The organism is Blastococcus sp. TF02-09 (assembly GCF_003319105.1).
In the GTDB taxonomy this organism is placed as follows: domain Bacteria; phylum Actinomycetota; class Actinomycetes; order Mycobacteriales; family Geodermatophilaceae; genus Blastococcus.
The window spans coordinates 114638-170474 of the sequence record NZ_QOHH01000010.1 but is presented as its reverse complement, the minus strand read 5'-3'; the positions used below and the strand labels follow the sequence as shown (position 1 = coordinate 170474).

Annotated in this window: 59 protein-coding genes (2 of these 59 cut by a window edge); 28 read left to right on the top strand and 31 right to left on the bottom strand. The window is 72.2% G+C overall.

Annotation, left to right across the window (positions count from 1 at the left end; all coding sequences use genetic code 11):
* On the top strand, positions 1-138 hold the 3' end of the coding sequence (locus tag DQ239_RS15770; protein ID WP_113835359.1) for a DUF3626 domain-containing protein. Its footprint begins 696 nt before the window's first position; the window shows 138 of its 834 coding nt (coding positions 697-834); its start codon lies off the left edge, out of view; the stop codon is at positions 136-138.
* Positions 139-220: 82 nt separating this feature from the next.
* Here the strand turns inward: DQ239_RS15770 and DQ239_RS15765 are convergent, their stop codons facing one another.
* The 4 genes from DQ239_RS15765 to DQ239_RS15750 form a co-directional block, all read right to left on the bottom strand.
* Positions 221-1747: a flotillin family protein gene (locus DQ239_RS15765; protein ID WP_113835358.1), complete on the bottom strand. Its 1527-nt coding sequence runs from the start codon at positions 1745-1747 to the stop codon at positions 221-223.
* A complete protein-coding gene (locus DQ239_RS15760) occupies positions 1744-2298 on the bottom strand; it encodes an NfeD family protein (RefSeq protein ID WP_199583057.1) in 555 nt (184 codons plus the stop codon). Before DQ239_RS15760 ends, DQ239_RS15765 begins: the two co-directional genes overlap by 4 nt.
* A gap of 119 nt (positions 2299-2417) precedes the next feature.
* Entirely contained in the window at positions 2418-3794 is a 1377-nt protein-coding gene (locus tag DQ239_RS15755; protein WP_113835357.1) for a LamG domain-containing protein, read from the bottom strand.
* Entirely contained in the window at positions 3791-4390 is a 600-nt protein-coding gene (locus DQ239_RS15750; protein WP_113835356.1) for a hypothetical protein, read from the bottom strand. Before DQ239_RS15750 ends, DQ239_RS15755 begins: the two co-directional genes overlap by 4 nt.
* A gap of 93 nt (positions 4391-4483) precedes the next feature.
* Here DQ239_RS15750 and DQ239_RS15745 point away from each other — a divergent pair, with 93 nt between their 5' ends.
* From DQ239_RS15745 to DQ239_RS15725, 6 genes are read left to right on the top strand one after another with little or no spacing between them, the layout of a single operon-like run.
* The gene (locus tag DQ239_RS15745) at positions 4484-4807 is read left to right on the top strand and encodes a hypothetical protein (protein ID WP_233489338.1); all 324 of its coding nucleotides are present in this window, start codon (positions 4484-4486) and stop codon (positions 4805-4807) included.
* Positions 4808-4860: 53 nt separating this feature from the next.
* Positions 4861-6507, top strand: coding sequence for a tyrosine-type recombinase/integrase (locus tag DQ239_RS15740; RefSeq protein WP_233489346.1), 1647 nt, complete (start codon positions 4861-4863; stop codon positions 6505-6507).
* A 53-nt stretch (positions 6508-6560) separates the two neighbouring features.
* Positions 6561-8306: a hypothetical protein gene (locus DQ239_RS15735; RefSeq protein ID WP_135145113.1), complete on the top strand. Its 1746-nt coding sequence runs from the start codon at positions 6561-6563 to the stop codon at positions 8304-8306.
* Positions 8303-10162, top strand: a complete 1860-nt coding sequence (locus tag DQ239_RS15730; RefSeq protein WP_113835353.1) for a hypothetical protein — start codon at positions 8303-8305, stop codon at positions 10160-10162. Before DQ239_RS15735 ends, DQ239_RS15730 begins: the two co-directional genes overlap by 4 nt.
* A complete protein-coding gene (locus DQ239_RS20145; protein WP_147252140.1) occupies positions 10162-10476 on the top strand; it encodes a hypothetical protein in 315 nt (104 codons plus the stop codon). The genes DQ239_RS15730 and DQ239_RS20145 overlap by 1 nt, the downstream gene beginning before the upstream one ends.
* Before the next feature lie 59 nt (positions 10477-10535).
* Positions 10536-10997, top strand: coding sequence for a hypothetical protein (locus DQ239_RS15725; RefSeq protein ID WP_135145110.1), 462 nt, complete (start codon positions 10536-10538; stop codon positions 10995-10997).
* Between the two features lie 59 nt (positions 10998-11056).
* On the opposite strand, the gene DQ239_RS15720 is transcribed toward DQ239_RS15725, so the two are convergent.
* Positions 11057-12070: a hypothetical protein gene (locus DQ239_RS15720; RefSeq protein ID WP_113835351.1), complete on the bottom strand. Its 1014-nt coding sequence runs from the start codon at positions 12068-12070 to the stop codon at positions 11057-11059.
* A gap of 1 nt (position 12071) precedes the next feature.
* Positions 12072-13181, bottom strand: coding sequence for a hypothetical protein (locus tag DQ239_RS15715; RefSeq protein ID WP_147252139.1), 1110 nt, complete (start codon positions 13179-13181; stop codon positions 12072-12074).
* Positions 13182-13423: 242 nt separating this feature from the next.
* Here DQ239_RS15715 and DQ239_RS15710 point away from each other — a divergent pair, with 242 nt between their 5' ends.
* The 4 genes from DQ239_RS15710 to DQ239_RS15695 all read left to right on the top strand — a co-directional run bounded on the left by DQ239_RS15710 (position 13424) and on the right by DQ239_RS15695 (position 16089).
* Complete coding sequence (locus DQ239_RS15710) at positions 13424-13726, top strand: metalloregulator ArsR/SmtB family transcription factor (RefSeq protein ID WP_233489336.1); 303 nt, start codon at positions 13424-13426, stop codon at positions 13724-13726.
* On the top strand, positions 13723-14499 hold the full coding sequence (locus DQ239_RS15705; protein ID WP_113835349.1) for a cation transporter: 777 nt from the start codon (positions 13723-13725) through the stop codon (positions 14497-14499). Before DQ239_RS15710 ends, DQ239_RS15705 begins: the two co-directional genes overlap by 4 nt.
* Entirely contained in the window at positions 14496-15119 is a 624-nt protein-coding gene (locus DQ239_RS15700; protein WP_113835348.1) for an isoprenylcysteine carboxylmethyltransferase family protein, read from the top strand. Before DQ239_RS15705 ends, DQ239_RS15700 begins: the two co-directional genes overlap by 4 nt.
* 214 nt (positions 15120-15333) lie before the next feature.
* Positions 15334-16089, top strand: coding sequence for a F510_1955 family glycosylhydrolase (locus tag DQ239_RS15695; RefSeq protein WP_113835347.1), 756 nt, complete (start codon positions 15334-15336; stop codon positions 16087-16089).
* Between the two features lie 249 nt (positions 16090-16338).
* Here the strand turns inward: DQ239_RS15695 and DQ239_RS21215 are convergent, their stop codons facing one another.
* Positions 16339-16470 (bottom strand): hypothetical protein, encoded by a 132-nt coding sequence (locus tag DQ239_RS21215; protein ID WP_255410869.1) that lies wholly within the window; start codon positions 16468-16470, stop codon positions 16339-16341.
* Between the two features lie 154 nt (positions 16471-16624).
* Here DQ239_RS21215 and DQ239_RS15690 point away from each other — a divergent pair, with 154 nt between their 5' ends.
* From DQ239_RS15690 to DQ239_RS15680, 3 genes are all read left to right on the top strand, one after another.
* The gene (locus DQ239_RS15690; RefSeq protein ID WP_233489335.1) at positions 16625-18793 is read left to right on the top strand and encodes a copper-translocating P-type ATPase; all 2169 of its coding nucleotides are present in this window, start codon (positions 16625-16627) and stop codon (positions 18791-18793) included.
* Positions 18794-18840: 47 nt separating this feature from the next.
* Positions 18841-19305 carry a DUF6153 family protein gene (locus DQ239_RS15685; RefSeq protein WP_135145106.1) on the top strand — a complete coding sequence of 155 codons (465 nt, stop codon included), beginning with the start codon at positions 18841-18843 and terminating at the stop codon, positions 19303-19305.
* 88 nt (positions 19306-19393) lie between these two features.
* Positions 19394-20017: a DUF305 domain-containing protein gene (locus DQ239_RS15680; RefSeq protein ID WP_113835344.1), complete on the top strand. Its 624-nt coding sequence runs from the start codon at positions 19394-19396 to the stop codon at positions 20015-20017.
* A 46-nt stretch (positions 20018-20063) separates the two neighbouring features.
* Here the strand turns inward: DQ239_RS15680 and DQ239_RS15675 are convergent, their stop codons facing one another.
* Together DQ239_RS15675 and DQ239_RS15670 are read right to left on the bottom strand one after the other, a co-directional pair.
* Entirely contained in the window at positions 20064-20672 is a 609-nt protein-coding gene (locus tag DQ239_RS15675) for a DUF305 domain-containing protein (protein WP_199583056.1), read from the bottom strand.
* Between the two features lie 144 nt (positions 20673-20816).
* Complete coding sequence (locus DQ239_RS15670; protein WP_113835343.1) at positions 20817-21224, bottom strand: four-helix bundle copper-binding protein; 408 nt, start codon at positions 21222-21224, stop codon at positions 20817-20819.
* A gap of 139 nt (positions 21225-21363) precedes the next feature.
* Here DQ239_RS15670 and DQ239_RS15665 point away from each other — a divergent pair, with 139 nt between their 5' ends.
* Entirely contained in the window at positions 21364-21789 is a 426-nt protein-coding gene (locus DQ239_RS15665) for a metalloregulator ArsR/SmtB family transcription factor (RefSeq protein ID WP_113835342.1), read from the top strand.
* A gap of 39 nt (positions 21790-21828) precedes the next feature.
* Here DQ239_RS15665 and DQ239_RS15660 read toward each other — a convergent pair whose 3' ends face one another.
* Positions 21829-22227: a hypothetical protein gene (locus DQ239_RS15660; protein ID WP_113835341.1), complete on the bottom strand. Its 399-nt coding sequence runs from the start codon at positions 22225-22227 to the stop codon at positions 21829-21831.
* Positions 22228-22382: 155 nt separating this feature from the next.
* Positions 22383-22865: a hypothetical protein gene (locus DQ239_RS15655; protein WP_147252138.1), complete on the bottom strand. Its 483-nt coding sequence runs from the start codon at positions 22863-22865 to the stop codon at positions 22383-22385.
* A 121-nt stretch (positions 22866-22986) separates the two neighbouring features.
* Between DQ239_RS15655 and DQ239_RS15650 the strand changes: the two genes are divergently transcribed.
* Complete coding sequence (locus DQ239_RS15650; RefSeq protein ID WP_233489344.1) at positions 22987-23232, top strand: helix-turn-helix transcriptional regulator; 246 nt, start codon at positions 22987-22989, stop codon at positions 23230-23232.
* Between the two features lie 67 nt (positions 23233-23299).
* On the opposite strand, the gene DQ239_RS15645 is transcribed toward DQ239_RS15650, so the two are convergent.
* On the bottom strand, positions 23300-24652 hold the full coding sequence (locus DQ239_RS15645; protein WP_113835338.1) for a DNA polymerase IV: 1353 nt from the start codon (positions 24650-24652) through the stop codon (positions 23300-23302).
* Between the two features lie 232 nt (positions 24653-24884).
* Between DQ239_RS15645 and DQ239_RS15640 the strand changes: the two genes are divergently transcribed.
* The 4 genes from DQ239_RS15640 to DQ239_RS15625 are packed head-to-tail and all read left to right on the top strand — an operon-like array spanning position 24885 to position 28651.
* Entirely contained in the window at positions 24885-25970 is a 1086-nt protein-coding gene (locus DQ239_RS15640; RefSeq protein ID WP_233489332.1) for a DNA polymerase IV, read from the top strand.
* A complete protein-coding gene (locus tag DQ239_RS15635; RefSeq protein ID WP_113835337.1) occupies positions 25967-26416 on the top strand; it encodes a pyridoxamine 5'-phosphate oxidase family protein in 450 nt (149 codons plus the stop codon). The genes DQ239_RS15640 and DQ239_RS15635 overlap by 4 nt, the downstream gene beginning before the upstream one ends.
* A 56-nt stretch (positions 26417-26472) precedes the next feature.
* Complete coding sequence (locus DQ239_RS15630; RefSeq protein WP_113835336.1) at positions 26473-28035, top strand: FAD-binding oxidoreductase; 1563 nt, start codon at positions 26473-26475, stop codon at positions 28033-28035.
* Positions 28036-28045: 10 nt separating this feature from the next.
* A complete protein-coding gene (locus DQ239_RS15625) occupies positions 28046-28651 on the top strand; it encodes a class I SAM-dependent methyltransferase (RefSeq protein WP_113835335.1) in 606 nt (201 codons plus the stop codon).
* Between the two features lie 46 nt (positions 28652-28697).
* Here DQ239_RS15625 and DQ239_RS15620 read toward each other — a convergent pair whose 3' ends face one another.
* From DQ239_RS15620 to DQ239_RS15600, 5 genes are all read right to left on the bottom strand, one after another.
* Positions 28698-29015 carry a hypothetical protein gene (locus DQ239_RS15620; RefSeq protein WP_113835334.1) on the bottom strand — a complete coding sequence of 106 codons (318 nt, stop codon included), beginning with the start codon at positions 29013-29015 and terminating at the stop codon, positions 28698-28700.
* Between the two features lie 175 nt (positions 29016-29190).
* On the bottom strand, positions 29191-30084 hold the full coding sequence (locus DQ239_RS15615) for a hypothetical protein (RefSeq protein ID WP_113835333.1): 894 nt from the start codon (positions 30082-30084) through the stop codon (positions 29191-29193).
* 191 nt (positions 30085-30275) lie between these two features.
* The gene (locus tag DQ239_RS15610; RefSeq protein ID WP_113835332.1) at positions 30276-31403 is read right to left on the bottom strand and encodes a CoA transferase; all 1128 of its coding nucleotides are present in this window, start codon (positions 31401-31403) and stop codon (positions 30276-30278) included.
* Complete coding sequence (locus DQ239_RS15605) at positions 31400-31981, bottom strand: alpha/beta hydrolase (RefSeq protein WP_113835331.1); 582 nt, start codon at positions 31979-31981, stop codon at positions 31400-31402. The genes DQ239_RS15610 and DQ239_RS15605 overlap by 4 nt, the downstream gene beginning before the upstream one ends.
* Positions 31978-33174 carry a helix-turn-helix domain-containing protein gene (locus tag DQ239_RS15600; RefSeq protein ID WP_113835330.1) on the bottom strand — a complete coding sequence of 399 codons (1197 nt, stop codon included), beginning with the start codon at positions 33172-33174 and terminating at the stop codon, positions 31978-31980. The genes DQ239_RS15605 and DQ239_RS15600 overlap by 4 nt, the downstream gene beginning before the upstream one ends.
* Before the next feature lie 93 nt (positions 33175-33267).
* On the opposite strand from DQ239_RS15600, the gene DQ239_RS15595 reads away from it, so the two are divergent.
* Both DQ239_RS15595 and DQ239_RS15590 read left to right on the top strand, forming a co-directional pair.
* On the top strand, positions 33268-34374 hold the full coding sequence (locus DQ239_RS15595; protein WP_113835329.1) for a ferredoxin reductase: 1107 nt from the start codon (positions 33268-33270) through the stop codon (positions 34372-34374).
* Between the two features lie 43 nt (positions 34375-34417).
* On the top strand, positions 34418-35620 hold the full coding sequence (locus DQ239_RS15590) for an acyl-CoA desaturase (protein WP_113835328.1): 1203 nt from the start codon (positions 34418-34420) through the stop codon (positions 35618-35620).
* A gap of 100 nt (positions 35621-35720) precedes the next feature.
* On the opposite strand, the gene DQ239_RS15585 is transcribed toward DQ239_RS15590, so the two are convergent.
* From DQ239_RS15585 to DQ239_RS15545, 9 genes are all read right to left on the bottom strand, one after another.
* The gene (locus DQ239_RS15585) at positions 35721-36131 is read right to left on the bottom strand and encodes a hypothetical protein (RefSeq protein WP_113835327.1); all 411 of its coding nucleotides are present in this window, start codon (positions 36129-36131) and stop codon (positions 35721-35723) included.
* A gap of 41 nt (positions 36132-36172) precedes the next feature.
* On the bottom strand, positions 36173-36568 hold the full coding sequence (locus DQ239_RS15580) for a DUF4440 domain-containing protein (RefSeq protein ID WP_113835326.1): 396 nt from the start codon (positions 36566-36568) through the stop codon (positions 36173-36175).
* 265 nt (positions 36569-36833) lie between these two features.
* On the bottom strand, positions 36834-37343 hold the full coding sequence (locus tag DQ239_RS15575; protein WP_113835325.1) for a hemerythrin domain-containing protein: 510 nt from the start codon (positions 37341-37343) through the stop codon (positions 36834-36836).
* Between the two features lie 277 nt (positions 37344-37620).
* On the bottom strand, positions 37621-40236 hold the full coding sequence (gene dnaB / locus DQ239_RS15570) for a replicative DNA helicase (protein ID WP_113835324.1): 2616 nt from the start codon (positions 40234-40236) through the stop codon (positions 37621-37623).
* A gap of 532 nt (positions 40237-40768) precedes the next feature.
* Entirely contained in the window at positions 40769-41215 is a 447-nt protein-coding gene (rplI, locus tag DQ239_RS15565) for a 50S ribosomal protein L9 (protein ID WP_113835383.1), read from the bottom strand.
* An 11-nt stretch (positions 41216-41226) separates the two neighbouring features.
* The gene (gene rpsR, locus DQ239_RS15560) at positions 41227-41463 is read right to left on the bottom strand and encodes a 30S ribosomal protein S18 (protein WP_014743489.1); all 237 of its coding nucleotides are present in this window, start codon (positions 41461-41463) and stop codon (positions 41227-41229) included.
* A gap of 84 nt (positions 41464-41547) precedes the next feature.
* Positions 41548-42039, bottom strand: a complete 492-nt coding sequence (locus DQ239_RS15555; protein WP_113835323.1) for a single-stranded DNA-binding protein — start codon at positions 42037-42039, stop codon at positions 41548-41550.
* Positions 42040-42041: 2 nt separating this feature from the next.
* On the bottom strand, positions 42042-42329 hold the full coding sequence (gene rpsF / locus DQ239_RS15550) for a 30S ribosomal protein S6 (RefSeq protein ID WP_113835382.1): 288 nt from the start codon (positions 42327-42329) through the stop codon (positions 42042-42044).
* A 219-nt stretch (positions 42330-42548) separates the two neighbouring features.
* On the bottom strand, positions 42549-43601 hold the full coding sequence (locus tag DQ239_RS15545; RefSeq protein WP_113835322.1) for a hypothetical protein: 1053 nt from the start codon (positions 43599-43601) through the stop codon (positions 42549-42551).
* Between the two features lie 66 nt (positions 43602-43667).
* On the opposite strand from DQ239_RS15545, the gene DQ239_RS15540 reads away from it, so the two are divergent.
* Positions 43668-44510, top strand: a complete 843-nt coding sequence (locus DQ239_RS15540) for a deoxyribonuclease IV (RefSeq protein WP_348519334.1) — start codon at positions 43668-43670, stop codon at positions 44508-44510.
* Between the two features lie 87 nt (positions 44511-44597).
* Here DQ239_RS15540 and DQ239_RS15535 read toward each other — a convergent pair whose 3' ends face one another.
* From DQ239_RS15535 to DQ239_RS15525, 3 genes are all read right to left on the bottom strand, one after another.
* Entirely contained in the window at positions 44598-46070 is a 1473-nt protein-coding gene (locus DQ239_RS15535) for a glycosyltransferase 87 family protein (RefSeq protein WP_233489326.1), read from the bottom strand.
* A 21-nt stretch (positions 46071-46091) separates the two neighbouring features.
* On the bottom strand, positions 46092-48587 hold the full coding sequence (locus DQ239_RS15530) for a transglycosylase domain-containing protein (protein WP_113835320.1): 2496 nt from the start codon (positions 48585-48587) through the stop codon (positions 46092-46094).
* A gap of 159 nt (positions 48588-48746) precedes the next feature.
* The gene (locus tag DQ239_RS15525; protein WP_113835319.1) at positions 48747-49169 is read right to left on the bottom strand and encodes a DUF5318 family protein; all 423 of its coding nucleotides are present in this window, start codon (positions 49167-49169) and stop codon (positions 48747-48749) included.
* Between the two features lie 226 nt (positions 49170-49395).
* On the opposite strand from DQ239_RS15525, the gene DQ239_RS15520 reads away from it, so the two are divergent.
* The 3 genes from DQ239_RS15520 (at position 49396) to DQ239_RS15510 (ending at position 52019) form a co-directional block, all read left to right on the top strand.
* The gene (locus tag DQ239_RS15520; protein WP_233489323.1) at positions 49396-50088 is read left to right on the top strand and encodes a PadR family transcriptional regulator; all 693 of its coding nucleotides are present in this window, start codon (positions 49396-49398) and stop codon (positions 50086-50088) included.
* Positions 50076-51155, top strand: coding sequence for an inositol-3-phosphate synthase (locus DQ239_RS15515; RefSeq protein ID WP_113835318.1), 1080 nt, complete (start codon positions 50076-50078; stop codon positions 51153-51155). Before DQ239_RS15520 ends, DQ239_RS15515 begins: the two co-directional genes overlap by 13 nt.
* A 114-nt stretch (positions 51156-51269) precedes the next feature.
* A complete protein-coding gene (locus DQ239_RS15510) occupies positions 51270-52019 on the top strand; it encodes a hypothetical protein (RefSeq protein ID WP_113835317.1) in 750 nt (249 codons plus the stop codon).
* Between the two features lie 105 nt (positions 52020-52124).
* Here DQ239_RS15510 and DQ239_RS15505 read toward each other — a convergent pair whose 3' ends face one another.
* On the bottom strand, positions 52125-52790 hold the full coding sequence (locus DQ239_RS15505; RefSeq protein WP_113835316.1) for a YqgE/AlgH family protein: 666 nt from the start codon (positions 52788-52790) through the stop codon (positions 52125-52127).
* 109 nt (positions 52791-52899) lie between these two features.
* Here DQ239_RS15505 and DQ239_RS15500 point away from each other — a divergent pair, with 109 nt between their 5' ends.
* Complete coding sequence (locus DQ239_RS15500) at positions 52900-54183, top strand: MFS transporter (RefSeq protein ID WP_113835315.1); 1284 nt, start codon at positions 52900-52902, stop codon at positions 54181-54183.
* 7 nt (positions 54184-54190) lie between these two features.
* On the opposite strand, the gene DQ239_RS15495 is transcribed toward DQ239_RS15500, so the two are convergent.
* Positions 54191-55654 (bottom strand): CCA tRNA nucleotidyltransferase, encoded by a 1464-nt coding sequence (locus DQ239_RS15495; protein WP_113835314.1) that lies wholly within the window; start codon positions 55652-55654, stop codon positions 54191-54193.
* 81 nt (positions 55655-55735) lie between these two features.
* Between DQ239_RS15495 and DQ239_RS15490 the strand changes: the two genes are divergently transcribed.
* Positions 55736-55837, top strand: the 5' end (the start) of a protein-coding gene (locus DQ239_RS15490; protein ID WP_113835313.1) for an NUDIX hydrolase. The gene runs 375 nt beyond the window's last position; 102 of the gene's 477 nt are visible here — the first part of the coding sequence; it begins with the start codon at positions 55736-55738; the stop codon falls past the right edge of the window.

Here is a 55837-nt window from a genome sequence, read left to right as displayed (position 1 = left end):
GGCCGGCGGATCGCGGTCGGCGAGCTGCTGGACGCGTCGGTCACCGGCCGGGCCGCGGCGGCCGGGCGCGAGGATCCGCAGGACCTGAAGCGGCTCTGGCACTGCGTGGCCAGGTTCGGGGCTCCGATCGAGAGCTAGCTCGTCCCGACTCTGCGGGTGGGTTCCCGACGTCGCGGGTCCGAACGCACCGGCGACGTCGGGAACCGGCCCGCAGAGTGGGTCAGGCGACGCCGCCGTTGCCGTCCGGGGAGATCGGGACCCGCGTGACGCCGTCCACCGTGCCGGCCGCGGCGGTGCTCAGCCGGCGCAGCAGGGCGGCGACGTCGATGCCGGTGAGGTCGCCGGACAGCTGCAGCCCCTGCGCGACGTTGGCGGCGACCGACTTGCCCAGCGCACCGGGCCCGTCGGCGGAGATGACGGTCATCGTGTCCACGCTCGACAGCGGGGCCGCCGCGGCCCCCACGACGTCGGGCAGCACCCTGACCAGCATCTCGAGGATCGCCGCCTCGCCGTACTTGGCGAAGGCGTCCGAGCGGGCGTCCATCGACTCCGCCTCGGCCTGCCCGCGGGCCAGGATGGCGGCCGCCTCGGCGGCGCCCTCCCGCTCGACGGCGTCGGCGATCGCCTGCCGGCGCAGCTTCTCGGCCTCACCACGCTTGGCGCCTTCGATCGCCTCGGCCTGGGCCAGCGCCGAACGGCGGGCCCGCTCGCCCTCACCGGAGAGCTCGGCCTGGCGAGCGGCGGCCTCGGCGGCGGCGATGGTCGCCTGGCGCTGGGCCTCGGCGGTGAGGATCGCGGAGTTCTTGCGCCCCTCGGCCTCCTGCTCGACCTTGTAGCGCTGCGCGTCGGCCGGGCGGCGCACCTGGGTGTCCAGCTGGCGTTCGGTCAGCGCCGCCGTCCGCACGGCCACCTTCTCCTGCTCGGTGAGGATCGCCTGGTCCTGCGCGGCCTGCGCCAACGGACCCGCCGCGGCCGCCCGGGCCTTCGCGGCGTCGGTCTCGGCGGTGATCTCGGCCTGCCGGAGGGCCAGCTGGCGCTGCGCGACCGCGATCGCCTCGTCGGCCAGCAGCTGCTCCTGTTGGGCGGCCTGGCGGGCCCGCGCCTCGGCGATCGACGCCTCCTTGAGCACCCGCGCGGCTTCGGGGCGCCCCAGGTCGGCCAGGTAGGAGCCCTCGGCCTGGATGTCCTGCAGCTGGAAGGTGTCGAGCACCAGGCCCTGACCGGTCAGCGAGGACTCGGCCTCCTCGGCGACCGCGGAGGCGAAGGCCGCGCGGTCGCGGATGATCTCCTCGATCGTCAGCCGCCCGACGATCGAGCGCAGCGCACCGGCCAGCACCTCCGAGGTGAAGGTGTCGATGCCCTCCTGCTGGTTGAGGAACCGCTGGGCCGCGGCGCGGATGGAGTCCTCCGTGCCGCCGACCTTGACGATGGCGACGCCCTCGAGGTCGCACTTCACACCCTGCTTGCTCACCGCGCCCCGGATGCCGACCGGGATGCGGCGGCTGGACAGGTCCATCGTGTGCAGCTTCTGGACGACGGGCAGCACGAACACGCTCGCGCCCATGACCACCTTCTGGCCCGACGAGTCGCGGGAGACGACGCCGGACTCGCTCGTGATCTGGCGCCCCTGTCGTCCGGTGACCAGGAAGGCCTGGTTCGGGCCGGCGACCTTGATCCGCGACAGCACGAGCAGGACCAGCAGGAGGACCAGGACGGCGATGCCGCCGATGGCGTAGACCAGCGTCACGGGGTGTCTCCTCCAGGCAGGGGAAGGGGGTCGGGTGCGGTCGAGACGACCTCGACGGCGGTGTCGCTGAGGGCCTCGACGACGTACACCGGCGTCCCCGTCGGGAGCGGCGAGTCGCTTCGGGCGGAGAACTTGAGCTGCTGGCCGGCCAGGGTCAGCCGGACCTCGCCGAACCCGTGGCTGGGGACCGCCGAGACGACGACGCCCTGCGCGCCCACGAGCGAGTGCCGGGTCAGCGTGGGCTGGGTGGGCATGTCCTTGAGGGCGCGCGAGAGCCGGATCGCGCCCCAGGCCAGCGGCACGGCGACGCCGAGGCCGACGGCGAGGGCGAGCAGCGCGGTGACGGCGTCGGGCAGCGATCCCGGCAGCACGCTGACCGCAGCCGCACCCCCGAAGCCCATCCCGCCGAGCAGCGCCGCGACGGCCGGCACCGAGAAGGGCCCGTCGGCGTCGACGTCGCCCAGGCCGAGCTCGCCGATCTCACCCACGACCAGCGAGAGCAGGAGCACCACGACGCCGAGCACGCCGACGGCGAGGAAGACCGCTGCCACCCCGTGCGCCCTCCCCGTCGACCCGTTGACCTGCAGCCTGGCAGTCGGGGCCCGGCGGCGGCAAGGAACTCCCCAGTCGGGTGACGCCGGCCAGGGATCCCGGCCCTCGCGCGGGGGGCTCAGCGCGAGACGGCGTACTGGTCGGCGATCTGCGCGGCGCTCAGCACGTTCTGCGTGATCATCACGTGCGCGATGGACCCGGAGAAGTACGGGCTGGTCGGCGCGCCGGGCCAGCTGGTGGCCAAGGTGTCGTAGCCGATCCGCCAATAGCCGATGTAGTCCTCCGCGTACGGGGCCGCCGCCGTCCCGACGACGGCGCCGTCCACGTACAGGCGCAGGCCGGTGGAGGGCGAGTAGGTCGCCGTCACCAGGTGCCACGCGCCGTCGTCGTAGGCGGCGGAGCTGGTCACGGTGGTCGGGGTGCCGTTGTAGACGCCGAAGGTCAGGCGCCCGTCGTTGCGCATGTAGACGTGCCGGTCGTACTGGCTCGACGCCGCACCGCTCACGCCGCTGCCGAAGCCGACCAGCTTGCCGCCCGCCTTGGTCCTCGTCGAGAACCACAGCTGGGCGGTGAACGCCTGAGGGTTGTCCAGCGCCACGGTCGTGTAGAGCCGGCCCGAGGAACCGTCGAGCTTCACGGCCCGGTCGCCTCCCGCCCCGCAGGTCGGACCGGCCACGCGGTAGCTGATGCCGCCCGTGTAGGTGGCGTTGGCCTGCGCGCCCGCGAAGCCGACGTTGACGGCGGTGGGCCCCACGGCCTCCTGCAGCGGCAGGTACCCGGGGGCTCCGACGCCGGCGCCGGCGGACGTGCAGGTGAAGTACTTGGCCGCGGCGAAGGAGTTGGCGTTGTTGGCCGTCGTGGCGCTGAACACCGCGCCGGACCCGGTGATCGTCGGCAGCGCGGTGGCCACCGCCACCGCCGCCGCGCCGACGGCGACCGCCCGCCGGCCGGGGCGCAACCGGGGGCTCTCCGCGGCGTCGCGCCGCTCGTCGTCGGCCCGGTGCAGCAGGGCGAGCCCCAGCAGCGTCACCAGCCCGGCGCCGGTCAGCGCCAGCGGTGCCGCGCGCCCCTGTGCCAACCAGACGGTCGGCAGCCCGAGCCGGGGCACCGACCACACGCCGGCGCCGTGCACCGCAGCCGGCGCCACCAGCGCCGCGTCGGCGTCGGCGTTGGCGTCGCCGCGCAGCCGCAGGCCACCGGCCTCCACCTGCTCGAGGCGGTGCAGACGCAGCAGGCCGGGCGCGTCAGGGTCGTCGACCAGCAGGATGGCGCCGACGGTCAGGTCCTCGGGGTCGACCGGGCGGACGACGACGACGTCGCCGGTGTCCACCGCGGGCGCCATCGAGCCCGACATGACCACGCTGGTCTCCCACCCGACCAGGGCGGGCGCCGTCGCCGTGGCCATCAGCAGCGCCAGCAGCCCCAGGACGCTGCGGGCGACGACGCTGATCACGAAGGCGGTCCAGCCCTGCCGCCAGGACGCGGGGGTGCTCATCGGGTCTGCGCCTCCCACACGAAGGAGACGGCGGCCGACCCGCCCTCGGCCGACAGCGGAGCGGTCGTGGGCAGGGTCCAGGCGAGCTGGTAGGTGCGCGTGGTGGCCACCTTGCCCGGCGCCTGCCAGCTGCCCAGCCCGGTGGCGAACCCGTCGGCGGTGAAGCCGGCCAGCGTTCCGGTGTAGACGACGCTGCTGCTGGTGAAGCCGGTGCACGAGGTCGCCGACCCGCCGGTGCCGAGGCGGACGGTGAGCGTCAGGGCCGCCGCGAGACCGCCGGTGAGGGAGCGCCCCGTGCCGTAGAGACGCACGGTCGCCGGCGCCGTCCCGTTCGCGGTGACGCGGATGCACCGCGTGCCGGTGTCCCCGGGCATAAGGCCTCCGGCGGTGAACAGCGTGCTGCCCGCGTCGTCGTCCCCGAGGGTGAGGGTGCCGGTGGTCGCGGTCGCGGGGAACGCGGCCGCCGAGTCCACGAAGGTCGCGTAGGCGGACTGCCAGACGACCAGCGACGACCCGAGGACGGCGGCCAGCGCGCACGCCGCCAGGCCCAGGCGCCGTGCACGGCGGCCGGGGCGCGCCGCGCCGGCGGGGGTCACACCGGAAGGCTAAGCACTCGGCGTGTTCGCAACGAGACTCTGCGTGACCGGTGCACCCGAACGGGGGAGGGGACGACCAGGGATCATCGGGGCATGCGTCGGGAGGCCAGCGTGCTGCACCTGGACCTCGATGCGTTCTTCGCGGCGGTCGAGCAGCGGGACAAGCCCTCGCTGCGCGGGCGGCCCGTCGTCGTCGGCGGGGTCGGCGGTCGCGGCGTCGTCGCCACGGCGTCGTACGAGGCCCGGGCCTACGGCGCCCGCTCGGCCATGTCCACCGCGGAGGCCCGGCGCCGCTGCCCGTCCGGGACAGCGTTCCTCGGCGGCCGCTTCGCCGCGTACCGCCGGACGTCCGACGTCGTGATGGGCCTGCTGCGCGAGCTCTCGCCGCTGGTGGAGCCGGTGTCGATTTCTGTCTGAACTAGGCGTGTCGTTGTACCGACCTGTCGCACCCCCCTGCCAGGGTGTCGATCATGGTCGAGTGGCGGCTGGTGTGGGTGTCGCCCCAACGGACCCCTGCGCCTGTTGAGGCGCTGTGGGACGAGGGGCAGTTCGAGCGCGCCCGCGCCCTGGCCCAACTCGACCGTGAGCCCTACGCCGTGTTCGTTCCGCCCAGCGGTGTCCCTGACCAGCGCCTGCTGCGCTACACGACGGACCACTTGGCCAACTACGCGGTCGACACTCAGCGGACCTACGCGACTGAGATCAGGGTGTGGCTGAACTTTCTCGTCGACACCCGAGGGGAGACCGACTGGTGCAGGGCGACGAGCGACGACGTGCGCAACTTCGAGTTCTTCCGGCGGCGTGACCGCCGTCGGTTGGAGACCGAGGACAGTCGCGGCCGCAAGAAGACACTCATCACCGGGTCGTCGTGGGTCAAGGTGCTGGCAGCGGTGTCATCGCTGTACCGGTGGGCAGTCAGCGACAAGTTGATCACCGCGAGCCCTGTAGTGATGAGCAGCGGGGGACCGCGTCGAGGCTCGCGCCACGACAGGCCGTCAACACCTCGGGCGGAGCAAGCACCGTCGAACGCGAGGAAGTCGAACGTCCGGTGGTTAACCCGCCGCGCGGTCGAGCGGTGGCGCCAGATCGGCTTCGAGGACTACGGGGCGAACGGACTGCCTCGTGGCGTCGAGCGTGTACGCACGCAGGCTCGCAACGTCGCCTTCGTCAACCTGCTGTACGGCACTGGGATGCGCCGCAAGGAGGGCGGCGCGCTGTTGACCCTGGAGATTCCGGCCGACGAGGGCACCCGCAGCATGGTCACCGGATGGGTGCCCGAGGCCCTAGGGAAGGGCGGCAAGGGGCGCTGGTTCTACCTCGAACGGCGCTACGTACGGGGACTGCACGCCTACATTCGCTTCCAGCGGCAGCAGGCCGTACAGCGAGCCCAGGCGCAGGGTCGCTATGAGCGCGTTGAGGACCGCCTGCTGCTGGTGGCGGTGCATGGCTCCGGGAAGGGGACCGAGGTCACCACGCTCGACCCTCGGGAGCCAACGGCAGAGCCGGTACGGCAGCGGCTGGACGACCTCTCAGCCGCCGATCGCATGCGCCTCTACCGAGAAGTATCCACGGAGCGCGGCGCGGTGCTGGAGCCCCTGTGGCTGTGGCTGAAGGACGACGGCACACCGCTCCCCTACCGCGAGTGGGACGGCATCTTCCGGGCCGCGAACGAGCGATTGAAGCGGGAAGGCGTTGCCCTCTTCGCGATGCCGCACATGCTGCGCCACTCCTACGCCCTACACATGCTCATCGCCGCTCAGCGCGCGTACCTGATCGACAGCGGCCTCGACGCCGAGGAGCGCCGTCGGTATCAGCGACTGTTCGGCAACGTGTGGGAGTTGGTCCGCGACCTGCTGGGCCACGCCGACGTCACAACGACCAGGAACTGGTACCTGGAGCCAGTACGGGGTCTCCAGATGGAGTGGCTGATGGACATGATCCATCAGCCCGACGGAGAGAACAGCCCGGTTCGTGACGTCAAGGCCCTCGAAACGCTCGTCCGCGAGACAGCCAAGCCGGACGCGGATGCGTCTCCCGCCGACGACATCGATGCCTTCGAAACTCTGGTCAGCCAGCGGTCCCACCGGGTCCTAGACGTGGCCGGGGATGAAGCCTGATGCCTCGGGACACGCGCACCGACCGGGCGCCCATGGGGTACACCCGGCCGCCGGTGCTCTCTCCGGACCTGGTGCTCACCCCTGTGGGAGAGGACGGCGAGCCGCTGGGGTCCTGGGACTTCAACCGTCTGCCCTGCGCACCACCGATCCGCGAGGCTCTGGCGGAGGTGTTCGCCACCCAGGTGGACGTAGGAGGGCCGTGGCGACGGCCTGCCACGGTCCAGTTCTCGTGGGATGCGGTGGGCAACTTCCTCCGCTGGCTGGAGAGTGAAGGCCACCACCTGTCCTCCCTGAGCGAGTTGACCCGCGCCACGTGGGACGAATACGTCATCGGGCGCCCTCCCGGCTGGGCGGCCTCTCTCAGCACGCTGAGACGCATGCTGGTCGCCACCGGCCAGTTGCAGCCCCGAACCGCGCTCGCCGTCAACGCGCGACAGAAGACACGCACACCACAAGTGCAACCAAGCCTCACGACCGATCAGGCCCGGCGGGTGCTGCGGGTTGGCCACGAGGTCCTCGACGCGGCACACGAACGCATCCTGGGCTCGTGGGCGCTCCTTGAGGAGTACCGGGCGGGGCGCCTTGAGCCCGACACGGACAGGGGCCGTTGGGGCGCTCTCCTCGCCCACGTGGAGGAGCACCTCGACGTCCCCCGCATCACCCTGGCCAACGGCACGAGGGACATCGCCCCGGAGGCGGCACGCCTCGTCGGTCGCCGAGGGGTCACGGCCGTCGAACGGCTGTTCCTCACCCCCGTCGAAGCCGGGGCAATCATGTCGCTCATCGGCCTGCACGAGGGCTGGAACCCGGACATGTGGAAGACGTTCACCATCGACGACGTCCGTCGCGCCGACAGCGGCGATGAGGCCCGACTCGTCTACAACATCGGCTTGGACAAGCCCCGGCTCGGCGCTTGGCGACACATCGCGAACACGCTGGTCGAAACCGGGTTGCGCACGGGCGCCAGCGTCCTGCGCCAAGTCTTGGAGATCACCGCCCCAGGGCGCCGAGCGATGGACCGACGTGGCACCCCACTGAATGCCGTCCTCATCTACGCCCGTACCAGCACAAACGGAAGCCGGGGCGCGCTAGACCGGGTGACCTCAGCAGCAACGTCGGGCAAGACGAACCTCTGGAGAGCGGTGGGCCTGTTCTCCGACCACGTCAACCTGCGTGACGAGGCGGGCCAACCCGTCCGGTTCCACCGTCGGATGCTGCGACGGACGAACACCGGCCAGGTTCGGCCGCAAGGTCACAGCGAGGCGACCAACCTCAACGTCTACCAACTCCACGACGCCACGGTGCGAGAAGAGAGCAAGGACGTCACCGAGGACGGGCTCAACGGTGCCCTGGACCACGCCACCCTGACGGTCACGGTGCTGCGGGCCACGGCGGAGGCAAGCCAGCAGGACGCTGACCTCGACCCCCGTACTGCGCATGCCATCGACAGCGGCGTCCTAGACACGCCAGTCGGGGCGTGCAAAGACGTCGATCACAGCCCGCTGAGCAACCACCAGACGTGCCGGGTCTCGTTCCTGCTCTGCTTGATCTGCACTAACGCGGTCGTCGTGCCCCGGCACCTGCCGCGCTTGGTCTACCTGCACCAGCGCCTGGAGGGGCTTCGCGAACACCTCGCGGACAGTCCCGCCTGGGCGCGTTGGGCACCGCACTGGCTGCGGCTCACCGACCTGCTGAACCGGCACTTCACCGCCGCCGAGCGCGAGGACGCGGCCCGCCGCATCACCGACGAGGACCGCGCGTTGATCGACAACACCCTGGCTCGGAGGTATGACACGTGACCGCTCCCGACCGAACCGGCCACCCCGCTGATGGTCGGGGCCACTCAGTCGTCGGCGACACGGAGGCGTGGACCTGGGACCCGGCCATGAGCGCGTTCCCAATCGATCAGGTGCGTGCCGACGCCGCCTCCGCCGCCCCGCGCTACGGGGACGGCGTCTGGGATCTGGCGATGCTCAACCACGGCGACACCATGGATCGGCGGAACATCACCTGGGCTGAGTGGCCCGAGCGGTTCCGCGAGGTCCTGCGTGCCGCCGCCTGGACCATGCTCAACCAGGGCTTGGCTGAGGAGATGGTGGGCCAGCGGACGATCGCGTTGGCCCAGTGGCCGTCGGCCGCCACCGCCTTCAACGCCGTGCACTCGTGGCGTGTCTTCGCCCGCTGGCTGAACACCGAGCGGCCCCTCGTTCGGCGCCTCGGGGACGTCACCACCGAAGACCTGCGCGACTACGCGACCCACATCAGGCAGACCCGCAACACCTACCAGGCGCGGGCGGCTCCGCTGCTCGCTGTCGCCCGCCTGTACGGCTGCCTGTGGACGCTGCCGCCAGCCGATCGTCTGCCCCCACCCCCGTGGCTGACCGAGGGCCTGATCCCGTTCATCGGCACCCCGCAGGGTGGAGAGAACAAGACACCCCCCATCGCCCCTGAGACCATCAGCCCGTTGCTGACCGCTGCCATCGCCTGCATCAGCGACTTCCTGGACGAGTACGGCGACACAGATGACCTGGTCCTGCCGGAGGGCGTGATCTACCGGCTCCAGGGCGCCTGCCTGATCGTGGTCGCCTATCTGACCGGCATGCGCCCCCAGGAAGTTCTCTCCCTAGACCGCGACTGCCTGACGGTCCTCACGAGGCCCAACGGCGCCCTGCGCTACGAGGTTCGCGGCAAGCACTTCAAGGGAGTTCGCGATGCGGACGGTCGCCACATCAGCGCCGGTCAACTGCGCGAGCAGCCGTGGCTGACCATCAAGGCGGGCGCCGACGCCATCCGAGCGGCACACGTGCTCGCACTCGCTACCGACGAGCATGGGCACGTCACGCGAGACGCCGACAGCAACCTGCTGTTCCCTCGGGGGCGCCGTAGGCGCGATGGTCGCCCCGGCGCGGGGATGATCGCCAAACAGGCCCACCGGCGGATCGCCGCTTTCATCACCCACGTCAACGACGGCCTCGCCGCCGCGAGGGGCTGGGCGCCCATTCCCGCCGACCCGCAGGGGGCCGTCACCCTGCCTCGCTTCCGGCGCACTCTGGCGTGGCACATCGCCCGTCAGCCGCTAGGCGAGGTGGCACTCGGAGTTCAGTACGGGCACGTCCGGGTCGTGACCGGGCAGGGCTATGCAGGCCGCGCGGAGGCGGGCCTCCAGGGGCTGATCGACGTGGAGGAGATGCAAGCCGTCGTCGAACGCCTCGAAGAAGTGGCCGACGAGCGGCGCAACGGCGGTCGGATCAGCGGACCGGCCCGCGAACGCCTGGAGGCGGCGATCAGCCGATACGACAGCCAGTACGCGGGCAGCAAGATGACCGACAAGGAACTGCGCCGCCTCGCCAAGACGCCCGGCATGCAGGTCTACGACAACCCCCGCGCCCTGTCCCTGTGCGTGTTCCAGCGGCGCACCGCCGCATGCCATGTCGCGCCTGCCGCGTCGTCTGCGGAGCGAGCAACCCCAAGCCTCGACGACTGCCGCTCCAACTGCGCGAACCACGCCCGTACGGATCGGCACATCCAGGGGCTGAAGGCTGAACGCGCCGGGTTGGCGGCGGAGGTCGAGCATGCCGCTCAGCCGATCGCGATCCGCCTGACTGACCGGATGGCCGACATCGACCGCACGATCGCTGACCACGAGGTGGCCTGATGGCGGCGGACCTGCCCGGCTGGTGTGAACACTGTGGCGCCGAGTTGCTGCACGCTGAGCGTCGTCCGGGTCGCGCACGCCGGTTCTGCGGCGACGCCTGCCGCCAGGCGTTCAACCGTCAGGTCCGGCTGCGCCGTGACCTGATGCGGGAGGTGGGCCTGTCGGTAGTGCAGGTGGAGCGGCTGCTCGCACGGTTCCGGGTGAGTGCCCGATTCGCCACGGCGGCCGAAAAGCGTGACCTCACGCCGTCACGATCTGATCGGGTTGTCGCGGGCGCCGCCCCGAGTGAGCGAGGGAGTGGGACCTCCGGATGACCACCTCTGGTTCGGCGAGGACGTCCGACGAGCAGGAGCGGCAAGCCATCTTGTTAGCCATGGACCGACTGCTCAACGGGCAGACCACTCGGAAACTGACGGTCAAGGACCTCGCCGAGGAGGCGGGTGTCAAGCGGCACTGCCTCACGCAGAAGCACACCGACCTCAAGGACTTGTTCTACCGGCGCGTCGCAGAATCCGGGGAGCAGGAGGAGCCCGCCTACGTCCTCCGGCTGCGTGAACGGATCGGCGCCCTGGAGCAGCGGCTGCGCCAACGAACCGAGGACGTCGCCCGCCTGGAGGCGTTGAACGACCAGTACGTGGAGAACCTCGCCGTAGCGGTGGCCGCATTCGACAAGGCAGAACGGAACTGGGCTACGGCGGCGCAGCGGGCCGAGGTGCTGGAGGAACGGCTGGCTGCCGCGCAGGACCGGATCGATGAGTTGGAGTCCGGGCCGCGACGTCTGGCCGGAGTCAGCGCTCCGCTTCGTGTAGCGGGGCGTCCGGTGATCGTGGACTGACTAGCCCGCGCGCCGCATCCGCGAGGCCCATGGCCAGAGCGTGTGCGGGGCCGCGTTCGTCAGAACAGCGTGTCCTGCGAGGCGGCCGACTTGGGCGCCGGTCGGCGTGGGACTAGGCGAGTCGGCTTGGTCGTCGCCCGTCGCGCGATGATCTTGTGCACGTCTCGTTCGCCAGATCGGCCGAGCAGTTTGCGGGAGACGATCCACGTGCCGTCCCCCTGGTTGGCGGCAAGTCCGGCTCGTTCCAGTAGTTCGAGGGCTCGGCGGACCACGGTGATCCCGCCGACGCCGTACTGCTTCTGAAGGAGTGTGGTGGTGGCCTTCTCTTCGACGGTGATGTCCTCCCGCCCGCCGCCGAACTGGGTGGGCCAGGTGCGAGTCCACAGGTGGGTGGCCAGGTAGAGCGGCTTGATCGGATCGTTGATGAAGGCACGGTGCGCCTTGGTGGCGACGAAGTGGCTGGCCTTGATGTTGAGCCCCTCGTCGAGGCGGGCACCGATGTGCGGCTCTCGCTGGCCGCTGTAGAGGACGCCGTTGTCCGGGTCGGGCAGTCGCTGGAGCGTGTACACCGACTCGGTGCGGAAGAACTGGCCGATACAGGGAGGCCGGGGCGGCTTGTAGGGATGCTCGGGGTCGAGGTAGCGCTCCTTGATCACGCGGCGGATCGCGGGGAGACCGACCTGGGCCTCCACGAGCAGCATCACGTCGAGGTGGGACACCGCAGCCAGCCCACCACGTCCATCTGGAACGCGGTCGAGGACGGCGTAGCCGCCGATCTGGGCGCAGACCTTGTCCAGGCTGTTCTCGTGCAGCGCCAACTTGGCAATCTCGCCGATGACGGCACTGCCGTCGCTGAAGAGCACCGTGAAGTCCGGCGTCAGGGGGTCTCGCTTGCCTGCGACCGGAATGCGGGGGAACCGCTCGAAGTGGCTGACCGTGGCGGGCATGCCCTTCACGGCGGGGTCGGTGAACAGCCACTCCAACGCTGAGACCACGTCGACGTGCTGGTCGTACGTCTCGTACTCGGTCAGCAGCGCCTGTTCGGCGGCACCGGGCGGTGAGGACGTAGTCACGTCAGAACGGCGCGACCAGGTCGTCGAGCGACACGGGCTCCGGCGGTGCCGCTTCGGTGATCTCTAGGGCTTCGAAGCGGTCGCCGAGGCTCTGCGCGAGGCGGGTGAGCGCGCCGAGACTGGATCGGAAGCCGGGGTGTACCTCGATGGCGTCCGGGGTGGTCACGAAGACGTCGAAGTTGGAGCCGTCCGAGTAGTCGGTAACTACGACGTGCAGGTAAGGGTTGCGGTGCAGGACCGCGATCGCGATGCCGCGCTGCCGCTCAAGTTCAGCGAGGACCTCTCCCGTGGCCTCCGCGTCGACCAGGATTGGTCCTGGCAGTCGGATGGTGATCGGCTCCGGAGGTGGGGCGTCGATCTGGCGCTGGCGTCCGGCCATGAGGGCGCGACGCCGGTTCGCCGCAGTGGCCAGACGGCCGAGGACGATGCGGTCGAACAGGACGAAGTCGCCGGTATAGAAGGTGGCACCAGCGCGCCGACGCAGGTGCAGGCTGATCCGGTCGGCGATGTGCAGCGTCAGGGTGCGCACCGATGCACCCTCGGCCTCGGCATTGCCGATGGCCTCATGGTGCGACGGGCGCAGGGAGCCCGAGCGGGCAGCCCAGCCACGGTTCAGCGAGGACTGGTCGGAGCGCTTGCGGGCGGTCAGTCGGCTGACCTCTACCTCACCGAACTCCGAGAGGGCTGTGCCGATGTCGGTGAAGTCATAGTGGTCGAGGAAGACCGGGACGACCTCGGGAGCGACGTTGGCGACCCACCGCTCGACCCTCTGCCAGCGAGGATCGGTCGTTGGGACGCTACCCACGAGGTGGAACACGCCTTCGTGCGCGGTCGGCCACGCGCCGAGCACGAACGGACCGCGCTCATCGACGACCCGAAGCAGCGACACCAATCCGACCGTCAGCAGGTCGCCCTCGACAACCTCCGAGATCACTGCGATTGGGTTCTCCTCGCCAGCGATCACCGTCTCGACGGCGATCGCCTCGGTCGGTGAACCGGACGCGCGGCTGACCGAGTCGGTGAGGGAGCCGAGGTCTTGCCCCAGGTCAGCGAACTGCCAGAGCAAGGAGTCGAAGCGGGTCATCTCCGCCTCGCGCTTGCGGTCGACCATCGAGACCCTCCCTCCCGTCCGCTTGACCTGCGAAGTCACATCATGGACGTCGGCACTAGGCGTCCACATCTACAGGCGTAGGGCCACCCGATCGGGTCACCGATGCCTACCTGTTCAGACTGACATCTTGCATCTCCATCCAGCACGGTCGCTATCATCGCCGCGTGTCGATGAAAGCGGATCTAAGCGCTAGCACTGAGACTGCGGTCAACGAGACCACAGCCCTATCCGCTGCGGCATGCATGTTCCGCAGCCTCGGCGACACGGCGCGGCTCGCGATCCTGCGTCACCTCACCCTGGGCGAGCACAAGGTCGTCGACCTGACCACCCACCTAGGGCTGGCCCAGTCCACCGTCTCGGCGCACCTCGCGTGCCTGCGGGACTGCGGCCTGGTGACCTCCCGCCCGCAGGGCCGTGCGTCGATGTGGTCGCTGAACCACACCGCGACCCTGCTTGACGTGCTGTCTGCGGCCGAACGCCTGCTGGCCGCGACCGGCGATGCCGTCGCGTTGTGCCCGACCTACGGAGAGGAAGCGGCCCGGTGACCGTCACCCACGAGCACCCGACGCTGACCGCCGCCGAGCGCACCCGGCTCGGGCGCCGTGCGCAACTGCTGGCCGGGGCATCGGTCACCTACAACGTCTTCGAGGCGATCATCGCGGTCGCGGCGGGCATCGCCGCCGGATCGGTCGCGCTCATCGGCTTCGGCCTGGACTCGGTCGTCGAGGTCTCCAGCGGGCTGATCATCCTGTGGCAGTTCCGTCACCGGCTGCCCGAGTCCCGCGAGCGGCAGGCGCTGCGGCTGATGGCGTTCTCGTTCTTCGCGCTGGCCGCGTACGTGACCTTCGAGTCGGTTCGTGCGCTGTTCTTCGGCGGCGAGCCCGAAGCGTCGCCGGTCGGCATCGGCCTCGCAATCGCCTCGCTGATCATCATGCCGTTCCTGTCCTGGGCGCAGCGCCGCACCGGCCGCGCGCTCGGCTCGCACGCGGTCGTCGCCGACTCCGCCCAGACGCTGCTGTGCACGTACCTGTCGGCCGTACTGCTCGTCGGGCTGGTGCTCAACGCGACGCTGGGCTGGGGCTGGGCCGACCCGATCGCCGGGCTGATCATCGCCGCCGTCGCCGTGCGCGAGGGCATCGAGGCATGGCAGGGCGAGGGCTGCTGCGCCCCCGGCCGCCCCGGCGCGGACTCCAGCAGCGAGGGCTCCACCGGCGGCTGCGCTTGCGCGGACGGCTGCACCGACGGCTGTTGCACACCCGCCGCCGTCGCCGATCCGCAGAACCTCCTCCAGATCACCACAAGAGAGCGGACCCGATGAGCACCGTCGCACTCGTCCTGTACGTCGTCGCGCTCGTGGTGCTGTTCGGTGTCCGGTCGTGGGTCCAGCACCGCCGCACCGGCAGCACTGGCTTCCGGGGCATCTCCGGCACCCCGGCCGAGGCGGGCTGGTGGGGCGGCGTGCTGTTCATCGCCGCGATCGTGCTCGGCTTGGCCGGTCCGCTGCTGGCCGTGACCGGCACCGTGCCCGCCGACCCGCACCCCGTCGTCGCCGCCGTCGGGCTAGTCCTGGCGCTAGCCGGGTTCGCCGCCACGCTGGCCGGACAGACCGGGATGGGTGCGTCCTGGCGGATCGGCGTCGATGAGGCCGAGCGGACCGACCTGGTCACTACCGGGGTCTTCGGCTACGTCCGCAACCCAATCTTCACCGCGATGGCGCTCGCCCAGTTCGGCATGCTGCTGCTGGTGCCGACCTGGGTCAGCGCTGCCGCGCTCGCCGCGCTGATCGCCGCTGTGGAGTTGCAGGTCCGCGCCGTCGAGGAGCCCTATCTGCACCGGGTGCACGGTGGCGCGTATGTCGCGTATGCCGCGCGGACCGGCCGGTTCGTGCCCGGCGTCGGCCGCGACTCCTCGAACTCGGCCCAGGCCCGCATCGTCTGATCGGATGCCCCCTGCGACGCCACGGATTGACCTCAGGGCAGCCTCGTAGGCTCGGGCGGCGTCACGCCCGACGCACCCCCTGACTTGACGGGAGACCTCCTTGCTCCGCCGGTGCGCCGCTCTCGCCCTTGCAGGCGGACTGACGCTGTCGCTGACCGCCTGTACGACCGAACGTTCGGACACCCCCGCGCCTCGGTCCGCAGTGGACGTCGGGATGGAGCATGTGCACGGGCTCGGCGTAGATCCCGCTGACGGCTTGCTCTATGCGGCCACCCACTTCGGCCTCTTCCGAGTGCCCGAAGACGGCGACGCGGAACGGGTCGCGGACCGCTACCAGGACACCATGGGGTTCACCGTGGCCGGGCCGAACACCTTCGTCGGCTCGGGTCATCCGGACCTCCAGGAGCAGGACCTGCCGACACACCTGGGCCTGATCCGCAGCAGTGACGCCGGAGAGACGTGGGACATCGTCTCCCTCGGCGGTGAGGTCGACTTCCACGCCCTCCGCGTGGCACACGGGCGCATCTACGGCTGGGACGCCACGACCGGCCGCCTGCTCGTCTCCGCCGATGAGGGGCGGACCTGGGACACCCGCAGCACCCTGAACCTGCGCGACCTGGCCGTACACCCCGAGGACCCCGAGGTGCTTCTGGCGACCACCGAGCAGGGCCTGCTGCGCAGCGGCGACGGCGGTCGGACCTGGACGGCCGTCCCGGCTGCTCCCGGCGTCACCGTGCTGGCCTGGCCCGCCACCTCGTCGCTCTACGGAGTCACGCCGGACGGCGCCGTTCACGAGTCGACCGACGGCGGAACGACCTGGGCCGAGCAGGGGTCGGTCCAGGCGGAGCCCGAAGCACTGCTCGTCGACAACCGAGACGGTGTCGAGAGCATCTACGTCGCGGTGTCTCCGGCGACCATCCTCGTGAGCACCGACGGCGGCACCTCGTTCAACACCCGCTACGCGGGCTGACCCCCGCGCTGGCGCATCTCTGGCCCGTCGGCTGCCGGGGCAGCACGGCTTGATCTCTTCGCTCCTCGCTTTGGGCTCTGCGGGACCGCGTCCCGCTGCCGTGCTGAGAGAGCGCCTGCCGCTGGCGTGCCGGTCCGATGATGACCTCGACCGAAGAACTTTCGGCCTGGTGGAATACCCCCTGGGGGTACTAGCCTTGGAGGCGGCACAGCCCACCGACGAGAGGGAGCGGGTCATGCCAACGCAGCATCAGACCACCGTGCTGGAGGTCTCCGGCGTGCACTGGGCCTCGGAGAAGGCCGTGGCGGAGAGCGTGCTGGGCAGGCGCCCCGGCGTGCTGAGCGTCGAGGCGAATCCGGTGTCCCAGACGGCGACGGTCACTTACGACCCGTCGCGCACATCGGTGGCGGAGTTGGCGGGCTGGGTGCGCGACTGCGGTTACCACTGCGCCGGACAGTCGGTTCCGCAGCACGTGTGCGACCCGGCCGCTGAGCCGCGTGACCAGGCGATGGCACACGACAGTCACCGTCCCGCCGTGAGCGCGGTGGCACCGCACGACCACGCGGCCATGACGGCGGCCTCCGCAGAGCCCAAGGGCGAGCACGCCGGGCATGGCGAGCACGCGGGGATGACGCCGCAGGACGCGATGGGGCATGGCGGTCACCACGCCGGGATGTCGATGGACGACATGGCCCGCGACATGCGCAACCGCTTCTTGGTCGCGGCGCTGCTGTCGATCCCGATCCTGCTGTGGTCACCGATCGGCCGAGAGGTCCTCGGCTTCGAGGCGGCGGCCCCATTTGGGCTGCGCGACGACGTCTTCTCGCTGATCCTGTCGCTGCCGGTGATCTTCTACTCGGCCTGGATCTTCTTCGACGGCGCCTACCGCGCGTTGCGCGCCCGCACCCTGGACATGATGGTGCTGGTCGCGGTCGCGGTCGGCGCGGGCTGGCTGTACAGCCTGATCATCACGCTCACCGGGGGCGGTGAGGTCTTCTACGAGGCCGCCACCGTGCTGACCGCCTTCGTGCTGCTCGGCCACTGGTTCGAGATGCGCGCCCGTGGCGGCGCGAACGACGCCATCCGGGCGCTGCTGGAGTTGGCGCCACCTCGGGCGGTCGTTATCCGCGACGGCCAGCCGGTCGAGGTGCCCACCGCCGACGTCGTCACCGGCGACCTGCTGCTCATCCGGCCCGGCTCGAAGATTCCGGTGGACGGCGTCGTGGAGGACGGCGGGTCCGAGGTCGACGAGTCCATGGTCACCGGCGAGAGCCTGCCGGTACACAAGGCCACCGGCTCGGAAGTCATCGGCGCCTCGGTCAACACCACCGGCACCCTGCGGGTGCGCGCCACGAAGGTGGGCGCGGACACCGCACTCGCACAGATCGTCGCCCTGGTCCAGCAGGCGCAGAACTCCAAGGCGCCTGGCCAGCGGCTGGCAGACCGCGCCGCCTTCTGGCTGGTGCTGGTAGCGCTGATCGGCGGCGGCCTGACCCTGGCGGTGTGGCTGCTGGCCGGGGCCTCGTTCGCCATGGCCATGCTGTTCGCGATCACCGTCGTGGTTATCACCTGCCCCGACGCGCTCGGCCTGGCCACCCCGACGGCGATCATGGTCGGCACCGGCCTCGGCGCCCAGCGAGGCGTGCTATTCAAGAACGCCACCGCGCTGGAGGCCGCCGCCCGGATCGACACCGTGGTGATGGACAAGACCGGCACCCTGACCAAGGGCGAGCCGGAGGTCACCGACGTGGTCGTCGAGGGCATGAACGAGGACGAGTTCCTCGTCCTCGCCGCCGCCGTCGAGCGGGAGTCCGAGCACCCGCTTGCCCAGGCCGTCGTCCGCGAGGCGCAGGCGCGTGGCGTCCCTGTCCTGGCCGCCGAGCGGTTCCGCAACGTGCCCGGCCACGGAGCGAGCGCTGAAGTGAACGGTCGTCGGGTGCTGGTCGGCAACGCGAAGTTGATGGCCGATGAGGGCGTCGACCTCGGGTCCCTGGGCGCCCGGCGGGACGAGTTGGCGGGTAGCGGCCGGACGGCGGTGCTGGTCGCGGTGGATGGCCGCGCCGTCGGGGTGATTGCGCTGGCCGACGCTGCACGGGAGACCTCGGTCGCGGCCGTGGCCGCGCTGCACGAGGCCGGGGTGGAGGTCGTCATGCTCAGCGGCGACAACACCGCCACCGCCCGGCGAATCGCCGACCAGTTGGGCATCGACACCGTCATCGCCGAGGTCCTGCCCGGCGACAAGGCCGCCAAGATCACCGAGTTGCAGCAGTCCGGCAAGCGGGTGGCCATGGTCGGCGACGGCGTCAACGACGCCCCGGCGCTGGCACAGGCCGACCTCGGCATCGCCATCGGCGCGGGAACCGACGTCGCGATCGAGACCGCCGACGTCGTGCTCATGCGGTCCGACCCGCTCGACGTGCCGATCGCCTTGCAGATCGGGCGCGGCACCCTGCGGAAGATGCGGCAGAACCTCGGGTGGGCGATCGGCTACAACGCGATCGCGCTACCCATCGCCGCCGGGGTCTTCGAGCCCGCGTTCGGGCTAATCCTGCGGCCCGAGATTGCTGCGCTGTCGATGTCCGGCTCGTCGTTCCTGGTCGCGGTCAACGCGCTGCTGCTCAAGCGGCTGCGGCTGCCCGAGGCCCCGGAGGCACCCGCTCCCGAACCGGCGGCACCCCGAGCCCCGCAGCCGGTGTCGCGCTGACCCGACCTAACCTGAGATCAACGACGCGAGGACGGGAGGTGAGCAGCATGCGCGGACGACGCGGGTGGGTCCTGCTGCTCCTGGCCGCCGTCTTCGCCATGCACGGTCTCCAGTGCGCCGCTGCCGACTCCGGGACCACCACCGCTGCGCATGGCACCGTCCACACCACCCCGGCCAAGCCCGACCCCGTGCTGCACGGGGCCGGGCTCGGCCCGGTTCTGGAGTCGACCGCCGCCATGACCGCCGCAGCCCCTGCCGCCGTCGTCGCCGGGTCGGCCATCGGCATGTCCCTCGCGGCAGGCCACGACAGCACGCCGCACGCGGCCGGGCACCTGTGGGCGGTGTGCCTGGCAGTCCTTGCCGCCGGGCTCGCCGCGATGCTCCTGGTCCTCACCGGGCGCCTCGCCGAGTTCCGACTGCTAGTCACCCGCCGCACCACCGGCGGCTCTTGGGCCGGGCTGCACCCACCCCGGCCGCCGGACCTGTACTCCCTCTGCCTGATGCGGATCTAGGCCGAACGTCGCGTCTCCTCGCCCCCAGCCCTCGCGGCTGCGGCGACGCCTTCGCACGTTCCCTCAGACCCGTCCTCAGGAGATAGACATGACCCGCAAGACCACTCTGCTCGCCGGTGCCCTCCTCGCGGGCGCGCTCGCGCTCACCGCCTGCTCCGATGACTCCGTCGCCTCGCACATGGACTCGATGGACAGCGGCAGCGCCGAATCGACCAGCACGTCCGCCAGCGAGGACGCTGCGTTCAACGACGCCGACGTCACCTTCGCCCAGGGCATGATCCCGCACCACCAGCAGGCCATCGAGATGGCGCAGATGGCGTCCGAGCGGGCGCAGGACCCGCGCGTGCTCGACCTGGCCAGCCGCATCGAGGCCGCCCAGCAGCCCGAGATCGACACCCTCACCGGCTGGCTGAAGGAGTGGGGCGCCGAAGACGACGGCATGGGCGGCATGGACCACGGCGGCATGGACCACGGCGGCGGAATGATGTCCGAGGAGGACATGAACGCCCTGATGGCCGCCTCAGGCGCGGAGTTCGACCGGCTCTTCCTGGAGCAGATGATCGAGCACCACACCGGCGCCGTCGAGATGGCCACCACCGAGGCCGGAGAGGGGCAGAACACCGAAGCGCTGGAGATGGCGAACGACATCCGCGATACGCAGAACGGCGAGATCGCCGAGATGCGGCAGTTGCTGACCGAACTGGGCGGCTGAGCCACAGCCATCGGCGGCGGACTGTGTTCTCCGCCGCCGATGGCGGTCAGCCGGTCGGGCAGTCCCGTTCGGGCGACACCTGAAACTCGGGGACCGCCCGCGCCTCTGCCTCCTCCGGCGTCGAGGCATCGCCGTTGCGGTTGATGTCGTCAATGAGCCACTCCATCTCCAGGATCTCCCGTCGCTGCGCCTCGCTGATCGAACGGGCCAACTCGCACACGCGGACGTCGGAAATCTGGGCGCGCTCGGACCGGGTGATGGCCAGCGAGTGGTGGGGGATCATCGAACTCATCCAGTTCTCGTCGTTCACGAGGATCTGGCTGCGGTCGAGGAACACGCCTGTGCCGAGCAGGACGAGGCTGGCCGCGACGATGGCGATGTTCGCCTTGGTGTTCTTGTACATGTTCAGCATCCAGCCGAGCATGACCAGCCCCATGGTTCCGCCCATGGTGAGCGCCATGAAGACCCGGCTCTCGCTGAAGCGGACGTGGCTCCACTGCCACGTGCCCGCGAACATGGTCCAGTACATGACGACCATGGCCGTGAGGATCATCGCGCCGAAGCGCAGGTACATCTTCTTTTCCATCTTGGCGCCGTCGTGCTGGTCGTCGCCGTGAGCGTGCTGGTTTGTCTCGTCGCTGCGCTTCGTCGCCATGATAAAGAACCCCGTTCTTTCGTCGGTGTGTGGGGCGTTCCTCGCGACTGCTGCCACTGCTGACTGGCCGCGATTTCCGTGACGGCGTCCGGGCGCCCGGACTGGTGTTCCGGGCGCCCGGAGGTCTGCTGATGGGGGCGCTTGTCAGCCGAGCGAGGTGATGAGGTCGCGGCACGCCTGCTCGCACCGGCGGCACGCCTCGGCGCAGACCCGGCAGTGCTCGTGCATCGACGCATGCTGCTCGCACTCGTCACCGCACGCCTTGCAGGCCGCAGCGCAGGCTTCCAGGACCGCGCGGGTCAGGTTGGCGTCGTAGCCGGTGTGCCGGGACAGCACTCGCCCCGTGCTGTCGCAGACGTCGGCGCAGTCGAGGTTGGTGCGGATGCACTTGGTCAGTTCGGCGACCATGTCCTCGCTCAGACAGGCGTCGGCGCAAGCAGTACACGCCTGGGCGCACTCGAAGCACGCCTCGATGCAGGCCCGCAACTTGTCCTTGTCCACTCCGCCGAGGTCCTTCGGGTAGGTGTCCAGCATCTGCGCGGCGACAGTCATCGGCTTGCCCCTTCCTTCGGCTGGTGGCCGTCGGCCCAGATGCCGTCGGCTCAATGCCCAGCAAGGCTCGCCTACCCGATGACTCACGGCGATACCCGTGCGGTTGCACGGGTATTTTCGTCAGCGGTAGGAGGTGGCCATGGACGAGCCGACCGACGGCGGGCACAGCGCCGCCGGGCATGACCACCCGGTCGACCCGACGCGGGTCGCCCACGCCCGTAGTCGGGGCCTGAGCGCCGAGGATGCTGGCTGGCTGGCGGGCACGCTGAGCCTGCTCGCCGACCCCGTGCGAGCACGCATCCTCTACGCCCTCGACCTCGTCGAGGAACTCTGCGTCGGCGACATCGCCCTGGCCCTGGACGCGACGGTGGACTCAGTCGGCTACGGGCTGCGCCTGCTCCGCACGGCCGGGCTGGTCACCACCCGCAAGCAAGGCCGCGTCGTCTACTACCGCCTCGCCGCAGACTTCCCCGAGCCGCTCCGCGACCACTGCCTGCGCCGCCTGGTCACCATGTCCCGAGCCACCGGCGACGGCGACGGCCACGACTCGAATCTGAGCGAGTAGGACCAGGCCCTCTCGTCGTGGCGGTCCGCGCCAAACGGCTCAGTCGCGCGGTGGGCGGAGTCCGTTCACGGTGACGGCAACCAGCCTCCGGACGCCCTGGGATGAGGGCATGTCGCGGGCTCCGCCGAGTGCGTGCAGGCAGAAGGTGGCCAGTTCCTCGGCCGGAATGTCGTCGCGCAGTTCTCCGGTGGCCACGCCTTCGGCGATCAGGTCGCGCAGGAAGTCGCGCAGCCGGTGGCGGGCCTGGGTGACGTGCTCGCCGTGATGCAGGACCGCTCCGAGGTCGGAGCCGTGCGACTGCGCGGACAGGTGCGCGTACGTCTCCAGCACTGCCGCGAGGCGCTGTCCGACGCTGCCCGGCTGCTTCCCTACCTCCGGCAGGTGCTCCAGATGAGTGGCGATCTGCCGTTCGTGCCAGGCACCCAGGATGGCCTCCACGTCAGGGAAGTGCCGGTACAACCTGGGCCGTCGGCCATCCGGTCCAGAAGTCGAGGCCGTGCTGCTCGATTCGGCGGCCCGCATCCGTGTGGCAGAGGGTTTCTGCGGCACTGCTGATCCGCGATGGCGATGGACCACACCCGGCCAGCCGGTCACTAGGCGCGAGGTAGTTCTCCGGTGTCGACCAGGGTGAAGACGATTCGTGGCTCCGGAGGAGTCATGGAGTCGCATGGCACGCGACGTCTCTTAACGCTTACCTCCACGACTTCGTGCTCTCCAACGATCACCTCGACGTCCAAGCCGCCTTCGGGGATCTGGGAGGGCTGGACCAGTGCTTCCGCAACCATCCACGTCGCTGCGCCACGATGCGTGGTCTCCAGGGGCGCGACCGTCTCGATTTCGGCAACCGGTACGTCCATCTCTGACCCGTCGTCCAGATCGATGCACAGACCCGGCGCTGGGGCGTGGCCGTCCTCGGACGTGTACCAGAGCATTCCTGCCGGGCGCCCCTCGACGCGATAGCCATCGACTGCGGTCACTGCGATGCGGTCATGAGCGTTGAGCCAGGCGGCGGGGTGGCTCTTCCCCTCAGGCGTCCTGGCACGCCAGCAGGTGCACTCGTCGTAAGCCGGACGCATTACGCCTCCTAAGCAGCGGCTCTGCGGAGCCCTGGGGCTCGCGCCGGACGTGGCGCCTGCCGCAGCGATGGACCATATATGAGGTGGTGGCTTCGGTTCCAGCCACGAACGGTTGGCAGTCGTGCCGGGAGGGAAAACTGCTCAACACCTCGCGCTCTCTGAAGAGCGCCGCAAGGCCCTCGGGGGCAAGGTGAAGACGGCTCGCGAGAACGCGGGCCTGACACATGAGTCACTGGCCCACGCCTCGGGCGTCTACTTCAAGCACATCCAGCGCATCGAGCGCGGCGACTCGAACCCCACGCTCGCCACCGGCTATGCCTTGGCTGATGCGCTCGGCCTCCGTTTGCAGGACCTTCTCCCGGACTAGGGCGTCGCGTCACCTCTCAGCGGAACTGAGACGTCGGTCAGCGACTACGAGCACCCCAGGGCCGTCCTCACTCCGGCGAGCGCCGCCAATCCGGGGGCTCGGAGGGATGGAGCGCCTCGTCGTCGGCGAAGAAGGTGCGCACTGGGCCGGGTGGCGTACCGGGACCCTCGAATCGAACGGTCACCCGGTTGAGCCCACTGCCCCACACCCATCCCGGCCCGTGCTCGTCGTGGCGGACGTCCTGCCCTGGGTGCCAGATGCGAGGTTGAACAGGTCGCGCCACCTCGCCAGGTGAGGGAGCGGCGTCCTCGTCAAGGGCCTCCGCTTCGTCATCCTCAGGGACCGAGTCCGTGAAGAGGTCCTGTTGCACGAAGTCGGACAGCCCAGAAACACCGACGCCGAGCAAGCGGATGCCGCCGGTCGCTCCCGCCTGCACAAGGAGGCGCCGAGCGATCTGGGTGACCTCCGTCGGATCATCCGTCGGGTGCGGCAGCGTAAGGGACCGAGTCAACGTCGTGAAGTCGTAGCGCCGGACCTTGAGGGTCACCGTCCGACCGGAAGAGTTCGCGGCGCGGAGCCGACGAACTACCCGTTGTGCCAGCAACTCGATCTCGCGAGTCAGGGCTGGCATGTCGGTCAGGTCTCGCTCGAACGTCTCCTCCGCCGAGATCGACTTGGCTTCCCGGTAAGGCACCACAGGACGGTCGTCCTCGGCCCGCGCCAGGTGGTAGAGCCCGTTCCCGTGCGCCTTGCCGAACAGCGTCACCAGGTCATGAAGCGACTTGCTCGCAAGTTCGGCGACGGTGCGGACGCCGACCTGACGAAGCCGTTCCGCAGTGGCCGGGCCGACACCGGCGATCCGGGTCACCGGCAGTGGATGTAGCACGGCCAACTCCTGACCAGGAGCAACCACAGTCAACCCGTTGGGCTTGTTCAAGTCCGAGCCGATCTTGGCCAGCATTCTCGACGACGCGATTCCGATCGACGCCGTCACGCCTCCGGTCGCTTCCGCCACCCGCGCCTTCAAGGCTTCACCCAGCGCGGTCACCCCCGCCACGCTCAGGTCGGCATTCTCCCTGGCAGCAAGGTCAACGACCGCCTCGTCGATCGAGACCTGCTCGACGATCGGCGACAACTCGGACAGGACCGCCATCACGACCTCGGACGTCATCCGGTAAGCCGAGAACCGGCCGCCGAGGAAGGCGGCACCCGAGGGCAGCCGCCGACGGGCTTCAGCGGTGGGCATGGCGGAGTGAACGCCGTAGGCCCGCGCCTCGTACGAGGCGGTCGCCACCACACCCCGTCCTCTGACTCCGCCGACCACAACAGGCTTCCCGACGAGAGACGGCTTGTCGCGCATCTCGACGGCAGAGAACATGGCATCAAGATCGAGATGGAGGATGCTGGCGGTGTCGCGCATCCTGCCTCCCACCCTGTTGCTTCATCCACCCTGCCCGAAGCGGGATGCTCTCTGACATGCACCGCCTCGTGACCGGAGAAGGCCGGTCGCCCTCGCCGAGCAGTGTCGTAGAGGTGCATCGGCAGGTCACTGAGGACTGCCGCATCACCGGCGCCAACGCGCTCAGCGGTGTCCGCAGACCATGATCGGCGCCCTGGCAGGGGGGTTCGACAGGTCAGTACAACGACACGCCTTGAACACCCGACAGTTGTCGATCGACGAGGCCTATGTCGACCTCGCCGCCGGGGGGCACGACCTCTCCGTCGACGCTGTGACGGAACTGGGCCGGTCCCTCAAGGAGCGCATCGCCGCGGCCACCGGCGGGGTGACGGGCTCGGTGGGGATCGGCTCGTCGAAGCTGATGGCCAAGATCGCCTCGGACCTGCAGAAGCCGGACGGGCTGGTCGTCGTGCCGCCGGGCGCCGAGCTCGACCTGCTGCACCCGCTGCCGGTGACCCGGCTGGGCGGCGTCGGCCCGGCGACCGCCGAGCGGCTGCGCCAGGTGGGCGTGGCGACCGTCGGCGACCTGGCCGCCCGGTCGCTGACCGACCTGGTCGCCCTCGCGGGCCGGGCGCACGGCGCGGGGCTGTACGCGCTGGCCCGCGCCGAGGACGACCGCGCCGTCGTCCCCGACCGCGAGGCCAAGTCGGTCTCTCACGAGGAGACCTTCGAGCGCGACCTCACCGACCTCGCCGTCCTCGGGCGGGAGATCGACTCCATGGCCACCCGCGTGGGCCGGCGGCTGCGCGACTCCGCCGTCACCGGCCGCACCGTGACCCTCAAGCTGCGCCGCTACGACTTCACCACCCTCACCCGCTCGCTGACCCTCCCCCAGCCGACCGACGACGCCCGCCAGATCGCCGCCATCGCGCGCCGGCTGCTCGCGGACGCCGGTGCCAAGGGCGGCCTCCGGCTGCTCGGCGTCGGCGTGTCGGGGCTGTCGCTCTACGCGCAGGGCGACCTGTTCGCCGAGGACGACGACGGCTCACCGGTGGCCGCCACCGAGGAGCCCGCCGGCGAAGACGCACCGCCCGAGCCGCCGCCGCCCGCGGACAAGCGCTGGTGGCCCGGGCAGGACGTGCGGCACGAGGAGCTCGGCGCGGGCTGGGTGTGGGGCCGCGGGCTCGGCCGGGTGACCGTGCGCTTCGAGGGGCCGACGACGACGCCCGGTCCGGTGCGCACCTTCGCCGCGGACGACCCCGCGCTGCACCCCGCCGACCCACCCGACTGGAGAACGGACCCGTTTTCGTCGGACCCCGGGGCGACACTGCCGGCATGACGTCCTGGCGGCAGGTCGAGGAGGCGGCGCCCGAGCTGGCGGCGCAGGTGCGTGCGGCGTTCCTCGCCGGGAAGCACGCGACCATGGCGACCCTCCGCGCCGACGGTGCGCCGCGCATCAGCGGCACCGAGGTCGAGTTCTCCGACGACGGCGAGCTGCGGCTGGGCTCCATGCCCGGTGCGTTCAAGGCCCGCGACCTGCAGCGCGACCCACGGCTCGCGGTGCACAGCCCCACGACCGATCCGGGCGAGGGTGGGGCGGGTTGGCCGGGTGAGGCGAAGGTCGCCGGCCGCGCCATCGAAGAGCAGCGGCAGGGCGACGCCGCCCACGTGTTCCGGCTGGACCTCACCGAGGTGGTCTGGACCGGCCTCACCGAGGACCGGTCGGCGCTGCGGATCCGGTCGTGGCACCCCGGCCGCGGCGTGGAGGACCGCGTGCGGACCTGACGGCGGCCCGATCTGGTGAGGTGGGGCGAGGGGCACGGCGACGGAGGGCGGGACGGATGGGCGCGACGCGGTCGTGGTGGGGGTGGGGCACCACCGATCAGGCGCTCACCGACGAGGAGTGCATCGCGCGGGCGGCGGCGCTGCCGGGCCTGCCCGACCGGCCACGCCCGGTGCCGGACCTGGCCGACGTCGTGCTGCCCACCTCGCGGGTCACCGCCCCCGCCGGGCTGCCGGTGACCACCGACCACGACGACCGCGCCCGCCACGCCTACGGCAAGGCCTACCGCGACGTCGTCCGGGCCCTGTCGGGCGAGCTGCCGGGCGCCCCGGACGCGGTCGCCCACCCCGCCGACGAGGACGACGTCGTGCGGCTGCTGGACTGGGCGGGCTCGGCCGGCGTCGTCGTCGTACCCTTCGGCGGCGGCAGCTCGGTGGTGGGCGGCGTCGAGTACCGCGGCAGCCGGCCCTGGCTCTCGATGGACCTCACCGCGCTGGACCGGGTGCTGGAGATCGACCGCACCAGCCGGGCGGCGCGCATCCAGGCCGGCGCGCTCGGGCCGGTGCTGGAGGAGCAGCTGCGCCCGCACGGCCTGACCCTGCGCCACTACCCGCAGAGCTTCGAGTTCTCCACCCTCGGCGGCTGGCTGGCCACCCGCGCCGGCGGGCACTACGCCACGCTGCTCACCCACATCGACGACCTGGTCGAGTCCCTGCGCGTGGTCACGCCGGTGGGCACCAGCGAGTCGTGGCGGCTGCCGGGCTCGGGCGCGGGCCCCTCGCCCGACCGGCTGTTCCTCGGCTCGGAGGGCACGCTCGGCGTCATCACCGAGGCGTGGATGCGGCTGCAGGACCGGCCGCGGTTCAAGGCCTCGGCGTCGGTCAGCTTCGCCGACATGACCACCGCGATCACCGCCGTCCGCACGATCGCGCAGGCCGGCCTCCATCCGGCGAACTGCCGGCTGCTCGACGCCGGGGAGGCGGCCCTCTCCGGCGCGTCGACGTCGGGGGCGTGCGTGCTCGTGCTCGGCGTCGAGTCGGCCGCGCATCCGGTCGAGAGCCGGCTCGAGGAGCTGACCACGCTCGCGCAGGACTGCGGCGGCGTGGTCGCCCCCCGGCGGGACGGGCCCCGCGACGCCGCCGCCGACGCGTGGCGCTCGTCGTTCCTGCGGGCCCCGTACGGCCGCGACGGGTTGGCCCGGATGAGCGCGGTCGTGGAGACCTTCGAGACGGCGACCACGTGGGACCGGGTGGACGAGCTGTACGCGACGGTGCAGGCCGACGTCGGCGCCGCGGTGCGGGAGGTGACCGGAGCCCCGGGGCTGGTCACCTGCCGGTTCACCCACGTCTACCCCGACGGGCCCGCGCCGTACGTCACCGTCGTCGGGGTGGGGCGGCCCGGCTCCGAGGTGGCCATGTGGGACGACGTGAAGAGCGCCGCGATGGAGGTGCTCACGCGGCTGCGCGCCACGGTCACCCACCACCACGCCGTCGGCCGCGACCACCGCCCCGGCTACGACCGGCAGCGCCCCGAGCCGTTCGCCGTCGCGCTGCGGGCCGCGAAGGCCGCGCTCGACCCGGCCGGAGTGCTCAACCCGGGGGTGCTCGTCGACCCCGTGTAGAACGGGAGCCGTGACCGAGCAGAGCGCATGGATGCGCATGACCGAGGAGGACCCGGAGCACTCGGCCGCCTACGTGCAGCGCTTCCGCACGCTCGCCGAGCAGGGCATGGACCTCGTCGGCGAGGCCCGGCTGGTCGACGCGATGCTGCCCCGCGGATCCCGCGTCCTGGACGCCGGGTGCGGTCCCGGCCGGGTGGGCGCGCACCTGCACGAGGTCGGGCACCACGTGGTCGGGGTGGACGCCGACCCGGTGCTGATCGCCGCCGCGGAGGAGGACCACCCCGGCCCGCGCTGGCTGGTGGGTGACCTCGCCGAGCTGGACCTGCCCGCCCACGGCATCGCCGAGCCGTTCGACGCCATCGTCTGCGCCGGCAACGTCATGGCCTTCCTGGCGGTGAGCACCCGGCGGGAGGTGCTGCGGCGGATGCGCGCGCACGTCGCGGCGGACGGACGCGCGGCGATCGGTTTCGGCGCCGGCCGCGGCTACGAGTTCGACGACTTCCTGGCCGACGCCGTCGCCGTCGGCTGGGCCGCGGACCTGCTGCTGTCCACCTGGGATCTGCGGCCGTTCACGCCGGACGCCGACTTCCTCGTCGCGGTGCTCCGACCGGTCTGACCGGGGGTGGCGCGGCCGCCGGTCCGGGGACGGCCGCGCCACCCGGTCAGGCGGCGCCGGCGGCGCTGCTGCTCGTGCTGCTGTCCGGAGCCGCCTGGTCCGACGGCGCGCTGCTGCCGGACCCGCCGGGGCCCGCGCCCTCGGGGCAGTCCCCGGGGGCGGTGCCGCCGTCGGTCGTGGTGCCTTGCTCCTGGGTGACCGACGGTGGCGTCGTGGTGCTGTCGTCCGTGGCCGCGTTCGCCGACATCGTGCCGGCGAGGATGCCGCCGGCGATCAGGCCGCCGCCCACGAGGCCGACGGTGCGCACCCAGGCGCGACGTCCGGGGCGCTCCGGTCGGTCCTGCGGGTCCAGGGTCTCGTCCATGTGCGTGCTCCTCTCGATCGTCGGTCTCGGTGGACCGCTCGAGGACGAGAGTCGCCGTCGTACCTGCCGCCGGGCTGACCGGAAGCGGCCGGGAACCTGCGAATTCCGGACCGGGTGCGCTGATGTGCCGTAACGGGGCGCGGGAGTGACGCATCCGCGCACCACGTCGACGCCCTCAGAGGCGGCCGTTGGCGCGCAGCAGCACCAGCGCGTTCACCGTGCGGTGCCCGCGCCACTCCAGCGCGGCGGCGGGGGAGTAGCTGTCGAAGTCGACGGTCCACCCGCCGTCGGCCTGCTGCCCCGCCGCCAGCCGGTCCAGCTCCCCCTGGACGACGGCCGGCGCGAACAGCTCGCGGGCCGGCCCGCCGGGGAACGGCGTGAAGTCCAGCGGGCGCATGAACTCGTCGTCGGCACCGCCGGCCACGTGGAGCAGCCCGTCGGCGGGGATCAGCGGGCGCATCCGGTCCAGCAGCTCGCGCGCCTCGCCGGCGACGGCACCCCCGACCCGGCCGGCCGCGTCGAGGAACTGGACGGCGAAGGCGAGCTCCATGGCGTGCACCGACGGCTCCAGCGCCCGGATCGCGTCGCAGCAGTACGCCGTCGCCCGCGCCAGCCACGGGGTGACCGCCGGGTCGAGGCCCGGGACCCGGTACGCCGTGGCCGCCACCACCGCGGTGATCTGCAGCGACGAGGTGGCCGGGTCCGCCTGCGCCCAGAACGGCGCGCACGCCACCGGATCGGGCACCGGCAGCGCGAACGGCAGGCCGCCGTCGGGCAGGGCGACCGAGGCCAGCCAGCCGCACACCTGCGCGGCCCGGGGCGTCGTCGCCGGGGCCAGGTCGGCGAAGGCCTCCAGCGCGTGCAGCGCGCCGCCGGGCTGGCTGGTCCCCGAGCGCAGGTCCGGCTCCAGCCCCCAGCCGTAGCCGCCGTCGGGGTTCCGGTAGCCGTCGACCGCGGCCACGACGGCCTCGGCGCTCCCGGAGCCGGTGAGCAGGTCGAAGCGGCGCCGGTCCAGCACCCGCCCGTGCCCGGCGAGGAAGCCGGCTGCGGCGGCGAGGTCCACGGTCATGCCGCCGATCCTGCCCGGGGGAGCCACTCCGGCGCGGCCTCCGGTGGCAGCACGGCCCCCGTCGTCCACGGTGGCGAGCCGGGCGGCGCCACCAGCGTGACGGACCCGTCCGTCGAGGGGAGCGTCTGCAGCCAGGGGCCGGGATCGGGCACCGGGCCGGGAGCCGAGGCGTCGCGCGGCGCCGCGAGCAGTCACTGCGCGGTCTGCGCCAGCGAGAGCTCCCCGGACCAGCCGCCGCCGTCGGTCCGCTGCCGCAGCAGCGCCGCCAGCACCGTCGCGGCGGCCAGGTAGCCCGTGGCGTGGTCCAGCGCCTGCGCGGGCAGCACGCCGGGCTCCCCGGACGTGCCGCACACCGTCGCGACGCCGGTCGCCGCCTGCACCAGCGAGTCGAAGCCGCGCCGGCCGGCCCACGGTCCGCTGGTCCCCCAGGCGGAGAGCCGGACGACGACGAGGTGCGGATGCCGCTGCGCCAACGCCGCCGGGTCCAGGCCGAACGCGTCCAGCGCCCCGGGCCGGTACCCCTGCACCACCACGTCCGCGGCCGCGAGCAGCTCCTCCACCGTCGCCCGGTCCCGTGCGTCGGCGAGGTCGAGCACCACGTGCCGCTTACCGGCGCCGGTGTCCAGCAGCCCGTCGCGTTGGTCGGGCAGCCGCGGCCCGTCCACCCGCAGCACGTCGGCGCCGTTAGAGGCCAGCACCCGCGTGGCCACCGGGCCGGCGATCACCCGCGTCAGGTCCAGCACCCGCAGCCCGCGCAGCCCGGCTCGCCGCGGGGCGCCGTCGGCCGTCCGGCGCAGGGCCAGCAGCGGCAGTCCCGACACGGCCCGACCCTGCGGCGAGGCGGCCCACTCCTCCGGCGTCCGGACGGCGGCGGCCGCACCCCCGGCGGCGACCACGGCGGTCTCCAGCGCCTCGGCGGTCCAGGTCGCCGCGGCCTCGGCCACCGCGGCGACGTCGTCCGATCCCAGCACCGACGCCGCGGCCGCCCGGTGGTGCGGGTAGTTGCCGTGCAGCCGCAGCCATCCGTCGGCGGTCCGCCAGAAGCGGGACAGCGGCGCGAACCCGAGGCCCACTGGCCGCCCGTCCAGCCGCGCGAAGCGCTCGCTGCGCACCGCCAGTGCCACGTGCGCCGCGTCGAGCCGGACGGGGGACCGGTCGCCGGTCAGCAGCCGCGCGGCGGCCAGCTGCGCCGCGACCGCGCCGACGACGAGGTCGGGGACGGCGAGCGGACCCCCCAGCCCGGTGCTCCCGCGGACGTCGACGGGCACGTCCAGCGGCACCCCGGTCGCCCGGGCCACCTCGGCCGGCAGGCCGGTCATCGGCCGGTGATCCGCACCGACGGGTCGGTGCACCAGGCCAGCACCGCGGGCCACGAGCCGTAGCCGGCGGGGAGGTCGAGGTGCCGGCCGCCGGGGACGAGGTCGGTGTCGAGGCCGAACCGGTCGGCGTACAGCGAGGCCGCGCCGCCGGGGAAGTACGGGTCGTCGTCGGCGGCCACGAGGCGGGTGCGGGCGACCAGGTCGGCGGGCAGGGGCGTGCGCTCGATGCCCTCGGGCGCGAACGCGGCCACCTCCGGGAAGCCCCGCAGGACGTCCGCGGACGGCGGTGCCACCAGCAGCACCCGGTCGGGCTGCAGGGCGCCCAGCGACGGCGCGGCCCGCCACCACAGCAGAACGGCGAGGCTGTGGCAGACCAGCACCCGCTCGCCGTCGCCACCGAGCTCGCCCAGCTCCGACCGCAGCAGGGCCAGCCAGTCGCCGGGCACCGGCTCGTCCGGCTCTGGGAACTGCGGATAGCGGACCTCGTGCCCGTCGTCCCGCAGCCGCCCGGCCAGCCAGTGCTGCCAGTGCCCCTCCGGCCGGGAGTTCTGCCAGCCGTGCACGATCAGGAAGCTCACGGTTTCCCCTGTCCGTTCTCGACGCCCAGCGCGAGCACCAGCGCCAGCACCGTGTCCGGCTCCTCCAGGCGCGCGCCGTACAGCTCGCGCAGCTGGGTCATGCGGTAGCGCACCGTCTGCGGGTGGACGAACAGCTCCGCGGCGACGGCGTCCCGGCGGCCCTGGTGCAGCAGCCAGGAGCGCAGCGTCTCGGTCAGCTTCTCCCGGGCGCTCTCACCCAGGTCGGCGAGCGGGGCCAGGGCCCGGGCGCGCAGGTCGGCCAGCGCGGACTCGTCGGCCCGCAGCACCAGCTCGGTCAGCCGCTCCTCGGTGTCCACCGGCCCGCCGTGGCCCGCCGACAGCCCGAGCTGACGGGTCCGCAGCGCCCGCGCGTAGGACAGGTCGACCTCGTCCCACGTCCGCGCCGGGCCCACCACCGCCTCGGCCTCCCGCAGCGACCGCATCAACGCCGGCCGGGAGCGCCCCTCTGCGTCCGGGACGAGCAGGGCGGCCAGCTCCCCCGTCCCCTCCGGTCCGGCCACCTCCAGGGTCGACCGGAGCGTCCGCGGGTCGAGCGCGCCGAGCGCCGTCCGCACCCGGGCCTCGGGCACGATCACCGCCGTCAGCGTGCGGGGCAGGGGCCAGTCGGCCCGCTCGGCGGCGGCCTCGACGTCCCTGCTCGAGCCGCCGGTGAGCAGCAGGTTGGCCAGCCGCTCGAGGTAGCGCTCGCGGACCCGGCCGGTGGTGGCCAGCTCGTCGCTGTGGCCGGCGACGCTCGCCGCCGAGAGCTGGTCGATGTAGGCGAAGACCAGCTCGGCGAACCGCGCCAGCTGCTCGGCGGACAGCCCGGCGCGCACCCCGTCGGCGGCCATGTGCCGCCAGGAGACCCGGGCGCCCACCCGGTAGGCGCCGAGCAGGGCGTCCATCGACCGGCCGCTGCGCGCCTCGCCCCTGCCCAGCGCGTACGCGCCGTCCAAGGCCGGCTGGATCGGCGTGCTGGCGTCGCCCTCCGCACCGGCCGAGGCCAGGATCAGGAAGCCGCCCAGGGCCAGCTGGACGGCGTTCTCGATGGTCCGGCCCATCTCGCCGCTGAACGCGTCGGCGTAGCTGGGCACCTCGACGACGATCGCGGCGACGGTCTCCTCGGCGACCGCGGGCAGCTGACGGCGCATCGCGTCGGCGACGGCGGGCGGCAGACCCAGCTCGACGTCCATCACACCCCTCTTGTTCGCAGGGAACAGAACATAGCGGTGGATTCACGTGCGGCACACAGGTAACTGACGCTCAGGTTGGACAACCTTCTACGTATGACGACGACCGTTCCCCGCCCGTCCTCGGTGCGGTCGCCCCTGGCCTCGCTGCGGAAGCGGGCCGTGCGGCTGGCCGAGATGGTGACCACGCCGCTCCTGCCGGTCGACTACCTCGACCTGTTCGACCCGCTCCGCTCCGGCGCCGCGCTGCGCGGGCGGATCGAGGCCGTGCAGCCCGAGACGCGGGACGCGGCCAGCATCGTCATCCGCCCGGGCCGGGACTGGCTGCCCCACCGCCCGGGCCAGTACGTCCGGATCGGCATCGACGTCGACGGCGTCCGCCAGTGGCGCGCCTACTCGATCACCTCGGTGCTGGACCGCGCCGACGGCTGCTTCACGATCACCGTCAAGGCGATCCCCGACGGCAAGGTGAGCAACCACCTGGTCCACCGGGTCCGCCCCGGCACCATCGTCCAGCTCGACCAGGCCACCGGGGAGTTCTGCCTGCCCGAGCGGGCCCCGGAGAAGACGCTGTTCGTCACCGCCGGCTCCGGCATCACCCCGGTCATGGGCATCCTGCGCAACGCGGCCGACCAGCTGACCGACACCGTGCTCGTGCACTCCGCCCCGACCGCCGACGACGTCATCTTCGGTGCCGAGCTGCGGCAGATGGCCGCCGAGGGGCGCATCCGGCTGATCGAGCAGCACACCGACACCGCGGGGATGCTCGACGCGCGGTCCATCGCCGAACTCGTCCCCGACCTGCACGAGCGCTCCACCTGGGCCTGCGGCCCGGTGGGCATGCTCGAGGCCCTCGAGGAGCACTGGGCGTCGATCGGCGTCGCCGACCGGCTCTACACCGAGCGCTTCCGCCCGCGGATCCTCGTCACCGGCGAGGGCGGCACGGTGAGCTTCACCAAGAACGGCACCACGGTCGAGGCCGACGGCGCGACGCCGATCCTCGACGCCGCCGAGGAGGCCGGGGTGCTCATGCCCAGCGGGTGCCGCATGGGCATCTGCTTCGGCTGCGTCCTCCCGCTGCGCGAGGGCGCCGTGCGCGACCTGCGCAACGGCGAGATCACCACCGCCGAGGACGTCGGCGACGGCGTCCTCGTCCAGACCTGCGTCAGCGCGCCAGCCGGCGTCTGCGCCATCGACCACTGACACCCGAGACCCCGACCCACCGGACGAACAGGAGCGCCGCCGCATGACCGCCCTGCAGAAGAAGCCCGAGAACCCGATCGCCCACCTCTCCGCCGAGGACATCGAGCTCATCGGCAAGGAGCTGGACACCATCCGCCAGGAGGTGCGCGACAGCCTGGGTGAGGACGACGCGAAGTACATCCGCACGGTCATCGACACCCAGCGCAAGATCGAGCTGGGCAGCCGCGCGGTCCTGCTGGCCTCGTTCTTCCCGCCGGCGTGGATCGTCGGCACCATCGGCCTGTCGGTCGCCAAGATCCTCGAGAACATGGAGATCGGGCACAACATCCTGCACGGCCAGTGGGACTGGATGCGGGACCCGAAGATCCACTCGACGACCTGGGAGTGGGACAGCGCCAGCCCGGCCGACCAGTGGAAGCACTCGCACAACGAGCTGCACCACACGTACACGAACGTGATCGGCAAGGACAACGACCTCGGCTACGGCATCATGCGCGTGGACGAGGACCAGCCGTGGCACCCGCTGTACCTGGGCCAGCCGCTGTGGAACTTCGTGAACGCCTGCTTCTTCGAGTACGGCATCGCCGCCTACGACCTGGAGCTGGGCAAGAACCTCGCCTCCCCGCGCCGACGCAACGACCCGGAGTTCCGGGCCCGCGCCAAGCAGGTCGTCAAGAAGATCCGCCGCCAGGCCGCCAAGGACTACCTGGTGCACCCGCTGCTGTCGGGCCCGTCGTTCCTCTCGACGCTGGCCGCGACCTTCACCGCCAACGTGGTGCGCAACCTGTGGTCGCACTCGGTGATCATGTGCGGCCACTTTCCCGAGGGCGTCGAGACGTTCGAGAAGACGTCGATCGACGGCGAGACCCGCGGTGAGTGGTACCTGCGCCAGATGCTCGGCTCGGCCAACATCTCCGGCAGCAAGGCCATGCACATCATGACCGGCAACCTGAGCCACCAGGTCGAGCACCACCTGTTCCCCGACCTGCCCAGCAACCGGTACGCCGAGATCGCGCCGAAGGTGAAGGACATCTTCGACCGCTACGGCCTGACGTACCACACCGCGCCGCTGCCGCAGCAGGTCGCGTCGGCCTGGCACAAGGTGATCCGGCTGTCGCTGCCCAACGACTGGCTGGCCGAGACCACGCCGCGGAACCTGCCCTCCCAGCTGGGCAAGCTCTGGAAGATGAGCACCGGCGGCAAGAAGGTCCGACGCGCGATGCAGGCCCGCCCCGCCGCCGCCTGATGCACCGCCGCTCCGCGGAGCGGTGCACCCCGGAGGCCCAGGACCGCACCGGTCCTGGGCCTCTGGCGTTCACTGATGTTTCCCGTGGAACCGGGCGGGGTCAGCGGACGGCCGGTGTGCGCAGGTGCACCGAGTCCAGCCGGCGGCCGACGATCGCGCCGGGCTCCCAGACCTGGGCGTAGCGGATCGTCTGCTCGACCTCCTCCTCCAGCATCTCCTCGAAGTCGGCCGCATCGAGCACATCGGGGCCCATGCCGGCGGCGACGAAGTGGGCCGACAGCGCCAGGCGGACGTCGTCGTAGGTGAGGTCGAGGTCGCGCACCAGCGCTGTCGTGGTGGCGCGCAGGGAGTTCAGGCCGGAGAACGCGCGGCCGCAGCCGCAGCCACCGGCGGGATCGCGGCGATCGGTCGCGCAGACGAAGCCCGCGAAGACGAGCTCCCCCTCCACGGCGTAGCAGAAGTCCCCGTCACGGTCGCCCTGGCCCTCACGGGTGGCAGTCAGCAGCTTCATGACGCCACCCTGGCGGAGGGGGCCGACAGTTCCGAGCGACCTCAGCCGGCCAGGGTGCCCTGGTGGTAGACGACCTCCCAGTCATCCGCCGTGCGGCGCCAGACCGTCGCCCGGCGGGTCAGCCGATCGCCCTGCCGCAGGTCGTAGGTGAGCAGGTAGGTCTGCGACCCCAGGGCCACGCAGCGAAAATCGCCGGCCTCCCACGGGTCGTCGGGGACGCCGCGGGCGAAGCGGTCGTGGACGGTCGCCAGGACGAACTCCCGCCCGTAGCGCCGGCCCGAGGCCCCGACCTCCTCGAACTCGGCGGCCGCCTGGCGCTCGAGCGCCTCGCGGGAGGTGCCGAGCTCGGGGTGGTGGAAGACGGGCTCGCGGGCCGCCAGCTCGTCCCGCACGGCGGCGAGCGCCGGGTCGGTTCCCCGCGTCGGCTGCTCGTCCACGGCCCCTCCTCGGCTCAGCGTTCAGCAACGGCTACGACGTCCACCGGCACTCGGGAGTCGCCGTACGCCGTGCGGCCGCACGGAATCGCATAGCGGACGCCGTCGAGACAGACGGCTGGAAGCGCACGTGCTCCAGACCGGCCGCCGCCCGAGGCTATGTCGTCGACAAACCTGCAGCGGTGCCATCAACGAGGTGGCGCTCGCTGATGTCACCCCTGGCACGTCGGCGCGCGGGTACAAGCGCAGCGGGGCGCACAGCGCGCGGTCAGGAGTTGCGAGAGATGTACTCCTCCGGATCCTTGTCCCGGATGGGGATGCCCGCGTAGTGCTGTGACTCGAAGGTGAGGAACTGCACCGCGATGTCGTGCCGCGTCTGCAGGTCGGCGTGGTGGCGGAAGTCGAGCAGGTCCTCCCGCTCCTCCTCCGCCATGTGATCGTCGTTGGCCTTGCGGGCCGCCCAGACCGCCGTCCACCACTCGTCGGTCCCCACCTCGTGGTCCCGGGTGCCGCGCACCGCGTCGCGGATGTCGTTGTGGTCCTTGATGGCGTCCTCGACCTCGTCGTGGACGTCGCCTTCCGGATTGCCCTTGCCCAGCGCGAGCAGCCGCGGGTAGAAGAACCGCTCCTCGGCCTCGGCGTGCACTTCCAGAAGTACCTCCAGCCGCCCCCAGACGGCGCCGAGCGCCGTGGAGTCGTCGCGGGGCAGCTCGTCGAGCATGGCGAACATGCGCCGCTGCTCGTGGTGCTGCTCGAGGATGATGTCCGTGATGTCCATGTCCGACCCTCCGCGGAACCGCTGTGCGCGCAATCCCTACCCAGGACGGCGCTCAGCCACGCCGCACCGGCGAGCGTGCGCTGCGGCGAGGGACGTGCCGAGGTGGAACAGCAGCAACCATCCGGTCGCCGCGTCCCGGACCCACACGGAGCTGTTCAGGGCCTTCCGCCCGGCCGTGCTCGACCAGTAGGTGACGAGGACGGCCGGGCCCGGCGGAGGTGCGGGTGCGTCGCGGTGATGGGCTCCGTCGAATCGGCGATGGCCGCCCGACGCACCGTCAGTTGGCCATGTCCACAAAGCGGCTGTAGTGGCCCTGGAAGGCGACGGTGACGTTCGCGGTGGGGCCGTTGCGGTGCTTGACCAGCATGATGTCGGCCTCGCCCGCCCGCGGAGATTCTTTTTCGTACATATCTTCCCGGTGAATCATCATGACCATATCCGCATCTTGTTCGATAGATCCACTTTCGCGAAGGTCGGACAACATTGGTTTTTTGTCCTGCCGTTGTTCCGAACCACGATTCAGCTGACTCATTGCAATAACCGGAACTTCCAATTCCTTGGCCAGCAGCTTTAGCGCACGGGAGAACTCCGAGACCTCCTGCTGGCGGCTCTCGACCTTCTTGCCCGAGGTCATCAGCTGGAGGTAGTCGATGACGATGAGCTTGAGGTCGTTGCGCTGCTTGAGCCGGCGGGCCTTGGCGCGGATCTCCATCATCGTCATGTTCGGCGAGTCGTCGATGTAGAGCGGGGCATCGGCAATCTCGCCCATCCGACGCGCGAGCTTCGACCAGTCCTCGTCGCTCAGCGACCCGGCGCGCATGTGGTGCAGCGGCACCTTCGCCTCGGCCGACAGCAGACGCATGGTGATCTCGTGCTTGCTCATCTCCAGGCTGAAGATGGCGGAAGGCAGGTGGTGCTTCACCGACGCCGAGCGCGCGATGTCCAGGCCCAGCGTCGAGTTGTGCGTCGGGATGAAGCTGCGACCGGCCAGGAACAGGTGGTCCTCGGCATCGACCTGGATGCACCGCACCGCCACGCTCGGGATCGGCCGCACGTCGGTGATGAACCGACTGCCACGGGCGGTGAACGTCCGGGCACCCCGCTCCTTGTGGAGCAGCTTCTTGCGCTCGAGCTTGAACACCTCGTCGTCGGTGCTGAAGGTCAGCGTGAAGCAGGTGCTGGACTCCTCCGTACGCCCCTTGACGCGCTTGGTCGTCATCCGCACCCGATAGCCGAGGCCGGCCACCAGCTCTCGGGCGTCCTCGGCCAGCTGACGGCTGGTGACGGCGAATTGCACGACGCCGCTCGGCGCGACCGTCCCGTCGGTGTCGAGCAGGCCAGCCAGCAGAGCGCGCCGCTGGGCGATGGAGGCCCGCAGGTAGCGCGTGGGGATGTGCTTGTCGTTCAGCACGCCCAGGCCGCGGAGAAGCGCCTTGACGGTGCCGTGGTCGTCACGGCAGGGCTGGCACTGCGCCAGCCCGGACGACGGACCGCCGCAGTCGGGGCACGTGGCCTGGAGGCCGACGCCGCCACTGCGCCGGAGAGCAGCACCGCACGCCTTGCCGCAGGTCTGCACCTGCGACGTCTTGGGCACGAACCCCTCGCCGCACATCGGGCAGGGCCGGGACGCCATCCCCTCGCGGGCCGGCAGCCGCAGCGAGTAGCGGCGGTGCACGCCCGTGGGCTGCGCGACCAGCCCCTCGGCCTCGATGTACACCGCGATCTCGGGGTCGGCGCTGGTGAACTGCGCGGCCGCCGACGTGCCGTCGCCCAACCAGACGCCCAAGGCGTACGGCGGCACGGGGAGCTCCGCCTCGGGGAGCTGCAGGGCGCCGGCGTTGGTGACGGAGTGGTTGAGACGCGCGTCCTTGGTCGCGCAGCGGACGGTCCGGGCGATCTCCTCGGTGGTGCGCACCTGCCCGAAGGTCCGCTGATTGCGGTAGCCGTTGTAGCCCGTCGCCGCCTGCTGCGCGGATCGCCGGCTGGCGCGGGTCTCGGTCAGCCACTGGTGCTGGGCGTCGGCCACGATGACCGAGCCGTCCGAGAAGTGCACCTCGAAGCACGGACGCCCGGTGAGGACCTCGGTCGCGGCGACGACGGTCGTGGGCCTGCCGTCAGAACCCATGACCCGGTCCCCCACGGCGATCTCCCCCATCGTGGTCCAGCCGTCGGGCGTCGCGACCGGTGTGTCGAGCGCGAGCGCCTTGCCCACGCCGGGACGGGCCGCGATGACGACCATCTGACCCGCCTGGAGGCCGTTGGTCAGCTCGTCGAGGTCACGGATGCCGGTGGGCACGCCGCGGCTCACCCCGCCGCGCGAGGCGATCGCGTCCAGCTCGTCCATCGTGGGCTGGAGGACGTCGGCGAGGCGCGAGTAGTCCTCGCTCATCCGCTTCTCGGTGACGTCGTAGATCTCCTGCTGGGCGCGGTCGACGATGTCGTCGACGTCGCCCCGGCCACCCGCGGCGCCGTAGCCGAGCTGGACCACGCGGGTGCCGGCCTCGACCAGCCGCCGCAGCACGGCCTGCTCGGCGACGATGGCGGCGTAGTAGCCGGCGTTGGCCGCGGTCGGCGTGGACTGGATGAGCGTGTGCAGGTAGACCGCGCCGCCCATCTTCGACAGCTGGTCGGTGCGGTTGAGCTCGGCGGCGACGGTGATGGCGTCCGCGGGCTCGCCGCGGCCGTAGAGGTCCAGGACGACGTCGAAGATGATCTGGTGCGCCGGGCGGTAGAAGTCGGCGCCGTGCAGCACCTCGACGACGTCGGCGATGGCGTCCTTGCTCAGCAGCATGCCGCCCAGCACCGACTGCTCGGCCTGGACGTCCTGCGGGGGCTGCCGGTCGTACTCCGGCGCCGCCGCCGTCGGCCGGCTGTACTCGTCGGCCACCGCCACGGGGTACCTCTCTCTCCTTGCGGGCGCGCCCGCGACCGCCACTCACCGAGGGGAAGCCGGGAGTTCGGCGGGCGCCGCCGTACCGAACACGTGTTCGGATGATTGCTACCGCCGGGCACTGACATTTCGCACCCGGCGGCAGCTGCGAGGGAACGTTAGGAACCCGGAGCGGCGCCGTCCAACACCTCGATCTGCACAACATGTGGACAAGTCGGTGGACGGAGGCGTGTCGACATGTGGAGACGGCCGGGGACACGGTGTGATCGCCTCCCGGCCACGAGCCGGTCACCTGCGCGGACGCCGTCCTCCACCTGTGGACAGGAAGTTCTCGCAAAGTTTTTTCGCACGTGGCACGCGTGGTGACGGCGTGACGCCGGGGACGGTCCGGGCAGCCCGGCGTGCACACCCGCGGGCACGACGCCGGATCCCCAGCGAGGACCTCTCAGCGGCCCCGAGATGCCACGAGGGGCGCCGGACCGTAGTCCGACGCCCCTCGGGGACGCTGCGAGCGCTGGAGGCGCGCTCAGGACGCTCAGCCCGCGACGACCTCGATCGCCAGGGTGGTGCTGACCTCGGGGTGCACCCGCACGGTGACGGTGTGCTGGCCCGTGGTCTTGATGCTGCTGGGCAGCTCGATGCGGCGACGGTCCAGCTCCGGGCCACCGGCGGCGGTGACCGCAGCGGCGACGTCGGCGGTGGTGACACGGCCGAACAGGCGACCGCCGTCACCGGCACGCGCGGGGACGCGGACCTTGAGCCCGGACAGCTGCCCGGCCACGGCCTGCGCCTCCTCGAGCGAGCGCACCTCGCGGGTGGCACGCGCCCGGCGGAGGGACTCGACCTGCTTCTCGGCACCCCGGGTGGCCTTGATGGCCAGCCCGCGGGGCAGGAGGTAGTTGCGGCCGTAGCCGCCCTTGACCTCGACGGTGTCGCCGGAGGAGCCGAGACCGGTGACCTCCTGCGTGAGGATCAGCTTCATCGTGCTCATGATCAGCGCGCCGTCGAGGTGTAGGGCAGCAGGGCCATCTCGCGGCTGTTCTTCACGGCCACGGCGACGTCCCGCTGGTGCTGGCTGCAGTTGCCGCTGACGCGGCGGGCACGGATCTTGCCGCGGTCGGAGATGAACTTCCGCAGCAGCGTCGTGTCCTTGTAGTCGATGTAGGTCGCCTTGTCCTTGCAGAACTGGCAGACCTTCTTCTTGACCTTGCGAATGGGTGGCTTGGGCACCGGAGTACTCCTGGTGAGGGGATGGAACGGCCTCGTCCCGAGGCTCGTCCCGAGCGTGCGAGGGATGAGGAGGACGAGGTCCTCTTAGAAGGGAGGCTCGTCGGACGGGCCGGCCGGCGTCGACCAGGGGTCGCTGGCGCCGCCGCCACCGCCGCTGGAGCCACCGAAACCGCCGCCACCGCCGCCACCGAAGCCGCCGCCGCCCTCACCGCGGGAGGCCTTGGTGACCTTCGCGGTGGCGTAGCGCAGCGAGGGGCCGATCTCGTCGACCTCCAGCTCGATGACGGTGCGCTTCTCGCCTTCCTTCGTGTCGAACGAGCGCTGCTTGAGCCGCCCGCTCACGATGACCCGCGAACCGCGGGTGAGGGACTCGGCGACGTTCTCGGCCACCTGGCGCCACACGTTGCACCGGAGGAACAGCGCTTCGCCGTCCTTCCACTCCTGCGACTGACGGTCGAAGGTGCGCGGCGTCGAGGCCACGGTGAAGTTGGCGACGGCGGCACCCGACGGCGTGAACCGCAGCTCGGGGTCCGACGTCAGGTTGCCGATGACGGTGATGACGGTCTCGCCGGCCATGCTCAGTGGACCTCGGGGCGCATCAGCTTCGTGCGGAGCACCGACTCGTTCAGGTTCAGCTGGCGGTCCAGCTCCTGGACGGCGGCCGGCTCGGCCTGGATGTCGATGATCGCGTAGATGCCCTCGGGCTTCTTGTTGATCTCGTAGGCCATCCGGCGGCGACCCCAGATCTCGGTCTTGACGGTGCCACCGGAGTTGGTGACGACGGTCAGGAACCGGTCGAGCGAGGGCGCGATGGTGCGCTCCTCGAGATCGGGGTCGAGGATGATCATCAGTTCGTAGTTGCGCACGGAGAACCCCACCTCCTCTGGTCTCAGCGGCTGCAGGGGATCTGCAGCAGGAGGGTCATGCATGCGTCGCGCGCCCCGACGACCTCGCTGGGTGCCGGAACGCGCAGGCCCAGGCTACCAGTGCGCGTCCACCGGCCCTGCCGTCGTCCCCAGGGGCGCGTGAACGCCGACGGCCGCCGCCCGAAACGGGACGGCGGCCGTCAGGGACCGGGCGCGGTGCTACGTGCCGGCGCGGGAGGCCTGGTGGGTGCGGACCAGCGCGGCGCTCGCGGCGGCCAGGGCCACGACCGCGGCCAGCGCCGCCGCCGGGAGCGGCGTGGAGGAGGAGGCCGTCTCGGCGGTGGCCGCCGCGTCCGCGCTCTCCTCGTCCAGCCCCGCCCGGTTCAGGCCGGCCAGCTGACCGAACACCGGGACCGATGCGCCGTCGTACGTGCCGACCTGCCCACCCGAGCCCGAACCCGTGCCCGCCCGCGCCGACGTGGAGGAGCTGCCGGCGGCGAGGAACCGCGAGGGGTCGAAGGCGGCCGCCGCGGTGCCGCTCCTCGGGTCGAGCTGCGGCCCCGCGCCCAGGGTGTAGGCGTACTGCGTGCCCGGTCCGCCCTGGAACGCCGGAGCGGCCTCCGGCGCCGGCATGGGCGCGACCTCCGGCGCGGTGGGCACGACGTCGCCGGGCGCGGGGGTCGACGGCAGCGGCAGGGACAGCGGCGGCAGGGTCACCTGGGGGAGCTGCGGCAGGCCGACGCTCGGCAGGTTCGGCACCGCCGGCGCGATGGTCTGGACGACGTAGGGGATCGGCGCCGGCAGCGGCGGCAGCGAGCGCAGGACGCCGTCGACGACCTGCTGGGCGCTGACGCCGAGCGGGAGCTGCGCCTGCGGCACCACGCGGTAGGTGTAGGTGATCGTGCCCGGGGTCGCCGGGGCGTCGAACCGCCACGAGGTGCTCTGCTCGGGCTGCAGGGGCCGGGGCTGCCCGAAGAAGTCCACGGTCACGTCGGTGAACACGGTGGCGCCGACGGAGGCGCTGCGGCCCAGGGGCAGCGGGATCGAGATCCCCCCGCGGTTCTCGGCCGGGATCTTGTTGACGAAGGTGACCGTGCCGCCAGGGTCGACGCTGGCCAGCGGAGGCGTCACGTTCCGGATCTCGATCGTCGCCGACGGAGCGGCGGCGGCGGACGGTGCCAGGACGACCGAGGCGGCGGCGACGGACAGCCAGCCCAGGACCGCGACGGCGACGCCGCGTCGTGCCGTGCGACGGATGCGACCGGTAGCCATGTGCGAAGAACCTCCGAGTGGACCCTCAGCTGGGCAATTCCCCATCACGTGCTTGAACGATGATGTGTGATCGCGGTTACGGCTAAACGTGGAAACGGGGGCGAACTAGGGTCTCCAGCCGTGGCCAACCACCCGATCGGCGTACACGTGGGTTCCGTGGACGAGGGACCGCTCGCCGCGGCGGCGGAGATGGACGCCGACGGCGTGCAGATCTTCCTGACCGACCCGCAGAGCTACAAGGCGCCCAAGCCGCGGGACGACGAGGGCGAGCTGCGGGCTTCCGACGTCGCCGTCGTCGTGCACGCGCCGTACATGCTCAACGTGGCGTCGACGCACAACCGGATCCGCGTCCCCGGCCGCAAGCTGCTCGCCCAGCACGCCACCGCAGCCGCTGCCGTCGGCGCGATCGGCCTGGTGGTGCACGGCGGGCACGTTCTGGCGACCGACGACCCCGCCGCCGGGGTGGACAACTGGCGGAAGACCTTCAACTACCAGGCGAAGGACGGCGGGTTCGCCCTCCCGCTGTTCATCGAGAACACCGCCGGCGGCGGCAACGCGATGGCCCGCGAGCTGGACGCCGTCGCGCGGCTGTGGGAGGCCATTGGCGAGTTCGGCGCGGGCTTCGTGCTCGACACCTGCCACGCCTGGGCGGCGGGCTGGGACCTCGCCACCGCGGTGGACGACGTCCGCGCCATCACCGGGCGGCTGGACCTCGTGCACCTGAACAACAGCCGGGACCCGCACGGCTCCAGCCGCGACCGCCACGCACCGCTGGCCGGCGGGGAGATCCCCACCGAGCTGCTGCTCGACGTCGCCCGCGCCGCGGACTGCCCGGTCGTCCTGGAGACGCCGGGTGACGCGGCGAGCCACGCCGAGGAGATCGCGCTGGTCCGCTCGGCCCTCGCCTGACCGTGGGGCCCAGCGCCCCAACAGCCATCCTCCCTCACCGGAGCGCGTCCTCCCTCACGGTGGGCGGTGAGGTAGGACGCGCCATGATCAGGTGAGCTGATCCCGGCGGGGCAGGGCGAGGGCGTCGACGGTCCTCTCCAGCGGGCCGCCGGCGGGGTCGTCGACCCCGCGCCAGCCTGCCCGGACGACGTCCCGGTCGGGCTGCACCACGTCCCGCACGACCAGCGCCACGAGGACGGCGACGGCGGCGTCGCGGATGCCCACCGCGAGGAGGAACCACCCCACCTCGATGCCCCGGTTGTCGGTGCCCAGGTACCAGAGCATCCGCGGCACCCAGAGCAGCGCCTCGGTGGCCTGCCATGCCAGCAGCGAGCGCCAGGCCGGCCGGGCCAGCACCGCCAGCGGGAGCAGCCAGAGCGAGTACTGCGGGCTCCACACCTTGCCGAGCAGCAGGAACCCGGCGACGAGCAGGAAGGCGACCTGGGCGACGCGGGGCCGCACCGGGGCGGCCAGCACCAGCCAGCCGACGCCCGCGACCATCGCCGCCACCGCCAGCGCGCTGAGCGCGTTCAGCACCACCGGGGTCTGCCCCGCCTCGAGCGGGCCGTCGAAGAGCCGCTCACCGCTGAGGTGCAGCGCGACGTTCCACAGCGAGTCCGGATCGGCCGGCCGCAGAACGGTGCGGCGGAAGAACAGGCTCCACCCGTCCCAGGCGGCGACGGCGACGGGCAGGTTCACCGCCGTCCAGCCGGCCAGCGCGGCGCCCGCCGTCCGCAACCAGGTCCGGAGCAGCCCCGCGCGCAGGCAGAGCAGGAACAGGGCGACCAGGACCAGCAGCGGGTAGGGCTTGGCCGCCGTCGCCAGGCCCAGGAGGACGCCGGCCGGCACGGGCCGGTCGCGGGCCCACGCCCACATGCCGAGCGTGGTCAACGCCACCGCGAACAGGTCCCAGCCGGTGAAGGCGTGCACCACCAGCAGCGGCGACAGCCCGATCATGGCGGCGTCCCACGGGCGTCGGCCCGACAGCGCGAGCACGCCGCGGGCGGTGGCCAGCGCGCACACCGACAGCAGCAGGCAGGTCACGACGTAGAAGCTCTGCACCGGCGGCAGGTCCGGCAGGAGGTCGCTCGCGCGCGCGGCGCCGTCGTAGGCGCGGCCCAGGGCGGCCGCGAGGGCCATGAGGCCGCCGGTGAGCACCGGGTGGTCGACGGGGGAGTCGAGGTAGGGCAGGGCGCCGGAGCCCAGGTCGAAGCGACCGAAGAGCGGCAGCGGGTCGGCGTAGCAGAGGTGGGTGTACTGGCGGAAGCCGCTCCAGTCGCCGTCGGCGCAGGGTTCCTGCTTGATCCAGGCGAGGGCCAGCCCGAGGACGACGAAGGCCAGGCAGACCCGCAGGGGCGTCCAGAACAGGGCCCGGCCGGTGAGCGCGTGCCGCCCCCACGGCCCGCCCACCGCCTCGGCGGCCTGGATGGCGACCGGGTCGGTCCAGGTGGGCACGATCCGGTCGGGAGACACCGCGGGCCCGCCCGCGGATGCGGACGGGCCCGACGGTGAGGTGCTCACCGGGTCAGTGTGCGGGAGGGATCAGCCGTTGCCCCGCCCCGCCGGTGCCGGCGCGGGGATGCCGCCCTGATTGCCCGCCCCGGGCTCCTCGACCGGCGCCTCCTCGACCGGCTGCTCCTCGACCGGCTGCTCCTCGACCGGCTCCTCCGGCACGTCGGGGGTCTCCGGCCTGGTCGGAGTCGGCGTCGGGGTCGGCGTCGGGGTAGCCGTCCGCGTCGGGGTCGGGGTGGCCGTCCGCGTCGGGGTCGGGGTGGCCGTCCGCGTCGGCTCACGGGTCGGCGCGGGCACACCTTCGCCGGTGTCGCCCTTGATGAGCGGGGCGTCGGGCAGGTCCTCCTCCGGGCTGCCCTCGAGGACGGTGTTCATGAACTGCTGCCAGATGTCACCGGGCAGGCCCGAGCCGTAGATGATGCGCCCACGGACGTCCTCGATCGGGTCGCTCGGCGAGTCGTTCCCCATCCAGACCGCGGTGGAGATGGAAGGCGTGTACCCGACCATCCACGCGTCGGAGTTGTTCTCCCCCTGCCCCTGCGTACCGGTCTTCGCCGCCACCTCGCGGCCACCGTCCAGGTCGAGGTCCGAACTGCCGGCGACGTCGGTCAGCGCGTAGGTGACGTCGTTGGCGACACGGGGCTCGATGACCTGCTCGCCGGCGTCGCCGGGGTTCTCCAGCAGGACGGTGCCCTCGCTGTCGGTCACCCGCGCCAGGAAGTACGGGTCCCGCTGGATGCCGCCCGCGGCGAAGGTGGCGAAGCCGACCGCCTGGTCGATCGGGCGCATCTCGTACTCGCCGATCCCGATCGCGCCACCGGTGACGCCTGCCTCGTTCGCGAGCACGGTGCCGCCCGCCAGGTTCCCGCCCGGCCAGGTCTCCGGCAGGCCGGTGGCGGCCAGCGCGGTCTGCCGCACCTCCGGAGGGCCCACCTCGAGGGCCAGCCCGTAGAACGTCGTGTTCAGCGAGCGGGTCATGGCCTCGCGGAGGGTGCAGGCCGCGCAGGACGCGCCGCCGGAGTTGACCACCCGGGCCTCGCGGTCCTCGAACTCCTGGTTGTTGCTGCCGTCGCGGCGGGCCGTGACGCTGATGCCCTCCTTCAGCGCGGTCGCCAGCGTGTAGGGCTTCATCGACGAGCCCGGCTGCCTCTGGGCCCGCGCGTAGTCGGTTCCGGCGCCGTTCTCCCCTCCGTAGTAGGCGCGCACGGCACCGGTCTTGGGGTCGACGGCGACGAGCGCCTCGCGCAGCGGCTCCGGCTCACCGGTCATCACGTCGTTCACCGCGGCGACCGCCGCGTCCTGGTAGCGCTTGTCCACCGTCGTGACGATCGTGAGGCCGCCGCCGTTGATCTGGTCCTCGTTGTAGCCCTTGGCCTCCAGCTCGGCCAGCGCCTGGTTGACGACGTGGCCCCGGTGGTCGCTCGGGATGCCGTTCGACGGCGGGACCTTGGGCAGCACCGCCGGGTACTGCGACAGCGCCCGCTCCTCGGCCGACAGCCAGCCCTCGCCGACCATCGCGTCGAGCACCAGACCCCAGCGGTCCTGCGCACCCTCCGGATTGAGCTCCGGGTCGTAGGCCCCCGGGCTGCGGATGAGCACCGCGAGCACCGCGCCCTGCTGCGCGGTCAGCTCCGCGGCCGGCACGCCGAAGTAGGTCTTCGCGGCCGACTCGATGCCGTAGGCGCCGCGGCCGTAGTAGATGGTGTTCAGGTAGTTCTCGAGGATCTGTTCCTTCGAGTAGTTGTTGTCCAGCTTGATCGCGACGAAGAGCTCCTGGAACTTGCGGCTGAACGACCGCTCGGAGTTCTGCAGGATCGCGTTCTTCACGTACTGCTGGGTGATCGTCGAGCCACCCTGCGTGGAGCCGCCGGTCAGGTTGCTCCAGGCGGCCCGGGCGATGCCCGTCGCCGAGATGCCCGGGTCGGTGTAGAAGTCGCGGTTCTCCGCGGCGAGCACGGCGTTCTGCGCGGCCTCGCTCACCTGGTCCAGGCGGACGTTGGTGCGGTTCTCGTCGCCGAGCCGGGCCATCTCCGTGGTGCCGTCGGAGTAGTAGACGACCGTCGTCTGCGCGTTGGTGATCGAGTCGGGGCTGGGCACCTCGGTGCTGGCGTAGACGACGCCGATGAAGACGCAGAACAGCAGGAACAGCCCGCCCAGGACGCCGAGGCCGATCTTCAGCCGACGACGGCGCCGCTGCTTCTTGCTGCGGGCCGGACGCCCCGCGCCACCGGAGGGCCGGCCGCCCGGCGGACGACCACCGGAACCCGGCGGGCGCCCCGACCCGGGAGGACCACCGGCGCCCGGCGGGCGACCGCCCGGACCCGAGGGCCGGCCGCCGCCGCTGCCGCCGCTCCGGGCGGCCGTCGTGCGGGCACGGCCGGACGGCGGGACCGCGGGCCGGCCGGCGCCGGAGCTGCCGCGCGCGGCACCGCCACCGCCCCCGGTGCTCCGGGTGCGCGCGGGGGCCGGACGGCGGACCGAACCGGCGCGCGGCCCGACGGGCGAGGTCTCGTCGTGGGGAGGCACGCGGGAGTTCCTCTTTCCTGACTCGGGGTGGGCGACGACGGGGGTGCCCGGTCGCAGCCTTGCGTCTTCAGCTGTGGATGCGGGGGAGGACCCCCGCCGGCAACGACCCGCAGGGGCTGCAGTGACGGAGGGGTCCGCCGTGACGGCGGGGCCGACGCGCTAGGGGCGCTGGTCCGTGGCGGTCCGGCGCCGTCCCCGGCGGGGTTGCTGCCCCGGCACGGGTTCGACCCCCAGCACGTACGAGCACTCCAGGTGGTTCCACCCGCAGCCCCGGCAGACCTCGACGGCGTACACGGTGAACTCCTCCTGGGCGGAGTCCATCCGGGCCAGCTCGACGGGGGTCTTGGCCTGGCCGGCCACGGGACCGAGGTGGTCGCCGTACACGTAGTTCACGCGGGTGAGGCGCTCCCGGCGGCACACCGGGCAGGGCGTCGCGGTCGCCTCACCGTGGTACTTGGCGGCCCGGGAGAGGTAGGGACTGGCGTCGCAGACCTCGAACAGACCGGTGCGCCCCGCGTACACCTCCGCCAGGACCGCTCGCCTCTGCAGCGAGTAGTCCACGACGGATCGGCGTCCGGGCACGGCGGCCAATGTACGTGCCAGGCCTGTGGACCGGGGGGACGAGGACGACGCGACGAGAGCCGCCCTGCGAGGCGGGCCGAGGAGTCGGGGCCGGAGGCCTCGGCGACGAGGGCCGGGACACGCTCCGCGCAGGCCGGGGACGGCTCGTGGCCGCGGTGCGTTCCGGAGGAACGCCATGTCGTTGTATCGTCTCGATACATCGACCACGGGGGTCCGAGGAGGCGGCATGCTCGAGTTCGCCATCCTCGGTCTGCTGCACCAGTCGCCGATGCACGGGTACGAGCTGCGCAAACAGCTCGCGCAGGTGCTCGGCGGGTTGCGCAGCATCTCCTACGGCTCGCTGTACCCCGCGCTCAAGCGGATGCGGGCGGCCGGACTCATCAGCACCGACGAGCCCGACCCGCGCGCACTGCTGCCGGCGGACGCTCCGCCGCTCACCGGCCGGCGCGGGAAGGTGGTCTACACGATCACCGCGGAGGGCAAGGAACGCTTCCACGACCTGGTCAGCCAGACCGGGCCGGAGGCGTACGACGACGGTGGGCTCTTCGGGGTCCGCCTCGCCTTCTTCGGGCACACGGCCTCCGACGTGCGACTGCGGATCCTCGAGGGCCGCCGTCGCACCGTCGAACGGCAGCGCGAAGGGTTGCGGTCCTCACTGTCGCGGACCCGCGAGCGGTTCGACCGCTACACCCTCGAGCTGCAGCGCCACGGCCTGGAGTCGGTGGACCGCGAGGTCCGCTGGCTCTCGGAGCTGATCGATTCCGAACGCCGCGAGGCGTCGGGCAGCACGGCAGGACGCGAGGAGCCGGGCGCCGCACCGGCACCGGCGGCCCCTGCACCGTCAACCGCGGACCGCACCCGGTCCGCGTCCGTCGGACCCGCCGAGGGTCCAGGGGAAGGAGAGCCATGGGCTCCGTGAAGGTCGCCATCGTCGGCGTCGGCAACTGCGCCGCGTCGCTCGTGCAGGGCGTTCACTACTACCGCGACGCGGACGAGTCCGCGTCCGTGCCGGGTCTGATGCACGTCCGCTTCGGCGACTACCACGTCTCCGACGTCGAGTTCGTCGCCGCGTTCGACGTGGACGCCAAGAAGGTCGGCCGCGACCTGTCCGAGGCCATCGTCGCCAGCGAGAACAACACCATCCGCATCTGCGACGTCCCGCCGCTCGGCGTCTCCGTCCAGCGCGGCACCACCCTCGACGGCCTCGGCAAGTACTACCGGGAGACCATCGAGGAGTCCGACGAGCAGCCGGTCGACGTCGTCGCGGCCCTCCGGGAGTCCGGCGCCGACGTGCTCGTCTGCTACCTCCCCGTGGGCTCGCAGCAGGCGGCGGAGTTCTACGCGCAGGCGGCGCTGGACGCCGGCGTCGCGTTCGTGAACGCCCTCCCGGTGTTCATCGCCGGCACCAAGGAGTGGGCGGACAAGTTCACCGCCGCGGGTGTGCCGATCGTCGGCGACGACATCAAGAGCCAGGTCGGCGCCACGATCACCCACCGCGTGCTCGCCAAGCTGTTCGAGGACCGCGGCGTGCAGCTGGACCGCACGATGCAGCTCAACGTGGGCGGGAACATGGACTTCAAGAACATGCTCGAGCGCGAGCGCCTGGAGTCCAAGAAGATCTCCAAGACCCAGGCCGTCACCAGCCAGGTCGACCGGGACATGGGCAAGGACAACGTGCACATCGGCCCCTCGGACCACGTGCCGTGGCTGAGCGACCGCAAGTGGGCCTTCGTCCGGCTCGAGGGCCGCGCGTTCGGCGACGTCCCGCTGAGCCTGGAGTACAAGCTCGAGGTCTGGGACTCCCCGAACTCGGCCGGCATCATCATCGACGCCGTCCGCGCCGCGAAGATCGCCAAGGACCGCGGCATCGGCGGCCCGATCCTGTCCGCGTCGTCCTACTTCATGAAGTCGCCGCCGGTGCAGTACGACGACAGCCAGGCGCGCGACGCCGTGGAGGCCTTCATCCGCGGCGACATCGAGCGCTGAACGGGGCCGCTGAAGGCCGGCCGTTCCAGCACGTCACCTGGGCCCGCACTCCGACCGGAGTGCGGGCCCTCGTGTCTGCAGGGGGCACGCGCCCCCGCTGATTACGCTCCGCCCATGCGGCTCCGGACCCACGCGCGGCTGCCCGTGCTGGGGCTGCTGCTGGCGCTGACGGCCGGGTGCGCCGGTGACGGCGCGCAGCGCGAGGCCGGGGACGCCGTCACCGAGGCCGACGCGGCCCTGCTGGCCGGGCTGCTGCAGCGCAACCACACCGCGGGCGGCGCCGACTTCGTCGTGACCGCCCCCTACGGCCGCGAGGCGGTGCTGACCCTCACCGGCGAGGTCGACTTCCGCGCCGGCACCGGCCGGGCGCAGGCGGTCACCAGCACCGGGGGCACCGAGGAGGTGCGCACCGTCTTCTTCACCCGCGAGGAGCTCTGGATCGGCGACGTCCCGGGCGCCGACGCCGCCGGTGCGCCGTACCTGAGCCGCCCGGTCGACGTCGACGGGGAGCGGCCGCCGCTGGTCGACGTCCTGGTCACCGTGCTGCTCGGGCTGGCGGCGGAGGACGCCGACGACCCCGACGCCTTCCTCGACGCCGGCTACAGCTGGCAGGGCCGGCGGTCGATCGACGGCCGGCCCACGGAGCTGTTCGGCCTGCCCGGGGGGCGCGCGGTGGCCGTCTCCTCCACCGACGACGTGCTGGTGCAGTTCGCCACGCCGGTGCCCGCGGGCCCGGGGGAGGACGACCTGGAGGTGACGACGACGCTGGCCGAGCACGGCCGGCGCTCGCTGGACCTGCCGGACGGGAAGCGGACCGCTCCGCTGGCCGAGCACCCGGAGCTGGCTGCCGCGCTGGGTCTCTGAACGCCGCCGGCGGAGCCCCACAAGACAGTGGGAAGGGGCGGCCTCTTCCCCAGACCGCCCCTTCCCAGGTACTTCCTACCAGATGTCGCGCTCTCGCGGCACCCGTCAGTTGGCAGTGGGGTCCGTGGGAGCGGTGGTGAGGACGGCGAGACGCCCCGACTGCCGCGCGAGCACCGCGCGCCACAGCTCCGGGCCCGAGAGCGCGGTCAGGACGTCGTCCGGTGAGCCCGGCACGCAGGCCCAGGCGCCCTCGGCGACCTCGCCCGCCAGCTGGCCGGGCGACCAGCCCGCGTAGCCGGCGAAGACGCGCAGGCCCGACACCTGGCCGGTCAGCGGTTCCGGGTCCTCGTCGAGGTCGAGCAGGTGGATGCCGTCGGCGACCGGCCGCAGCCCGCTGTCCGGGTCCGGCGCCGGGCCGGGGCACCGGGCCAGGCACAGGGCGGTGTCGGCCTCGCACGGCCCGCCCACGTGGAACACCGCCGGCTCGACGGCCAGGTCGCGCCAGCCGGGCAGCACGTCGCGGATCTCCACCTGGCTGGGACTGCCCAGGGCGACGCCGATCGTGCCGGTGCCGGAGTGGTCGACGACGTAGACCACCGCTCCGGCGAAGGTGGGGTCGGTGAGCCCCGGCATGGCCACCAGGAGCGAGCCGGGGCGCACGTCCTCGATCTCCCCGATCGACAACGCCGGCGCCGCCGCCCGGTCGCGACCGGTCGCAGGACGCGTGGGCGGGCCGGACTCGGGGTCGGACGACGCGGGCACCGGGCTCATCGGATCCAGTGTGCCGCACCCCGGCCCGTCCCGGGCCGGCCCCGTCCCGGGCACCGTCGTGAGCGTGCGAACGGCGGGGAGGACGGGGCCCTCTCTCTAGGCTGGCGGGGTGCAGGAGTCGGGGGCCACGGTGCGGTCCCTGCTGGTCCGTGCCGATTTCCGCCGGCTGTTCGCCACGCGGCTGCTCTCCCAGTTCGGCGACGGCGTCTTCCAGGCCGCGCTCGCGGGCACCGTGCTGTTCAACCCCCAGCGCGCCGCGGACCCCCTCGACGTCGCCGTGGGCTTCGCCGTCCTCCTCCTGCCGTGGTCCCTGGTGGGCCCGTTCGCCGGCGTCTGGCTGGATCGCTGGAGCCGCCGTTCGGTGCTGCTGCGGGCGAACGTGCTGCGCGCGGTGCTGGTGGCCGTCGTGGCCGCGGTCGTCCTGGGCGGCGTCGACGGGGTGCCGTTCCTGCTGGCGGGGCTGGCGGTGGTCTCGGTGAGCCGGTTCGTCCTGGCCGCGCTGTCGGCGGCGCTGCCGCACACCACGGACGCGCTCGTCCCGGCCAACGCCCTGTCGACGACGGCGGGATCGGTGGCCGCGGTGGCCGGTGGGGGTGCGGCGCTCCTGCTGCTGCCGCTGACCGGGTCGGGCGACGCCGGGTACGCGGCGATCGCGCTGGCCGCGGCCGCGCCCTACCTCGCGGCCGCCGGCGTGGTCGCGCGCTTCCCCTCCGGGTACCTCGGCCCCGACGCCGTCGACCGCGCCGCGGCGGCGCCGGCCCGGACCGTCCTCGCCGGGCTGGTGGCCGGTGCGCGGCACGCCTGGTCCCGCCCACCCGCGGCGGCGGCGCTGGCCGCCATCGGGCTGCACCGCATCGGCTTCGGCCTGCTCACCCTGATGACCCTGCTGCTCTACCGCGGGCCGCTGGAGGACGCCTCGGGCCTCTTCCCGGGCGGCCTGGCCGGGCTGGGGCAGCTGGTGGCGGCGATCGCGGCCGGGTCGCTGCTGGCCGCGGCGGTGACCCCGGCGGCGGTGCGCCGCGTCGGCCGCGTCCGCTGGACCGTCGGGCTGCTCCTGCTCGGCGCCGTCGCGCAGCCGCTGCTGGGGCTGGCGTTCCAGCCGCCCACGGTGCTCGCCGGAGGCCTGCTGCTGGGCGTGGTCGGCCAGGGCGTGAAGGTCTGCACCGACGCGACGGTGCAGGAGACCGTGGACGACGACTTCCGCGGCCGCGTCTTCTCCGTCTACGACACGCTGTTCAACGTCGCGTTCGTCGGCGCCGTCCTGCTCGCCGCCGTCCTGCTCCCGCGGTCGGGGGAGTCGGTGCCGGTGCTGCTGCTCGTGGGCGCCGGCTACCTGGTCGCCGTCGGCGCCTACCTCGGCATCCGGCGCCGGGCCGTGCCCGCCCCGGCCTGAGCCGGCGTCAGGCCTGCTCCGCCGCCCACCACTCGCGCAGGGCCGCCTCGGCCTCGGCGCGGTCCAGCGGGCCGCGCTCGAGCCGCAGCTCCTTGAGGAAGCGCCACGCCCGGCCGACCTCCGGCCCCGGCGGCAGCCCGAGCAGCTCCATGATCGCGTTGCCGTCGAGGTCGGGGCGCACGCGCGCCAGGTCCTCGGACGCCTGGAGCTCGGCGATGCGGACCTCGAGCGAGTCGTAGGTGGCCGACAGCGCCGCCGCCCGGCGCCGGTTGCGGGTGGTGGAGTCCGAGCGCACGAGCTTGTGCAGCCGGGGGAGCAGGTCACCGGCATCGGTCACGTAGCGGCGCACCGCCGAGTCGGTCCACTCGCCCGAGCCGTAGCCGTGGAACCGCAGGTGCAGGAAGGTCAGCCGGGACACCGCCTCGACGACGTCCTTGGGGTACTTGAGGGCCATCAGCCGCTTGCGCACGAGCTTGGCGCCCACCACCTCGTGGTGGTGGAAGGAGACCCGCCCCCCGGCCTCGTGGCGCCGCGTCGCCGGCTTCCCGATGTCGTGCAGCAGGGCCGCCAGGCGCAGCACCAGGTCCGGCGACTGCGCTCCGTCCTCCCCCGCCCGCACCGCGGCCTTCTCCAGCGCGATGGCCTGGTCCAGCACGGTCAGCGAGTGGGTGTAGACGTCCTTGTGCTGGTGGTGCTCGTCGATCTCCATGCGCAGGGCTGACAGCTCCGGCAGGACGACGTCGGCCAGGCCGGTCGCCACGAACAGCTCCAGGGCGGCCCGCGGCGCGTCCTGGAGCAGCGTCTTGGACAGCTCCGCCTGCACCCGCTCGGCGGTGATCCGGCCCAGCTCGGCCGACATCGCCGTCATGGCCGCGACGACGTCGTCGTCCGGCGCGAGCCCCAGCTGCGCCACGAACCGGACCGCGCGGAGCATCCGCAGCGGGTCGTCGGCGAAGGACTCCTCGGCCGGGCCGGGGGTGCGCAGCCGCTTGCGGATCAGGTCGCCCAGGCCGCCGAAGGGATCGGTGACCGTGCGGTCGGGCCCGAGCGAGACCGCCATCGCGTTGAGGGTGAAGTCGCGGCGGGCCAGGTCGTCGACCAGGGAGTCGCCCCAGGCAACCTCGGGGTTGCGCGACTGCCGGTCGTAGCGGTCGGCGCGGTAGGTGGTGATCTCCAGCCGGGTGCCGCGGACGTCGGCCCCGACGGTCCCGAACTCGATGCCGGTGTTCCACGTGGAACCGGCCCACCCGCGCAGCACCTCGAGGGTCTGCTCCGGCCGGGCGTCGGTGGTCAGGTCGAGATCGCCGGGGATCCGCGGCGCGCCCGAGGCGCCGGCCAGCAGCGCGTCGCGCACCGATCCACCCACCAGGTGGATCTGGAAACCGGCCGCCGTGAAGCGCTCGCCCACCTCGACCAGCACCGGGGAGAGCTCGACCAGCGCGCGCACCGTCTCCTGCACGGCCGGGGGCACCGGCTCGGGACTCGGAGGACGCGCAGGCTCATCGGACACGACGAGTCAGGGTAGTGCCGCCGGTCGCGCTACCCTCCTGGCATGGCTGGGACCGGCGGACGAGCGCGCCCCGGCCGCCGGTTGCGTCGGGTCGACGAGACGTCCGCCGGGGGCCTGGTGGTCGCCGACGACGGCGTGCAGGGC

Coding starts and splice junctions, on each gene's coding strand:
- DQ239_RS15695 (WP_113835347.1), top strand. CDS start 15,334: ATGGAGCATGTGCACGGGCTCGGCGTAGATCCCGCTGACGGCTTGCTC.
- DQ239_RS15585 (WP_113835327.1), bottom strand. CDS start 36,131: ATGAAGCTGCTGACTGCCACCCGTGAGGGCCAGGGCGACCGTGACGGG.
- DQ239_RS15555 (WP_113835323.1), bottom strand. CDS start 42,039: ATGGCCGGCGAGACCGTCATCACCGTCATCGGCAACCTGACGTCGGAC.
- DQ239_RS15515 (WP_113835318.1), top strand. CDS start 50,076: ATGGGCTCCGTGAAGGTCGCCATCGTCGGCGTCGGCAACTGCGCCGCG.
- DQ239_RS15545 (WP_113835322.1), bottom strand. CDS start 43,601: ATGGCTACCGGTCGCATCCGTCGCACGGCACGACGCGGCGTCGCCGTC.
- DQ239_RS15745 (WP_233489338.1), top strand. CDS start 4,484: ATGCGTCGGGAGGCCAGCGTGCTGCACCTGGACCTCGATGCGTTCTTC.
- DQ239_RS15600 (WP_113835330.1), bottom strand. CDS start 33,174: ATGGACGTCGAGCTGGGTCTGCCGCCCGCCGTCGCCGACGCGATGCGC.
- DQ239_RS15505 (WP_113835316.1), bottom strand. CDS start 52,790: ATGAGCCCGGTGCCCGCGTCGTCCGACCCCGAGTCCGGCCCGCCCACG.
- DQ239_RS15510 (WP_113835317.1), top strand. CDS start 51,270: ATGCGGCTCCGGACCCACGCGCGGCTGCCCGTGCTGGGGCTGCTGCTG.
- DQ239_RS15675 (WP_199583056.1), bottom strand. CDS start 20,672: ATGGCGACGAAGCGCAGCGACGAGACAAACCAGCACGCTCACGGCGAC.
- DQ239_RS15685 (WP_135145106.1), top strand. CDS start 18,841: ATGCGCGGACGACGCGGGTGGGTCCTGCTGCTCCTGGCCGCCGTCTTC.
- DQ239_RS15590 (WP_113835328.1), top strand. CDS start 34,418: ATGACCGCCCTGCAGAAGAAGCCCGAGAACCCGATCGCCCACCTCTCC.
- DQ239_RS15725 (WP_135145110.1), top strand. CDS start 10,536: ATGGACCGACTGCTCAACGGGCAGACCACTCGGAAACTGACGGTCAAG.
- DQ239_RS15595 (WP_113835329.1), top strand. CDS start 33,268: ATGACGACGACCGTTCCCCGCCCGTCCTCGGTGCGGTCGCCCCTGGCC.
- DQ239_RS15665 (WP_113835342.1), top strand. CDS start 21,364: ATGGACGAGCCGACCGACGGCGGGCACAGCGCCGCCGGGCATGACCAC.
- DQ239_RS15680 (WP_113835344.1), top strand. CDS start 19,394: ATGACCCGCAAGACCACTCTGCTCGCCGGTGCCCTCCTCGCGGGCGCG.
- rplI (WP_113835383.1), bottom strand. CDS start 41,215: ATGAAGCTGATCCTCACGCAGGAGGTCACCGGTCTCGGCTCCTCCGGC.
- DQ239_RS15610 (WP_113835332.1), bottom strand. CDS start 31,403: ATGACCGGCCTGCCGGCCGAGGTGGCCCGGGCGACCGGGGTGCCGCTG.
- DQ239_RS15700 (WP_113835348.1), top strand. CDS start 14,496: ATGAGCACCGTCGCACTCGTCCTGTACGTCGTCGCGCTCGTGGTGCTG.
- DQ239_RS15615 (WP_113835333.1), bottom strand. CDS start 30,084: ATGACCGTGGACCTCGCCGCCGCAGCCGGCTTCCTCGCCGGGCACGGG.
- DQ239_RS15635 (WP_113835337.1), top strand. CDS start 25,967: ATGACGTCCTGGCGGCAGGTCGAGGAGGCGGCGCCCGAGCTGGCGGCG.
- DQ239_RS15645 (WP_113835338.1), bottom strand. CDS start 24,652: ATGCGCGACACCGCCAGCATCCTCCATCTCGATCTTGATGCCATGTTC.
- DQ239_RS20145 (WP_147252140.1), top strand. CDS start 10,162: ATGGCGGCGGACCTGCCCGGCTGGTGTGAACACTGTGGCGCCGAGTTG.
- DQ239_RS15710 (WP_233489336.1), top strand. CDS start 13,424: ATGTTCCGCAGCCTCGGCGACACGGCGCGGCTCGCGATCCTGCGTCAC.
- DQ239_RS15630 (WP_113835336.1), top strand. CDS start 26,473: ATGGGCGCGACGCGGTCGTGGTGGGGGTGGGGCACCACCGATCAGGCG.
- DQ239_RS15575 (WP_113835325.1), bottom strand. CDS start 37,343: ATGGACATCACGGACATCATCCTCGAGCAGCACCACGAGCAGCGGCGC.
- DQ239_RS15670 (WP_113835343.1), bottom strand. CDS start 21,224: ATGACTGTCGCCGCGCAGATGCTGGACACCTACCCGAAGGACCTCGGC.
- DQ239_RS15755 (WP_113835357.1), bottom strand. CDS start 3,794: ATGAGCACCCCCGCGTCCTGGCGGCAGGGCTGGACCGCCTTCGTGATC.
- DQ239_RS15655 (WP_147252138.1), bottom strand. CDS start 22,865: ATGCGTCCGGCTTACGACGAGTGCACCTGCTGGCGTGCCAGGACGCCT.
- DQ239_RS15715 (WP_147252139.1), bottom strand. CDS start 13,181: ATGGTCGACCGCAAGCGCGAGGCGGAGATGACCCGCTTCGACTCCTTG.
- DQ239_RS15740 (WP_233489346.1), top strand. CDS start 4,861: ATGGTCGAGTGGCGGCTGGTGTGGGTGTCGCCCCAACGGACCCCTGCG.
- DQ239_RS15520 (WP_233489323.1), top strand. CDS start 49,396: ATGCTCGAGTTCGCCATCCTCGGTCTGCTGCACCAGTCGCCGATGCAC.
- DQ239_RS15620 (WP_113835334.1), bottom strand. CDS start 29,015: ATGGACGAGACCCTGGACCCGCAGGACCGACCGGAGCGCCCCGGACGT.